This window comes from Streptococcus sp. DAT741 (genome assembly GCF_009866825.1).
GTDB classification, from domain to species: Bacteria; Bacillota; Bacilli; order Lactobacillales; family Streptococcaceae; genus Streptococcus; species Streptococcus ruminantium.
On the sequence record NZ_CP019557.1, the window covers coordinates 806,378 to 864,048 of the forward strand.

General features: G+C 40.0%; 52 protein-coding genes, 1 tRNA gene, 1 other RNA gene and 1 pseudogene (2 of these 55 running past the window's edge). 40 read left to right on the forward strand and 15 right to left on the reverse strand.

What is annotated here, in order from left to right; genetic code table 11:
* The 8 genes from rpoD to aguB form a co-directional block, all read left to right on the forward strand.
* Nucleotides 1-129 carry the end of an RNA polymerase sigma factor RpoD gene (rpoD, locus tag BZG42_RS03870; protein WP_024532366.1) on the forward strand. The gene continues 990 nt to the left of window position 1, outside the view, so the window shows 129 of its 1,119 coding nt (coding positions 991-1,119); its start codon lies off the left edge, out of view; it ends in the stop codon at nucleotides 127-129.
* A 518-nt stretch (nucleotides 130-647) separates the two neighbouring features.
* The gene (locus BZG42_RS03875; protein WP_024532365.1) at nucleotides 648-971 is read left to right on the forward strand and encodes a metal-sulfur cluster assembly factor; all 324 of its coding nucleotides are present in this window, start codon (nucleotides 648-650) and stop codon (nucleotides 969-971) included.
* An 870-nt stretch (nucleotides 972-1,841) separates the two neighbouring features.
* Nucleotides 1,842-3,290, forward strand: a complete 1,449-nt coding sequence (locus tag BZG42_RS03880) for an aminotransferase class I/II-fold pyridoxal phosphate-dependent enzyme (protein ID WP_120171563.1) — start codon at nucleotides 1,842-1,844, stop codon at nucleotides 3,288-3,290.
* 252 nt (nucleotides 3,291-3,542) lie between these two features.
* A complete protein-coding gene (gene speE / locus BZG42_RS03885; protein WP_024532363.1) occupies nucleotides 3,543-4,400 on the forward strand; it encodes a polyamine aminopropyltransferase in 858 nt (285 codons plus the stop codon).
* A complete protein-coding gene (locus tag BZG42_RS03890) occupies nucleotides 4,400-5,659 on the forward strand; it encodes a saccharopine dehydrogenase family protein (RefSeq protein WP_024532362.1) in 1,260 nt (419 codons plus the stop codon). The genes speE and BZG42_RS03890 overlap by 1 nt, the downstream gene beginning before the upstream one ends.
* A complete protein-coding gene (gene nspC / locus BZG42_RS03895; protein ID WP_155963883.1) occupies nucleotides 5,660-6,787 on the forward strand; it encodes a carboxynorspermidine decarboxylase in 1,128 nt (375 codons plus the stop codon).
* The gene (gene aguA, locus BZG42_RS03900) at nucleotides 6,784-7,887 is read left to right on the forward strand and encodes an agmatine deiminase (protein WP_155964775.1); all 1,104 of its coding nucleotides are present in this window, start codon (nucleotides 6,784-6,786) and stop codon (nucleotides 7,885-7,887) included. The genes nspC and aguA overlap by 4 nt, the downstream gene beginning before the upstream one ends.
* Entirely contained in the window at nucleotides 7,884-8,759 is an 876-nt protein-coding gene (gene aguB, locus BZG42_RS03905; RefSeq protein ID WP_120171566.1) for an N-carbamoylputrescine amidase, read from the forward strand. Before aguA ends, aguB begins: the two co-directional genes overlap by 4 nt.
* A gap of 279 nt (nucleotides 8,760-9,038) precedes the next feature.
* Here the strand turns inward: aguB and BZG42_RS03910 are convergent, their stop codons facing one another.
* The 3 genes and pseudogenes from BZG42_RS03910 to BZG42_RS03915 form a co-directional block, all read right to left on the reverse strand.
* Nucleotides 9,039-9,632 (reverse strand): TVP38/TMEM64 family protein, encoded by a 594-nt coding sequence (locus BZG42_RS03910; protein WP_024531844.1) that lies wholly within the window; start codon nucleotides 9,630-9,632, stop codon nucleotides 9,039-9,041.
* A 320-nt stretch (nucleotides 9,633-9,952) separates the two neighbouring features.
* Nucleotides 9,953-10,108, reverse strand: a pseudogene (locus tag BZG42_RS10070) (transposase); the annotation flags it as partial.
* A gap of 217 nt (nucleotides 10,109-10,325) precedes the next feature.
* Nucleotides 10,326-11,171: an AraC family transcriptional regulator gene (locus BZG42_RS03915; protein WP_155995882.1), complete on the reverse strand. Its 846-nt coding sequence runs from the start codon at nucleotides 11,169-11,171 to the stop codon at nucleotides 10,326-10,328.
* A gap of 118 nt (nucleotides 11,172-11,289) precedes the next feature.
* On the opposite strand from BZG42_RS03915, the gene BZG42_RS03920 reads away from it, so the two are divergent.
* From BZG42_RS03920 to add, 9 genes are all read left to right on the forward strand, one after another.
* On the forward strand, nucleotides 11,290-13,455 hold the full coding sequence (locus BZG42_RS03920) for an alpha-galactosidase (protein WP_155963877.1): 2,166 nt from the start codon (nucleotides 11,290-11,292) through the stop codon (nucleotides 13,453-13,455).
* 9 nt (nucleotides 13,456-13,464) lie between these two features.
* A complete protein-coding gene (locus BZG42_RS03925) occupies nucleotides 13,465-14,709 on the forward strand; it encodes an extracellular solute-binding protein (RefSeq protein WP_155995880.1) in 1,245 nt (414 codons plus the stop codon).
* Between the two features lie 80 nt (nucleotides 14,710-14,789).
* Complete coding sequence (locus BZG42_RS03930; protein WP_155963873.1) at nucleotides 14,790-15,662, forward strand: carbohydrate ABC transporter permease; 873 nt, start codon at nucleotides 14,790-14,792, stop codon at nucleotides 15,660-15,662.
* Between the two features lie 10 nt (nucleotides 15,663-15,672).
* On the forward strand, nucleotides 15,673-16,503 hold the full coding sequence (locus tag BZG42_RS03935) for a carbohydrate ABC transporter permease (protein ID WP_120171571.1): 831 nt from the start codon (nucleotides 15,673-15,675) through the stop codon (nucleotides 16,501-16,503).
* A 112-nt stretch (nucleotides 16,504-16,615) separates the two neighbouring features.
* On the forward strand, nucleotides 16,616-18,061 hold the full coding sequence (gtfA, locus tag BZG42_RS03940) for a sucrose phosphorylase (protein ID WP_155995878.1): 1,446 nt from the start codon (nucleotides 16,616-16,618) through the stop codon (nucleotides 18,059-18,061).
* 832 nt (nucleotides 18,062-18,893) lie between these two features.
* Nucleotides 18,894-19,133, forward strand: a complete 240-nt coding sequence (locus BZG42_RS03945) for a phage holin (RefSeq protein WP_227984782.1) — start codon at nucleotides 18,894-18,896, stop codon at nucleotides 19,131-19,133.
* Nucleotides 19,134-19,328: 195 nt separating this feature from the next.
* Nucleotides 19,329-19,677, forward strand: a transfer-messenger RNA (tmRNA) gene (gene ssrA / locus BZG42_RS03950).
* A 2-nt stretch (nucleotides 19,678-19,679) separates the two neighbouring features.
* Nucleotides 19,680-19,767: transfer RNA gene (locus BZG42_RS03955), tRNA-Ser, on the forward strand.
* Nucleotides 19,768-20,141: 374 nt separating this feature from the next.
* On the forward strand, nucleotides 20,142-21,155 hold the full coding sequence (add, locus tag BZG42_RS03960; RefSeq protein ID WP_165437089.1) for an adenosine deaminase: 1,014 nt from the start codon (nucleotides 20,142-20,144) through the stop codon (nucleotides 21,153-21,155).
* Nucleotides 21,156-21,238: 83 nt separating this feature from the next.
* On the opposite strand, the gene BZG42_RS03965 is transcribed toward add, so the two are convergent.
* The 3 genes from BZG42_RS03965 to BZG42_RS03975 are packed head-to-tail and all read right to left on the reverse strand — an operon-like array spanning nucleotide 21,239 to nucleotide 23,115.
* Nucleotides 21,239-22,021 carry an ABC transporter permease gene (locus BZG42_RS03965; RefSeq protein WP_155995876.1) on the reverse strand — a complete coding sequence of 261 codons (783 nt, stop codon included), beginning with the start codon at nucleotides 22,019-22,021 and terminating at the stop codon, nucleotides 21,239-21,241.
* 19 nt (nucleotides 22,022-22,040) lie between these two features.
* Nucleotides 22,041-22,748 carry an ABC transporter ATP-binding protein gene (locus BZG42_RS03970; RefSeq protein WP_024531848.1) on the reverse strand — a complete coding sequence of 236 codons (708 nt, stop codon included), beginning with the start codon at nucleotides 22,746-22,748 and terminating at the stop codon, nucleotides 22,041-22,043.
* Entirely contained in the window at nucleotides 22,741-23,115 is a 375-nt protein-coding gene (locus BZG42_RS03975; RefSeq protein WP_120171574.1) for a GntR family transcriptional regulator, read from the reverse strand. The genes BZG42_RS03970 and BZG42_RS03975 overlap by 8 nt, the downstream gene beginning before the upstream one ends.
* Nucleotides 23,116-23,271: 156 nt before the next feature.
* Here BZG42_RS03975 and BZG42_RS03980 point away from each other — a divergent pair, with 156 nt between their 5' ends.
* The 3 genes from BZG42_RS03980 to pyk all read left to right on the forward strand — a co-directional run bounded on the left by BZG42_RS03980 (nucleotide 23,272) and on the right by pyk (nucleotide 29,050).
* Nucleotides 23,272-26,382, forward strand: a complete 3,111-nt coding sequence (locus BZG42_RS03980) for a DNA polymerase III subunit alpha (RefSeq protein WP_155995874.1) — start codon at nucleotides 23,272-23,274, stop codon at nucleotides 26,380-26,382.
* Nucleotides 26,383-26,466: 84 nt separating this feature from the next.
* Nucleotides 26,467-27,477 (forward strand): 6-phosphofructokinase, encoded by a 1,011-nt coding sequence (gene pfkA / locus BZG42_RS03985; RefSeq protein ID WP_024531851.1) that lies wholly within the window; start codon nucleotides 26,467-26,469, stop codon nucleotides 27,475-27,477.
* 67 nt (nucleotides 27,478-27,544) lie between these two features.
* Complete coding sequence (gene pyk / locus BZG42_RS03990; RefSeq protein ID WP_024531852.1) at nucleotides 27,545-29,050, forward strand: pyruvate kinase; 1,506 nt, start codon at nucleotides 27,545-27,547, stop codon at nucleotides 29,048-29,050.
* Nucleotides 29,051-29,327: 277 nt separating this feature from the next.
* Here pyk and BZG42_RS03995 read toward each other — a convergent pair whose 3' ends face one another.
* Nucleotides 29,328-30,443 carry an NAD(P)/FAD-dependent oxidoreductase gene (locus BZG42_RS03995; protein ID WP_155995872.1) on the reverse strand — a complete coding sequence of 372 codons (1,116 nt, stop codon included), beginning with the start codon at nucleotides 30,441-30,443 and terminating at the stop codon, nucleotides 29,328-29,330.
* Between the two features lie 87 nt (nucleotides 30,444-30,530).
* On the opposite strand from BZG42_RS03995, the gene BZG42_RS04000 reads away from it, so the two are divergent.
* The 6 genes from BZG42_RS04000 to BZG42_RS04025 all read left to right on the forward strand — a co-directional run bounded on the left by BZG42_RS04000 (nucleotide 30,531) and on the right by BZG42_RS04025 (nucleotide 36,013).
* Nucleotides 30,531-31,157 carry a GDSL-type esterase/lipase family protein gene (locus BZG42_RS04000; protein ID WP_155964770.1) on the forward strand — a complete coding sequence of 209 codons (627 nt, stop codon included), beginning with the start codon at nucleotides 30,531-30,533 and terminating at the stop codon, nucleotides 31,155-31,157.
* 33 nt (nucleotides 31,158-31,190) lie between these two features.
* Complete coding sequence (gene lepB / locus BZG42_RS04005; protein WP_024531855.1) at nucleotides 31,191-31,733, forward strand: signal peptidase I; 543 nt, start codon at nucleotides 31,191-31,193, stop codon at nucleotides 31,731-31,733.
* Nucleotides 31,734-31,923: 190 nt separating this feature from the next.
* On the forward strand, nucleotides 31,924-33,735 hold the full coding sequence (gene glmS, locus BZG42_RS04010; RefSeq protein ID WP_155995870.1) for a glutamine--fructose-6-phosphate transaminase (isomerizing): 1,812 nt from the start codon (nucleotides 31,924-31,926) through the stop codon (nucleotides 33,733-33,735).
* Between the two features lie 150 nt (nucleotides 33,736-33,885).
* On the forward strand, nucleotides 33,886-34,527 hold the full coding sequence (locus BZG42_RS04015) for an amino acid ABC transporter permease (protein ID WP_024531857.1): 642 nt from the start codon (nucleotides 33,886-33,888) through the stop codon (nucleotides 34,525-34,527).
* A gap of 9 nt (nucleotides 34,528-34,536) precedes the next feature.
* Nucleotides 34,537-35,169, forward strand: coding sequence for an amino acid ABC transporter ATP-binding protein (locus BZG42_RS04020; protein ID WP_024531858.1), 633 nt, complete (start codon nucleotides 34,537-34,539; stop codon nucleotides 35,167-35,169).
* A 13-nt stretch (nucleotides 35,170-35,182) separates the two neighbouring features.
* Entirely contained in the window at nucleotides 35,183-36,013 is an 831-nt protein-coding gene (locus BZG42_RS04025) for an amino acid ABC transporter substrate-binding protein (protein WP_165437153.1), read from the forward strand.
* A gap of 91 nt (nucleotides 36,014-36,104) precedes the next feature.
* Here the strand turns inward: BZG42_RS04025 and BZG42_RS04030 are convergent, their stop codons facing one another.
* The 5 genes from BZG42_RS04030 to BZG42_RS04050 form a co-directional block, all read right to left on the reverse strand.
* On the reverse strand, nucleotides 36,105-36,992 hold the full coding sequence (locus BZG42_RS04030; protein WP_201443302.1) for an IS3 family transposase: 888 nt from the start codon (nucleotides 36,990-36,992) through the stop codon (nucleotides 36,105-36,107).
* Complete coding sequence (locus tag BZG42_RS04035; RefSeq protein WP_155963061.1) at nucleotides 36,989-37,309, reverse strand: transposase; 321 nt, start codon at nucleotides 37,307-37,309, stop codon at nucleotides 36,989-36,991. Before BZG42_RS04035 ends, BZG42_RS04030 begins: the two co-directional genes overlap by 4 nt.
* A 380-nt stretch (nucleotides 37,310-37,689) precedes the next feature.
* On the reverse strand, nucleotides 37,690-38,883 hold the full coding sequence (locus BZG42_RS04040; protein ID WP_120171580.1) for a cation diffusion facilitator family transporter: 1,194 nt from the start codon (nucleotides 38,881-38,883) through the stop codon (nucleotides 37,690-37,692).
* Nucleotides 38,884-39,064: 181 nt separating this feature from the next.
* Complete coding sequence (locus BZG42_RS04045) at nucleotides 39,065-40,183, reverse strand: DUF4097 family beta strand repeat-containing protein (RefSeq protein WP_155995500.1); 1,119 nt, start codon at nucleotides 40,181-40,183, stop codon at nucleotides 39,065-39,067.
* Nucleotides 40,180-40,497, reverse strand: coding sequence for a PadR family transcriptional regulator (locus BZG42_RS04050; RefSeq protein ID WP_024531862.1), 318 nt, complete (start codon nucleotides 40,495-40,497; stop codon nucleotides 40,180-40,182). Before BZG42_RS04050 ends, BZG42_RS04045 begins: the two co-directional genes overlap by 4 nt.
* A gap of 154 nt (nucleotides 40,498-40,651) precedes the next feature.
* On the opposite strand from BZG42_RS04050, the gene BZG42_RS04055 reads away from it, so the two are divergent.
* Nucleotides 40,652-41,503: an AEC family transporter gene (locus BZG42_RS04055; RefSeq protein ID WP_227990262.1), complete on the forward strand. Its 852-nt coding sequence runs from the start codon at nucleotides 40,652-40,654 to the stop codon at nucleotides 41,501-41,503.
* A gap of 267 nt (nucleotides 41,504-41,770) precedes the next feature.
* Here BZG42_RS04055 and BZG42_RS04060 read toward each other — a convergent pair whose 3' ends face one another.
* The 3 genes from BZG42_RS04060 to BZG42_RS04070 all read right to left on the reverse strand — a co-directional run bounded on the left by BZG42_RS04060 (nucleotide 41,771) and on the right by BZG42_RS04070 (nucleotide 44,421).
* The gene (locus BZG42_RS04060) at nucleotides 41,771-42,163 is read right to left on the reverse strand and encodes a DUF5684 domain-containing protein (protein ID WP_155995502.1); all 393 of its coding nucleotides are present in this window, start codon (nucleotides 42,161-42,163) and stop codon (nucleotides 41,771-41,773) included.
* 127 nt (nucleotides 42,164-42,290) lie between these two features.
* A complete protein-coding gene (pepT, locus tag BZG42_RS04065) occupies nucleotides 42,291-43,511 on the reverse strand; it encodes a peptidase T (protein ID WP_155974503.1) in 1,221 nt (406 codons plus the stop codon).
* An 88-nt stretch (nucleotides 43,512-43,599) separates the two neighbouring features.
* On the reverse strand, nucleotides 43,600-44,421 hold the full coding sequence (locus BZG42_RS04070; protein WP_155995504.1) for a Cof-type HAD-IIB family hydrolase: 822 nt from the start codon (nucleotides 44,419-44,421) through the stop codon (nucleotides 43,600-43,602).
* Nucleotides 44,422-44,607: 186 nt separating this feature from the next.
* On the opposite strand from BZG42_RS04070, the gene BZG42_RS04075 reads away from it, so the two are divergent.
* The 13 genes from BZG42_RS04075 to BZG42_RS04135 all read left to right on the forward strand — a co-directional run.
* Entirely contained in the window at nucleotides 44,608-45,861 is a 1,254-nt protein-coding gene (locus tag BZG42_RS04075; protein ID WP_155995506.1) for a DUF2130 domain-containing protein, read from the forward strand.
* Nucleotides 45,862-45,899: 38 nt separating this feature from the next.
* Nucleotides 45,900-47,042 carry an AAA domain-containing protein gene (locus tag BZG42_RS04080; protein ID WP_155995508.1) on the forward strand — a complete coding sequence of 381 codons (1,143 nt, stop codon included), beginning with the start codon at nucleotides 45,900-45,902 and terminating at the stop codon, nucleotides 47,040-47,042.
* A 324-nt stretch (nucleotides 47,043-47,366) separates the two neighbouring features.
* Entirely contained in the window at nucleotides 47,367-47,681 is a 315-nt protein-coding gene (locus tag BZG42_RS04085; protein ID WP_155965653.1) for a YdcP family protein, read from the forward strand.
* Between the two features lie 16 nt (nucleotides 47,682-47,697).
* Entirely contained in the window at nucleotides 47,698-48,078 is a 381-nt protein-coding gene (locus BZG42_RS04090; RefSeq protein ID WP_155965655.1) for a YdcP family protein, read from the forward strand.
* A gap of 35 nt (nucleotides 48,079-48,113) precedes the next feature.
* Nucleotides 48,114-49,490 (forward strand): FtsK/SpoIIIE domain-containing protein, encoded by a 1,377-nt coding sequence (locus BZG42_RS04095; protein ID WP_155965657.1) that lies wholly within the window; start codon nucleotides 48,114-48,116, stop codon nucleotides 49,488-49,490.
* Nucleotides 49,491-49,699: 209 nt separating this feature from the next.
* On the forward strand, nucleotides 49,700-50,881 hold the full coding sequence (gene mobT / locus BZG42_RS04100) for a MobT family relaxase (RefSeq protein ID WP_269207173.1): 1,182 nt from the start codon (nucleotides 49,700-49,702) through the stop codon (nucleotides 50,879-50,881).
* Between the two features lie 54 nt (nucleotides 50,882-50,935).
* Nucleotides 50,936-51,157: a hypothetical protein gene (locus tag BZG42_RS04105; protein ID WP_006906978.1), complete on the forward strand. Its 222-nt coding sequence runs from the start codon at nucleotides 50,936-50,938 to the stop codon at nucleotides 51,155-51,157.
* Between the two features lie 15 nt (nucleotides 51,158-51,172).
* Nucleotides 51,173-51,670 (forward strand): antirestriction protein ArdA, encoded by a 498-nt coding sequence (locus BZG42_RS04110; protein WP_106083807.1) that lies wholly within the window; start codon nucleotides 51,173-51,175, stop codon nucleotides 51,668-51,670.
* An 81-nt stretch (nucleotides 51,671-51,751) separates the two neighbouring features.
* Complete coding sequence (locus tag BZG42_RS04115; RefSeq protein WP_155965661.1) at nucleotides 51,752-52,144, forward strand: conjugal transfer protein; 393 nt, start codon at nucleotides 51,752-51,754, stop codon at nucleotides 52,142-52,144.
* Entirely contained in the window at nucleotides 52,128-54,575 is a 2,448-nt protein-coding gene (locus tag BZG42_RS04120; RefSeq protein ID WP_155965663.1) for an ATP-binding protein, read from the forward strand. The genes BZG42_RS04115 and BZG42_RS04120 overlap by 17 nt, the downstream gene beginning before the upstream one ends.
* A gap of 2 nt (nucleotides 54,576-54,577) precedes the next feature.
* A complete protein-coding gene (locus BZG42_RS04125; protein WP_155965665.1) occupies nucleotides 54,578-56,656 on the forward strand; it encodes a CD3337/EF1877 family mobilome membrane protein in 2,079 nt (692 codons plus the stop codon).
* Complete coding sequence (locus BZG42_RS04130) at nucleotides 56,653-57,654, forward strand: bifunctional lytic transglycosylase/C40 family peptidase (RefSeq protein ID WP_155965667.1); 1,002 nt, start codon at nucleotides 56,653-56,655, stop codon at nucleotides 57,652-57,654. Before BZG42_RS04125 ends, BZG42_RS04130 begins: the two co-directional genes overlap by 4 nt.
* A gap of 15 nt (nucleotides 57,655-57,669) precedes the next feature.
* Nucleotides 57,670-57,671 carry a 2-nt sliver of a conjugal transfer protein gene (locus tag BZG42_RS04135; protein ID WP_155972103.1) on the forward strand. It continues 910 nt past the right edge of the window, so only 2 of the gene's 912 nt are visible here; only part of the start codon is in view: it crosses the right edge, with 2 bases visible at nucleotides 57,670-57,671; its stop codon lies off the right edge, out of view.

Genomic DNA, 57,671 nt, shown 5'->3' on the forward strand with positions numbered 1-57,671 from the left:
ACCCTAGAAGATGTCGGTAAGGTCTTTAATGTGACCCGTGAACGCATCCGTCAGATCGAAGCCAAAGCCCTCCGTAAACTACGCCACCCATCCCGTAGCAAACCCCTCCGTGACTTTATGGAGGATTAAAACACCACTGATGTGGTGTTTTAACCCGAGCCAAGAAATTCGAACGCGAGGCCACCACTGACGTGGTGCTTTAACCCGAGCCAAGAAATTCGAACGCGAGGCCACCACTGACGTGGTGTTTTAACCCGAGCCAAGAAACCCGAAAGCGAGGCCACCACTGATGTGGTGTTTTAACCCGAGCCAAGAAATTCGAACGCTAGGTCACCACTGACGTGGTGTTTTAACCCGAGCCAAGAAACCCGAAAGCGAGGCCACCACTGACGTGGTGTTTTAACCCGAGCCAAGAAATTCGAACGCTAGGGTTGTTCAAGACCTTTTAACACTTGTATAGAATGTGGAAAGTCTCCAGATGGGCTGTATCAACTCGGCTGATGTGGTATGTCAAGGACTGCCAATAAGCAAGCATTTATATGGGAGACTCATTTGCCTAAAAATTTAAAGTGAATATTCCTAGAGGCAGTTGAATTGCATCTGGTGGTATCCACTCATGGAATACTTGACCAAAGAAAGAGAGAAAAATGGCTTATACAGAAGAACAAATGAAAGACATTCAGGAGCGTATTTTTCATGCTCTTGAAGATGTGATTGACCCCGAGCTTGGGATTGATATTATCAATTTGGGACTCATTTATGAGATTCGCTTTATCGAAGGAAAGGCAGAAATTGATATGACCCTTACAACTATGGGATGTCCTTTGGCTGATTTGATTACCGATCAGATTCATGATGTCCTCAAGGATGTTCCGGAAGTGACAGAAGTAGATGTGAGATTGGTTTGGTCGCCAGCTTGGACAGTGCAGAAAATGAGCCGCTATGCGCGAATTGCCCTTGGTATTAAATAGATGAGTAAACATGATTTTCGAACGAGAAAGTCATGTTTTTAATTTTTGTTAGTATTTTTTTGAAATATGTTAATAATATTGAGTTTTTTTATTGCAATATTCAGTTTTTAGTGTTAGAATGGTTTGGCCTAGGAAAAGTAGTGCTACTTAAAGAACATTAAAAGCCAACTAGTTCAAATAGTCAGGAAAGTGGCTATTTGAAAGGGAAATTAAGGCGAGTGAAGTCTGTGTGTACTAAAGAAGAGAGCTTGGTTGCTTTTCGGATAGTGGACAGAAGTTCTCGTCAAAGATTGCCACTCCTTCAGATGAAGCGATAGGGAGTTTTGATTTTCGAAGAGTAAGATACCTATTCTAGCAAATATCAGACCTATATGGGGCAGGGATGCTTATCCTTTGTCAATACCAAAGCCTACGGACAGGCGGGTCGAATGCCGAAGCGTGGCCTCAGCCACATTATTGATAGGGTTAAAAGCCTACATTTTATAAGTTGATTTTAGGAGTTAGTTCCTAATTCATAGCAAAGTTAGTGTGGTGAAAGCACACGTCATCTTGTGAAACGGTCAATAAAGTACGTATATATTTGCACTGGAGAGTAGGAAACGGTAGGCACATAAACTCAATAGAAGAATAAAAAACGTCAATAGCGATTGTAGAGCAGGATTTTACCCTGCTCTTTTTACTTGTTTAAAAAGGGTTGGAGTGAGAAGTTAGATTCACAGACAAACATCTTAGATTCAAGCTATAATTTTTTGCTAGTATACTAGTAGTACTGCCGGAAAAGCTAACAAAGGAAATCCAAAATAGTCTGGTGGACTAGTGTTTGGACTGTGGATACAAGTTCTTATATCAAGTAAAGGAGAATTTTTCAATATGAAAAATCAGCACCAGGCCCCTATTTATGAGGGATTGGTAAAGTTACGACGGAAGCGGATTGTTCCCTTTGATGTTCCAGGTCATAAACGTGGACGAGGAAATCCAGAACTAGTTGAACTCTTGGGTGAAAAATGCGTTGGAATAGATGTCAATTCTATGAAGCCCTTAGACAATCTGGGACATCCCGTTTCCATCATTCGAGAAGCGGAAGAGTTAGCAGCAGAAGCATTTGGCGCTAGCCATGCCTTTCTCATGGTTGGAGGAACGACCTCGTCTGTTCAAACCATGATTTTAGCAACTTGTAAAGCAGGAGATAAGATTATCCTACCACGGAATGTTCATAAATCGGCCCTCAATGCCCTCGTTTTATGCGGTGCTATCCCAGTCTATGTGGATATGAGTGTCCAGCCTGAGATTGGTATTGCACTTGCTTTGGAAAATGAAGCTTTTGAACGTGCTATTGCACAACACCCTGATGCAGTGGCAGTTCTCATAAATAATCCGACTTACTATGGTATTTGTTCGGATCTCAAGACTTTGACTCAGATGGCTCATGCGGCGGGAATGAAGGTTTTGGTAGATGAGGCTCATGGGGCACACTTGCATTTTTCTGACCAGCTCCCCTTGTCTGCCATGGATGCAGGAGCGGATATGGCAGCAGTATCTATGCACAAATCAGGTGGAAGTTTGACACAAAGCTCTCTCCTGCTAGTAGGTCCAGAAATGAATGTAGAATATGTCCGTCAGATTATCAATCTGACCCAATCTACCTCAGCTTCTTATTTGCTTCTGTCCAGTCTAGATATTTCACGACGAAACCTAGCTCTGCGTGGTAGAGAATCTTTTGAAAAAGTAATTGAGATGTCTGAGTATGCACGCCGAGAGATCAACGCGATTGGTGGTTACTATGCCTATTCTAAAGAGCTAATTGATGGAAAAACTGTCCATGACTTTGATGTGACCAAGTTATCTATCTATACACAGGGGATCGGTCTGACTGGTATTGAAGTTTACGATTTGCTACGTGATGAATACGATATACAAATCGAGTTTGGTGATATTGGGAATATCTTGGCCTACATTTCTATCGGTGATCGCTTGCAGGATATTGAGCGTCTAGTGGGTGCCTTAGCTGACATCAAGAGGCTCTATTCACGCGATGGGTCAGATTTGATTTCGGGTGAATATATCCAACCTCAACTAGTCTTATCACCACAGGAAGCTTTTTATGCTCAGCGTGAAAGTCGTCTGCTACAAGAAGCAGTGGGACAAGTATGTGGTGAGTTTGTCATGTGCTATCCGCCAGGGATTCCTTTACTGGCACCAGGTGAGCGTGTCACACAAGAAATTGTTGATTATATTGTCTTTGCCAAGGAGCGTGGCTGTTCGCTTCAGGGAACAGAGGATCCAGATGTTAATTGTATCAATGTGATTAAGGAAGGCTAAACAGCCTAACTTTCAAACGATAGCTTTTGTGGTCAGGGGGCACTGATACTAGAGGAGAAGTGAATCGCCTCAGGTATTCCATTTATCTCTCAACTGCCTAAGAAGCTATCAGCACAAAAGATTAGTAAGAAAGGAATTAAACAGGGGACTTGCTGCCTCGTCAAGTTAGAATTTTTCTTAGAAGTAAACTGTTTTATAAGATTTTCTATTTTGTACGATCCTTTTCGGCAAATCGTCCCCTTATATCTTGATATGGAAATGTGGTTTTCAGAAGTCCAGACTCCAGATGTGAAATTATCTATTAGAACCAGCCAGCAACTCTATGCAGGTAGAAGTGAGTTTCAGGATATTGCAGTATTGGATTCACCGGCTTTCGGTAAAATTTTGACCCTTAATGGTCGTGTTCTTTTTTCAGATGTGGATGATTTTGTATATAACGAAATGGCTGTCCATGTGCCTATGGCTGTCCATCCCAATCCTAAAAAAATCTTGATTTTGGGTGGGGGTGATGGTGGTGTCGCCCAAGTACTAAGCATGTATCCTGAAATTGAACAGATTGATGTTGTAGAACCCGATGAGCTTCTGGTTGAAGTGTGTCGGGAATATTTTCCTGATTATGCTTCAGGTTTAGAGGATGAGCGAGTAGAGGTCTACTTGCAAGATGGATTGCGTTTTTTACGTAACTGTGAGAATGAATATGATATTATCATCAATGATGCAACCGATCCTTTTGGACATACAGAGGGCTTATTCACTAAGGAATTTTATGGTAATGCCTTTCGTGCTTTGAAAGAAGATGGCATAATGGTCTATCAACATGGTTCGCCTTTTTATGATGAGGATGAGTCGGCCTTTCGTTCCATGCACCGTAAGGCTACTCAATCTTTCCCTATCAGTCGGGTTTATCAGGCCCATATTCCTACTTCGGCAGCAGGTTACTGGCTATTTGGCTTTGCTTCAAAGAAATACCATCCTATTGAAGATTTTGATAAGGACAAATGGAAAGCACGTCAACTTTTTACAGAGTACTATACAGCAAATCTGCACGTGGGAGCTTTTCTTTTGCCCCGCTATGTTGAAGCTATTTTAGAAGAAGAGGAGAAAAAATAATGAGTCGTTTGTTAGTGATTGGATGTGGTGGTGTTGCTCAAGTAGCCATCAGTAAGATTTGTCAAGCTTCAGATACTTTCAAGGAAGTTATGATTGCCAGTCGCACCAAGTCCAAGTGTGACGATGTAAAGGCTAGTCTTGAAGGAAAAACAGCCACAAAAATTGAAACTGCTCAAGTTGATGCGGATAAGGTGGAAGAAGTTATCGCCTTGATAGAAAGCTATCAGCCCAAGGCGGTGTTGAATGTGGCTTTGCCCTATCAGGATCTGGCTATTATGGATGCTTGTTTGGCGACAGGAGTCGACTATATCGATACGGCCAATTACGAATGTGAAGATACAGAAGATCCTGAGTGGCGAGCTATTTATGAAAAACGTTGTGAAGAAGAGGGATTCACAGCCTATTTTGACTATTCTTGGCAGTGGGCTTATAAGGAGCGTTTTGAAAAAGCAGGGCTGACAGCACTTTTAGGAAGTGGCTTTGATCCGGGTGTGACAAGTGTATTTTCTGCTTACGCTCTCAAGCACTACTTTGATGAGATTCATTATATCGACATTTTGGATTGTAATGGTGGAGACCATGGTTATCCCTTTGCAACAAACTTCAATCCAGAAATCAATCTACGTGAGGTTTCTGCACCAGGATCCTACTGGGAAAACGGTAAATGGGTAGAAGTAGAAGCTATGTCTATTAAGCGTGAGTACGACTTCCCTGAAGTAGGGCAAAAGGACATGTACCTCCTTCATCACGAAGAAATCGAGTCTCTTGCTAAAAATATTCCAGGTGTGAAACGCATTCGTTTCTTTATGACCTTTGGGCAATCTTACCTGACTCACATGAAATGTCTGGAAAATGTTGGTCTTCTCCGCACGGATCCAATCCATTTTAACGGTCAGGAAGTCGTACCGATCCAATTCCTCAAAGCCCTTCTACCGGATCCAGCTAGTCTTGGTCCACGAACCGTTGGAAAAACCAATATTGGTTGTATCTTCACAGGTATTAAAGATGGTGTTGAGAAGACCATCTACATTTACAATGTCTGCGACCACCAAGAATGCTACAAGGAAGTTGGTTCACAAGCTATTTCCTATACGACAGGTGTGCCAGCTATGATTGGCACCAAGCTCGTTATGGATGGTACATGGAAGCAGCCAGGCGTTTACAATTTGGAAGAATTGGATCCAGATCCGTTCATGGCTCTACTCAATCAATACGGTCTACCATGGCAGGTAGTCGAAAATCCAGTGTTGGTGGATTAAATGAGAATAGAAGAAATCCCAACGCCAGCCTACATCATTGATGAAGCTAAACTAGAAAAAAATCTTCAAATCCTCAAGTCTGTCCAAGATCAAACCGGCTGTAAGGTTCTTTTGGCTCAGAAGGCTTTTTCCATGTATGCCACCTATCCATTGATTAGCCAATACTTAGCTGGAACGACCGCCTCAGGACTCTATGAAGCAAAATTAGGTCGAGAAGAGTTTGGCGGTGAAGTTCATGTCTTCGCCCCAGCTTTTAAGGATACAGATTTGGAAGAAATATTAGAGATTGCGGACCATATTGTTTTTAATTCGGAACGCCAGTTGCGAAAGCATGTTGAAAAATGCAGAGAAGTTGGTGTTAGTATCGGTCTACGTATCAATCCAGAATGTTCTACTCAGGGAGAGCATGCCCTATATGACCCCTGTGCAGCAGGTTCTCGTTTTGGTGTCCGAATAGACCAGTTTTCAGAAGACTTGTTGGACCTAGTGGATGGCTTGCATTTCCATACTCTGTGTGAACAAAATGCCGACGACTTGAAAATAACTCTGGATGCTGTTGAGGAAAGATTTGGGTCTTATCTCCACCGTATCAAGTGGCTAAATATGGGGGGCGGTCATCACATAACAAGAGAGGATTATGACCTGAGGTTACTTGTTTCCTCTATCCAGCATATACAAGAAACCTATGGAGTAGAAGTTTATATCGAACCGGGTGAGGCTATTGCCCTCAATGCAGGCTATCTTGCGACCGAAGTTCTTGATATTGTAGAAAATGGTATTGAAACCCTGATCTTGGATACTTCAGCCACCTGTCATATGCCAGATGTCTTAGAAATGCCTTATCGCCCACCTTTGCGATCTGGTTTTGAGGCAGGTGAGAAAGACTATACCTATCGCCTATCTTCCAATACATGTTTGACTGGTGATATTATTGGTGATTATTCCTTTGAGCAACCTATTCAGATTGGTGATAAGCTCTACTTTGAAGACATGGCTATCTATTCTTTTGTCAAAAACAACACCTTTAACGGCATCGGATTGCCAAGTCTGGTTTTGATGGATAAGCAAGGTGAGTGTCGCATCGTCAAGACTTTCGGTTATGAGGATTTTAAGGGGAGGCTATCGTGATGAAAAGTCCAAAAGAGGCTGGATACCGCATGCCTGCTGAATACGAGCCCCATCATGGTACCCTCATGATCTGGCCGACTAGACCAGGCTCATGGCCTTTTGATGGTCAAGGAGCCAAGAAGGCCTTTGCACAGGTTATTTTTACGATTGCTGAAAGTGAGCAGGTCTATCTCTTAGTGGATAAGGCGCATTTGGCAGAAGCTCAGATGATACTAGGAGACTCTGTGGTCTATCTAGATATTCCTACTAACGATGCTTGGGCGCGTGATACCGGTCCTACCATTTTGCTTAATGAAAATAGCAGAGCTTTGTCTGTCGACTGGGCCTTCAATGCTTGGGGCGGTGACTACGATGGTCTCTACCAGAATTATGAAGCCGATGATCAAGTAGCCAGCCGATTCAGCCACACTATCGGCTTACCTATTTATGATTGTCACCCCTTTGTCTTAGAAGGTGGTGCCATCCATAGTGATGGTGAGGGAACAATTCTGGTGACCGAATCCTGTTTACTCAGTCCAGGGCGCAATCCTCATCTGATAAAAGAGGAGATTGAGCAAGTTTTACTAGATAGTCTGGGAGCTGAAAAAATTATTTGGTTGCCCTACGGAATCTACAATGATGAAACCAATGAGCATGTAGACAATGTAGCTGCCTTTGTCGGTCCAGCGGAGCTTGTTCTAGCTTGGACAGATGACGAAACGGATCCTCAATTTTTTATGTCAAAAGCCGATTTGGACTATCTGGCAACTCAAGTGGATGCTAAAGGAAGAAAGTTCACAGTCCACAAACTCCCAATTCCAAAGAATCCTATTTTGGTGACAGAAGAGGATCTGCCGGGTTATGCCTATGAAGTAGGGGAGGAAGAGAGGGCTGTCGGTGAACGCTTAGCGGCTTCTTATGTTAATTTTTATATTAGTAATGGAGCAGTCTTAGTGCCTCAATTTGGGGATATTCATGATGTGATGGCTGTCGAGATTTTAGCCTCTCTTTTTCCCACTAGGAAAATTGTTGGAATACCAGCCCGTGACATCCTTTTGGGAGGAGGCAATATCCATTGTATTACCCAGCAAATTCCAGCATTTAGAAAGGAAAATCTATGAGACAGGTTACAGTAGCAGCTATCCAGATGCAGTGCAGTCAAGAACTGGTTGAAAATCTAGTAACCGCAGAACGCTTGGTTCGACAAGCAAGTCAGCAAGGTGCGCAAATTATCCTTTTACCAGAACTCTTTGAACGTCCTTATTTTTGTCAGGAGCGCCAGTACGACTATTATGGCTATGCCAAGTCGGTAGAAGAAAATGATGCCATTCAACACTTTATTCCCATTGCAAGAGAGTTGCAAGTAGTTTTACCTATTTCTTTCTATGAAAAAGATGGCAATAGTCTCTACAATTCTATTGCAGTGATTGATGCTGATGGCTCTGTATTGGGCGTTTACCGTAAGACCCACATTCCTGATGACCATTATTACCAAGAGAAATTTTACTTCACACCGGGCGATACAGGCTTTAAGGTATGGGAGACTCGCTATGCTAAGATTGGTATTGGTATTTGTTGGGACCAGTGGTTTCCAGAAACAGCCCGTTGTTTAGCCCTTAATGGAGCAGAATTACTCTTTTATCCGACAGCTATCGGATCTGAGCCAATTTTAGAAACAGATAGTCAAGGGCATTGGCAGCGGACCATGCAGGGACATGCAGCAGCAAATATTCTTCCGGTTATTGCCGCCAACCGTATCGGTTTGGAAGAAGTAGGTCCTTCTGTGGAAAATGGTGGTCAGTCATCTAGCCTGAATTTTTATGGGTCTTCCTTTATGACTGATGAAACAGGTGGCTTACTAATCAAGGCCAGTCGCGATGAAGAAGAGATCTTGCTTGCTAGTTATGATTTAGACAAAGGTGCACGCGAGCGCTTGGATTGGGGACTTTTCAGAGATCGCAGACCGTATATGTATAAGCGCATTGTAGAATAATAAAAGAGCTTGGGACAAAAAGATTTTCAATTTTGAAAATCTCAATTATCAAGTCCTTTAGATCTATAATTGAACAAAAAAATCGAACAAACCAAGATTCTGATTGTCAGAAAACTGGTTTTGTTCGCTTTTTATATATGAAATTGGACTATTGTCCCAACCTCTTTTCTCCTTTTTCGTCACTAACTGTAGAAAAATGGATTGGGACTCTACACAAATTCTACACTTTTTCTCAGAGTAACATAAAAACCTAGTCCAATGTTGGAACTAGGGTACATTTTATCCTAATAACTGTCGTAGCCATTGACTTCCGTAAATCCAGAAGAAACTGTAAGCCACAACGGAGAAGGGACGACAAAGTAAGGTGATAGTGATAAACTTGCGATAACTCATACTGGTCAAGCCGGTAATCATCACCACAATGTCCGCAGGAGAAATAGGGGAAAGCATGCAGAAAATGAAGAAAATTTCATAGCTACGCTTATTATCAATCTTACTTTCATACTTGTGGAAAGTTTCTTCGGACATGAATAGTAGGCAGAATTTTTTCCCATAGCGACGTGCCAACCAGAAGAGGATGATACTTCCTATAGAGATACCAATGTAGTTGAGGAAAAATCCCAACCAAAAATGAAATACCAAGAAGCCAACAACAGTTGTAACACCACCAGGAATAATCGGGAAAACAACCTGGATGATTTGAATTGCCAAGAAGGAGAGAATCCCCAAAGTTCCTTGACTTTTTATCAGATCGCTCAAAACATTTTGGTCATTTAAAATACCAATCTTATAGAGCCAAAATAGAAAACCAATGGTTCCAATCAGGGTGAGAACACTTAAAATTTGAATCGTTTTTTGCCAAAATTTATACATAGCTTTATTTTACCATATTTCAACGTTTTTTTACATCTTAATTCCATAAAAATGAAGCTAGTTATTAGCCAACAGTTCTGAAAAAATTTGAGGGATTCATTGAGGAAAGCTTTGACAAGGGAGACCAGAACTTGAAAAAATCAAAGGAAGCTGGCAAATCATACCAAATCATTGGGTAGTATAGCGGACTTTCTCTTGGTTGAACCACTCTTGAAGATTAGTCAAGGATGTTGAAAAATCAGTACTATTATCATAGTTCCGCTTTAGAAGAACTACCTCACACTAGTCGTATTTTAAGGATTTTATGATGTTGTGAATATAGGTTCTAAGTGTCCCTCTATGATTTCAATACCCTTGTATTAACGTAGGTGGCGGAAGATTACTTCTGTATTGATTATAGATGATTTTTCGTCTATACTTAGGGTGAAGACAATGTGGTATTTACACATCCATTTTGTATGAGCCTTTTGAGCCATTTTTGCTATACAATGGGATTGAACAAACTTACTTGTAACGCGTTTTGAGCTTTTTGGGACAACTGCCGATGCGCACCCGCATAACGGGTTGTTTATTTGTTTCGCACTTACGGAGCGAAAATACTATAACAAAAATAGTTTGAGATAAAAAGTCTCAAACTATTTTTATAGCTCGAAATAGCCAAAATATACTAGGATGTTTAAAATGACAGCAATCTCATTTGGAAACGGACAAAAGTGGTGTTTTGCGGCATTGACTTGGTGACATGTGATAAAAATCTCTGAAGACTTTGGAGAAATAGAGAGGATCCATAAAACCAACAGAATAGGCAATAACCTTGATGGGTTCCTCTGTTCCTTCAAGTAATTGTTTAGCTCGTCTCATTCGAACCTGCAATAGGTATTCTTTAGGACTAACATGGTGGAATTTTTTAAAGAGAGTCGTCAGGTAAGAGCGGTTGACATTTAAATCTTCTGCGATGGTCGAGATGGACAAACCATCAATATTATAATGCATCTCAATCATATGACGACATTCTTGACAAATTTTTTCAGCCTGACTAAGTTGACTGACCTCTAGATTTGGTGAAGCTCTACTAAGTTCAAAGAGTAATTTATAGGCTTGGCTGAAAAGCTCCAGCTGATTTCTAGTTGTTCTTTCCCTAGATTCTGCCTTGGCAATCAATTTTATGATTTGTTGAGCAACTTTTGAAGTTGACTTTTTCAGACTGTTGCGGAGATAGGCATCAATGCCGATACTGGACAACTCAATATAATCTTGGGATTTGTTCCCTCCCATTCCGATCCAATAATAAGACCAGGGGTCCCTTTTATCTGCTTGATAAAATGTCACTTCATTTGGTTTTAGGAGAAATAAATCTCCAGCAGACAGGTGAATTTCTTGATTGTTGTAGTAAAATATCCCCTTTCCTTTGGTGATGTAGTGGAGAACGTAGTTGTCTCGGATAGCTGGTCCAAATGAGTAAGAAGGAGCGCAATCCTCATAGCCGTAGAAGTCGATGGATAAGTCACTGGTATCTGTATTTAATTCAGAAAACAACATGTCAAACTCCTCCTGAGAAATATTCACTAACATTTTACCATATTTTAGTAACAAAATTCCATTTTATGAAGCGCTTTCATCTGGTAAAATGAATTCATCGTTAAGGAAGGGAGTTGCCATGATCAATTATCAAGAAAGTACATCGCTGTTTCATTTGCAGTCTGTTGACTTCTCTTATGTTCTTCAGGTTTTAGAAAATGGACTCTTGGTTCATCGTTACTTTGGAAAAAAAGTAAATCATTTTAGTAGAGACAATAAAATAACATACCTGGATCGGGCTTTCTCACCCAATCCAATTAGTAAGGATCGGACTTTTTCACTAGATACCTTGCCACTTGAGTATTCTAGCAATGGTTTAGGAGATTTTCGAACATCTGCCATTGAATTGCGAAACGAAAAGGGAACAAGTCTGGATTTACGCTACAAGGATCATCGGATTTTTGTAGGGAAAAAAGACCTAGTTGGTTTGCCAGCAAGTTTCGGTGGAGATGAAGAGGTGGAAACCTTAGAGATTGACCTCTACGATGAATTGATAGATGTGACAGTAACACTAACCTATAGTCTCTTTTCAAGAGCCAACTACTTAACAAGGTCTGCCTTGATTCAGACGGGGAGAGAAGCAACTCACATTGAAAAAGCTTTGTCTATGACACTGGATTTACCACATAAGGATTTCACCATTCATACGCTTACTGGTCGCTATGGCTATGAAAAAGAATGGACTAGAACTCCTTTGACACAAGGCAAATATTCTGTGGGGAGCATCCGTGGAGCTTCTAGTCATTCGAGAACCCCTTTTATTGCTTTGGCTGATCCAGATGCAAGTGAGGATGCAGGTGAGATTTACACGGCACAATTGGTTTATTCAGGCAATTTTATAGCCTTTGCAGAAACAACCGCTCTTCACACTACGAGACTAGGAATTGGTCTCAATGATGAAAAATTCAATTGGAAGTTAGAAGCCTATAGCTCCTTCCAAGCGCCAGAAGCCTTACTTTCCTATACTTCAAAGGGGTTTACGGGCTTGACAAAGGATAGTCAAAATTTTGTTCGTCATCACTTAGTTAGAGGGAATTGGGCTCATAAAGAACGACCGATTCTCATTAACAACTGGGAAGCAACATATTTTGATTTTACTGAAGAAAAGATTGTCGACTTGGCAAAATCAGCTAAAGAAACTGGGATTGAACTCTTTGTCTTGGATGATGGTTGGTTTGGAAAACGCAATTCAGATACCTGTTCATTAGGTGATTGGGTGGAAAACCGCCAAAAATTACCATCTGGTTTAAATGGTCTAGCAAAAAAAATTACTGATTTAGGCATGAAATTTGGACTCTGGTTTGAGCCAGAAATGGTTTCTGAAGATAGTGATTTATATCGGGCACATCCAGACTGGACTATTCAGACCACTGGGAGAAGTCACACCTATAGTCGAGAACAATTGGTTTTGGACTTATCAAAAGATGAAGTTTGTGATTACCTAATTGAATCTGTCTCAAGTGTTCTTCAGTCTGCTAACATTTCTTATGTCAAGTGGGATATGAACCGCAATATAACCAACATTCCTGAACTTCAGGCTAATCATGAGAAACATGAATTTTACCATCGCTATATATTGGGGCTTTACAGAGTTTTGGAAACACTCCATCAGCGTTTTCCAGAAATTCTTTTTGAGTCCTGCTCAGGTGGTGGTGGTCGAAATGATCTTGGTTTACTCTATTATATGCCACAAGCTTGGGCTAGTGACAATACGGATGCCATCGGACGTCTCTCTATTCAGGACGGGACAGGATTAATTTTCCCATCTATTGCAGTTGGTTCTCATGTTTCCGCAGTGCCCAATCATCAAACAGGTCGCATTACTTCGCTTGCAACTAGGGGAAATGTAGCTATGCTTGGAAATCTAGGTTATGAATTGGATCTGCATGCTTTGACTAAAGACGATCTTCAAGAAATTGAACAAGAAGTCAAAAACTACAAATCAATTCGCCATACCGTTCAATTCGGTGATTATTATCGACTCAAGAAAACCAACAATACTCATGCCTACAATTATGTCAATGAAGACAAGAGCCAAGTTGTTTTCACCTTCATAAAAATTCTCTCTCAACCAGAAGCACCATTGCTACATGTCAAACTCAAGGGACTGGATGAGAAGGCGCTATACTATTCTAAGGAATTAGATGCCAGCTTTTACGGAGACGAACTCATGAACATAGGCTTAACCATGCCACATATTCAAAAAGATTACTTTAGTGTTCAATATATATTTCATAAACAATAGGAGGATATTATGAAATTCAAATCTATTCTTAAATGTGCAACAATGGTTGCCTTTGCTAGCTTCTTAGCTGCTTGTGGTGACTCTCAATCAGGTGGTGGTTCAGTTGCCAAAGAGGTTGAGTTCTTCTCACAAAAACCTGAGATGCAAGCTACTTTGCAAGAAATCGTTGATGATTACAACAAATCTCAAGATGAAGTGAAAGTTAAATTGACAAGTGTTCCAGATCCAGGAACAGTATTGAAAACACGTATTGCTAATGGTGAGGCGCCAGATGTCATCAATATTTACCCACAAAATGCTGATTTTAAAGGCTGGGCAGCAGATGGTCAATTTGTAGATTTAACAGATGAATCAGAAATTCTTGGTAACCTAAATGATGGTGCTGCGAAAGCCTATGCAGTCGATGACAAAATTTATAATGTACCATTGACAACAAATGTTTCTGGCATCTATTACAATAAAACTGCCTTTGAAAAACTAGGTATTCAAGTACCAAAAAGTTTGGCAGAATTCCAAGAAAACGTTAAGAAAATTAGAGATGCAGGACAAACTCCATTTGCAGAAGCTTTAGGTGACTCTTGGACAGTAAACGGTTATGCACAATTAGCTTGGATTCAAAGCGCTGGAAGTGCCAAAGAAGCAAATGAAGCACTTCGCTTCAGTGATAAAGGTGGCATTAAGGTCAATGATGTAACAAAAAACGTTGCTGCTTACCTGAACCTCATGGCAGGTAACGGTCAAGCCAACTCTGACGGTGCTCTTTATGCAGATACAGTTGCAGCCTTTGCAGAAGGGAAGGCCTTGATGATGCCAAATGGTTCATGGGCTTTGACAGTTATCAAACAACAAGAACCAAAATTTGAAGTTGGATTCTTCCCAATGCCAGGTTTGACAGTAGATGCACCAGCAATGACAGTCGGAGCAGCTGACTTGGCTGTATCTATCTCAGCAGATTCTAAGAATGTGGATGGTGCCAAAGCGTTTGTCAAATACCTAAGCTCAAAAGAAGCTATGCAAAAATACTATGATGTTGATGGATCACCAACTTCTGTAACAGGTGTAAAAACAGAAGGTAAATTTGAAGAGCTTGCAGATGTTGCCAAATTGGCCTTCACTGACCAACAAGCCATCTGGTTGCATTCTGAGTGGACCTCAGAAGAAACATTCTGGGATGCTAACGTTTCTTACATTAAGAACCAAGACTTGGATGCTTATACCAAAGCATTGAACACATTCTTTGATACCATGAAGTAATTGTTTGTTGTTGATTTAAGCATTGGAAGAGCTTGGGAGTATGGCCAAGCTCTTTACATTAGTAAACAAGGAGACACACTATGAACAAAAAAGGATTTACCAGCAAATACTGGGCGTACAGTTTTGTGGCGATTCCTGTCTTACTTCAGCTCATTTTCTTCTTTTACCCTTTAGTAAATGGATTCATTTATTCGATGACTGACTGGACAGGCTTGACCCGAAATTTCAATTTTATCGGTCTAGATAACTACATTAAAGTATTCCATGATCAAGCTTTCTACAGAAGTTTAGGGTTCACGATTATCTTTACCATTGCCTTGGTAATTGGAGAAATTGTGATTGGTACTTGGTTAGCAACCTTGCTCAATCGTAAGATTAAGGCTGTCGGTTTCTTTAGAACCTGGTATTTCTTCCCAGCAGTGCTGTCAACAGTAACCATCGGTTTGATTTTTAGCCAACTCTTTAACTATGGACTACCACAAATTGGGGAGTTATTGAATATTGACTGGCTCAGTTCCAACCTTCTTTTCCAAGAAAAATCAGTGTTCTGGTCTGTTCTATTTGTTGCACTTTGGCAAGGTCTTGCCATGCCAGTGGTCATCCTTTTGTCCGGTTTGCAATCTATCCCAGAAGAGATCAAAGAAGCAGCAGCTATTGATGGAGCAAACAAACGTCAACAATTCTTTCAAATTGAATTGCCATTCCTGTTGCCGTCCATCAGCATGGTCTTTATCTTGGCTATGAAATCTGGTTTGACAGCTTTTGATTTGATTTATTCTTTGACCAAAGGTGGTCCAGATGGGGCAACCAAAACATTGGGATTATTGGTCTACGACAATGCCTTTACCAATAACCAGTTCGGCTATGCTAATGCCATTGCAGTAGTACTCTTTGTGATTATTACCATCATCTCTGTGGTACAAATTACTCTATCCAAAAAATATGAAGTGTGAGGTCTTTAATATGAAATTCAAAAAACAGAATAATATTATTACCTACATTGTATTGGTAACAGGGATTCTGCTTATGTTGATTCCTCTTGCGGTGACCATTATCAGTGCCTTTAAAACAACAAAGGAAATCACTGGGAACTTCTTTGGTTTACCAGAAGAGTGGACACTGGTCAACTTTGAGCGATTGTTCAATGATGGTATTACCCATTATTTCTTGAACTCTGCTTTTCTTACCGTTGTGAGTGTGGGCTTAATTATTATCGTTATTCCTATGGCAGCTTTTGCCATTGCCCGTCATATGGATCGTAGAAAAATCTTTGCCATCATGTACACGCTCTTGATTATTGGGATGTTTGTGCCATTCCAAGTTATCATGCTGCCAATGGCTAAATTAATGAACAACTTGAAAATGACAAATCTTGTTGGTTTGACAATTCTCTATCTGACCTATGCTATTCCTCAGACACTATTTCTCTATGTCGGTTATATCAAAACTATCGTACCGACTGAGATGGATGAAGCAGCATCTATCGATGGGGCTGGTCGCTTTACTATGTACCGCAAGATTATTTTCCCACTAATGAAGCCTATGCATGCGACGGTTTTAATTATCAATGCTCTTTGGGTATGGAATGACTTCCTCTTGCCCCTCTTGGTTCTCAATCGGGATTCCAGCACTTGGACTTTGCCACTTTTCCAATACAACTATCAAGGCATGTATTTCAGTGATTATGGACCATCATTTGCTTCCTATGTGGTAGGTATCGTACCAATCTTGATTGTTTATCTAATTTTCCAAAAGAATATCATCTCTGGTATGACAAGTGGTTCTGTAAAATAAGTGTTGATTGTGATGGTAAACTAAAGTTATTCGTCAGTATAGAAAAGTCTGTTGGTATACGAAAAATAAATCTATTTGCTACCAATCATAAAATGAAGAAATGGAGTGTCCTATGACTATTACAAATAAAATCATGTTGATTACCTACTCAGACAGTTTGGGTAAAAATTTGAAAGAACTAGATGAAAATCTAACCAAGTATTTCGGAGATGCCATTGGTGGTGTGCATTTGCTACCATTCTTTCCATCAACTGGGGATCGGGGTTTTGCGCCGGTTGATTACGAGGAAGTAGATAGCGCCTTTGGAAACTGGGATGATGTCAAACGTTTGGGGGACAAGTATTACCTCATGTTTGATTTTATGATCAACCACATATCTCGTCAATCCAAATACTACAAAGATTTCCAAGAAAAGAAAGATGATTCTGAGTATGCTGATCTTTTCTTGCGTTGGGAAAAATTCTGGCCAGAAAACCGTCCAACTCAAGAAGATGTTGATTTGATTTACAAGCGTAAAGATAGAGCGCCTATGCAGGAAATTGTCTTTGCGGATGGTACAAAAGAACATCTCTGGAACACTTTTGGTGAGGAACAAATTGACCTTGATGTGACCAAAGAAGTGACGATGGACTTCATCAAGAATACTATCAAAAACTTGGCAGAAAATGGCTGTGACCTCATTCGTCTAGATGCCTTTGCCTATGCTATTAAGAAATTGGACACCAATGACTTCTTTGTAGAACCTGAAATCTGGGATTTGCTCGATAAGATCCGTGACATGGCTGCAGAAGCAGGAGCAGAGCTCTTGCCAGAAATCCATGAGCATTACACCATTCAGTTCAAGATTGCAGACCATGATTATTATGTCTATGACTTTGCCCTCCCAATGGTGACCTTACACGCGCTCTATTCGGGGAAGACCAATCAACTGGCTAAGTGGTTGAAGATGAGCCCAATGAAGCAGTTTACAACCCTTGATACCCACGATGGTATTGGTGTCGTTGATGTTAAGGACATCTTGACAGATGAAGAGATTGACTTTGCTTCTAACGAACTTTACAAGGTCGGTGCCAATGTCAAGCGGAAATACTCATCAGCTGAGTACAATAATTTGGACATATACCAAATTAACTCAACCTATTATTCTGCCCTCGGTGATGACGATAAGAAATACTTCCTTGCTCGTCTGATTCAGGCCTTTGCACCGGGTATTCCACAAGTTTACTACGTTGGTTTTTTGGCTGGTAAAAACGATCTAGATCTCCTTGAAAGTACCAAGGAGGGGCGCAACATCAACCGTCACTACTACACAAGTGAAGAAATTGCACAAGAAGTGCAACGTCCTGTCGTTAAAGCATTGCTCAAACTCTTTACTTATCGCAACAAATCGGCAGCCTTTGATTTGAACGGTAGCATTGATGTGGCGACTCCAGATGAAAATAGCATTGTCATCACTCGATGCAATGCGGACAAATCAATCGTGTCTGAAGCGGCTATTAACCTGAAGGATTTGACATATAATGTCAATGAGAATGGACAAGCTGTAACATTTGAATAGTTTATTCTCCCTAAGATCCCCAAATCTGGGGATTTTTCTTAGAACCCGTATCCACAAAAAATATTAAACTAAAACTATGACATGAAAAACATATGATACTGATTTAAGCACTCAGGAATGGGCTAAGCTTGAATCCTACTTTTCCAAATGCGGCACTTATAAATGGTCTGAACGAGAACTTGTTAATGTAACTTTGTACATCACTAAAAGAGGTTATCAATGGTGTATGCTCTCTCATGACCTAACGGTATGAAGTTTCTTTCGTCGTGCTATGTAGGATACCATTTTGACAGAGCTTGTTAAAAAAAGTGAGCAAAAGCTGGTAGAGCAGTCTCGCCAATCCATGCCATCATTGATTCTCAAAGTGTGAAACAACGGTTTATGTAGCTAATCTTCATGGCACAAAATCAGGGATTTTAGTAGCTCGTCAAGTGATGGCAAAGGAGTTCTAGTGTCCAGTAGATATTTTTGAAAAAATCAAAGGAAGCTGGCAAATCATACCAAAGCGTTGGGGAGTAAGTATAGCGGACTTTCTCTTGGTTGAACCACTCTTGAAGATTAGTCAAGGATGTTGAAAAATCAGTACCAACATAGGTCGCTTTGGTAAAACTACCTCACATTAGTCGTATTTTAATGATTTTATGATGTTGTGAATATAGGTTCTTAGGCTGTACTTCTTTCGTATAAAATTTGCGCTAGATCTACAATCATTTTATCTTATGACATAAAATAGGAAAATACGATCTATTAGGCTGAAAGACGTATATTTACTTGTAATCTCCATTTTTATATGTTAAAATTCAGTTCTATTTATATAAAAAGGAGAAGAAATATGAAGCATTTTATGAAACATTTAAAAAGTCGTGTAAAAAAGCATATGTTTTGGGTTGGTTTTACATCTTTGATGCTTATGTTGATTGATAATATTTTAGTTAATTATTTTCACATCGAGATTACTCGCACTATAAATCAACTCGAACAAACGATTTGTATCATTCTTAGTATTCTTGTCTTTTTAGGTGTCTTAAATAATAAGCCGGACATAGAGGCGGAGAAAGTTATTAAAAAGTAGGATTTTTGTCTTACAGGGGATGTACAATTTACACAAACAAATTGAGTGGGTGTCAGAGTCTCTAAATTTACGGAACTTGTTTACAATCCCTAGCAGTGTTACAAGTTTTCTAAGAATCGTCAATCCAAACTATTTTAAAAATAATTTTGCTATTTATAAAAAAATCTGTTATAATATTTTTCGTACTAAGCTTTCGGGGTTGTTACGGATTCGACAGGCATTATGAGGCTTGTTCTGCAACTCATCGGCAGATGTAAAATTGCCAGTTAAATATAACTGCAAAAAATACAAACACTTACGCATTAGCAGCTTAAAAACCTGCCTGCGTGACTGACCGCAAATTGCTTGTGTTTGTTGGTTAGTCTTAAGACTAACAAGCTACGTTGGGATTTAGTCAGGAAGTTCCAAAAGAGATTTACTGACTCGCTTGGTCTAGGTTTGAGTTATGTATCGAGTCCAGGTTAAAATAAGACATAACCTATGGTTGTAGACGAATAAGTTGGCAGGTGTTTGGACGTGGGTTCGACTCCCACCAGCTCCATGTATGGAAGATTACTCAAGAGGCTCAAGAGGCCGTGTTGGAAACGCGGTAGGCGTGTAACAGCGTGCGTGGGTTCGAATCCCATGTCTTCCGTGTACATAGAGGAGAACGATTGAACAATCGTTCTTTTTTTGTTTATTGTGGCTAGGTGACAAAAATGGATACCCCAGAATTGAATCAATAGTTCAGTTTCATTCCTTCAAAGTAAGAGATCAAAATGCAGTGGTTAATGAGCTATTGCAGTTTTTTAAGGAAAGATACGAGTGTTAGCAATAAAGTAACCCGTTTTTATGAAAAATTTGTCTTAGAATAAGCCCTGACTTCTGATAATCTAACATGCAGAAAAAATAGTTAATTTCGTATATTTTTTAATAATGAAGCAAAATCGTTCCTTTTTACGTGGAAAAATCTTGTTTTTCTTTTGAATTGTGGTATGATAGTTAACAATATACCAAAAGGAGGTCACTTTGACAGTGTTGAACGTAAATGAACTAGCCAAAACCGAGCTACATTGCCACCTAGATGGTTCTTTGTCTTTAGAAGTTATACGCCAATTGGCTCAGATGGCCGAGATTGAGATCCCCAATCGCGATGACGAATTGCGACAATTGGTCAGCGTTCCGGGAAAGGTGGATAGTCTACTTACTTATTTGAAAACCTTTGATTTTATTCGACCACTTTTGCAGACAGCAGAAGCCTTAGAACTTGCAGCTTATGATGTTGTGCGACAGGCTGCCAAGGACAAGGTGGTATATATCGAAATTCGTTTTGCACCTGAATTATCTACAGATCAAGGGTTGACAATTTTAGAAAGTGTCGAAGCTGTTTTAGCAGGTCTAGAGAAAGCGACTAAGGATTTTGGTGTTCTTGCAAAACTGTTAGTTTGTGGCTTAAAACAAACCGACCCTAGTCGGACGAGAGATATTTTTTCTGCTATCGCAGATCTGGCGCCACGAGGACTTGTTGGCTTTGATTTTGCAGGAAACGAAGCAGATTATCCAACAGAAAAGCTTCAAGAACTGATTCGATTTACCCAATCTCTCGGTTATCCAATGACGTTTCATGCTGGTGAATGTGGCTGTGTGACAAATGTTGTTCAGTCATTGACCTTAGGTATTAAGCGGATTGGTCACGGTACAGCTCTTAGCAATCAACCAGAAGCCATCCAAGAGTTTGTCAATAGCGGAGCAACGCTTGAGATGTGCCTGACCTCCAATCTTCAGACCGGAGCCGCATCCTCTCTCGCAGATTTCCCTTATCGTCAATTATTACAAGCTGGGGCCAAGATTACTATCAATACGGATAATCGTACAGTTTCTGATACCAATCTAAATAAAGAATACCGATTGTTTGTAGAGCACTTTGGGACAAGTAAGGAAGAATTTTATCGCTTTAATCAATATGCTGTTCAAGCCAGCTTTGCCAGTCATAGGGAGAAGGAGTGCTTACTTGAACAACTAGCTCAGCACTACAGCCTATGATGGTTTGCTATTGTTATTTCCTTTCATATTTTTAGCAAAATTAAAAAACTTCTGTACCAGTTCATTGATACAGATGTTTTTGTTTATTGTAGATTCAATTTCTTGGTCATAATGAAATAGGTTCCAAAGTAGTAGGCAAAAGAAAGGATAATATTTATCAAAGACAAGATTGGACTTGGGTAGAGAGAGAAAGCTAGTCCAGAAAGTGCTTCTGAGCTGTTCAAGTGAAGAAAGGCACTCAATACTCCGACAACAATTCCAATTCCGACATACGTCAAGACAGCAAAGAGAAAACGATGATCCTTGAAAAGTTGACCGACAGATATAGAAAAGTAAATCAAGAGGATATTGGCAATAATTTCAATCAAACCATAGATAAATCGACTGAACAACGTTGTCCAGTTCAGATTCTGGATGATTATTTGTAGTTGGGAAAGAGCATTCTTATCACTTGGCATCAGAATCAGTGTAATAACGATTCCGATAGAAAAGATAGCTGTAATAATTGCTAAGATGTACCAGACAAGAGATACCAAGAGCTTACTTAGAATAATTTGATGGCTGTCAACGGGTAGGGTCATGGTGAGGTAACCTTGGCGACCATAGACATTTTTTCTAAAACGATTAATTACTAGGAAGAATGTTGAGAGAAAGAGTGCTGCAATCAAAATACCAAAGGTCATAAAGGATGTTCCAAGAAGGACCATCTCACCTACATTGGGTTCAGTATTTCCAATCGGTGTTCGAAGAGCCAGAGCTTGGAGCCAAAAACCCAACACTACTGATAGTGCTAAAGAGGCAATGTAGATTCCCAGATACCATTTTCCGATGGACTGGAATTCGTGTTTCAATAATTTTCTAAACATAGTCATCTCCTTATATTAACTAAGCCTTAAAATCTTGGCGGAAAAGTTCATCAATTGACTCGCCGCTCTCGATTCGTAAATCATCCACATTTCCATGACGAATGATGCTTCCGTAGTGAAGAAAAATCACTTCATCTAAAATTTGTTCAACATCTGAAATCAAGTGTGTAGAAATAATAACAGAAGCAGTTGGAGAATAGTTATTGACAATGGTCTTTAGGATATAGTCGCGAGCGGCAGGATCGACACCTCCGATTGGCTCATCTAGAATATAGAGTTGGGCTTGACGACTCATCACTAAAATCAACTGTACTTTTTCTTTATTTCCTTTAGACAGATGTTTCATGCGACTGTTTAAATCAATGCCTAGATCCTGCAAGAGATGAAGAGCACGTTCCTTATCAAAATCAGCGTAGAAATCTTCAAAAAATGCGATAGCATCTAGAACCTTCATATGTTCATCAAGGTAGGTTGTATCTGGGAGGTAAGATACGATAGCCTTTGTTTCTGGTGAAGGAGTACGACCGTTAATAAGTACTTGGCCATATTCAGGTTGTAAGAGACCGTTTAGCAATTTGATCATGGTTGTTTTACCAGATCCATTTGGGCCCAAGAGTCCAATGATTTTGCCAGCGGTCAGTTTCAAGTTAACATTATTGAGGGCAACAGCTCCACCATAAGATTTTGAGACTTGTTGTAGCTCAACCAAAGTGTACGGATTATTCATAAGTAACTCCTTTCAAGTAGTCATCCAATTGATGCGGTAGCTCATCTTGTTTGAAGCCCAAGTCCAACATATTGGTAACAAAGTTTTCTAGTTCTTTCTGGGCTAGATGCAAACGAGTCTGTGCAATCAATTCTTGATTGTCTGTCACGAATCGCCCTGTCGTACGGACGGAATAAACAAATCCTTCCGTTTCTAAATCAGACAAGGCTCGCTGAACGGTATTAGGGTTGACCCCAGCGATTTCAGCTAAATCGCGAACGGTCGGTAGCTTATCTCCTGATTTTAATTGATTAGTGATAATCTGGAGTTTGATAGTATTGCTAATCTGAATGTAAATGGGGATATTGTTGTCAAATTTCCAAGCCATAATCGTGTCCTTTCTAAGGATTTATTTTCGTATTTATGTCTTATATAAATAATACAACAATCTATATAAATTTTCAAGTAAAATGTTTTAAATGTCTGAAAAATATTTTTACATGATAATTTGGTATAATGGAAGAAAGACAAGAAGGAGAAAACCATGCTAGCACAATTAGATACCAAAACCGTCTATACCTTTATGGATAGCATGGTAACAATAGAAGAGTACGTTAGCAGGGGTAAAGAACTAGGGTATCAAGCCTTGGGAATTATGGATAAGAATAGCCTTTACGCAGCTTATCATTTCATGGTAGCTTGCCAAAGGGAAAACGTCCAGCCGCTCATCGGATGCGAACTGAATTGGAAGTTGGCAGACTATGAGCAGGAAATCACGACTCAACTGGTGGCTTTGACGACTGAGGGGTATCGCAATTTACTTAAAATTTCAACTGCAAAAATGACTGGTCAGGATGATTTTGAAGCAATTCGTCAGTATTTAGTCGATATAGCAGTAATCGTTCCCTATTTTTCTGATGTTGCACAGTTGGATTTAGGCCTGGATTATTATATTGGGGTTACTGCTGATCTCCCTATCCAAGAGTTTACCAAGCCAATCCTTCCCCTCCATACGGTGCGATTTTTTGAAGAGGGGCAATTGGAAAGTTTACAGGTTCTTCATGCCATTCGAGATAATGTTCCCCTCAATCAAGTGGGAGATATTGATAGCAGGCAAGTCTTACTGTCTGCTGATAGTTTAACCAATCTATTTATCGCTCGTTTTCCTCAGGCTGTCAGCAATTTGGAAAAGTTAGTTCAGGGAATTTCTTACCATCTTGATACAGGTTTGAAACTGCCACGTTTTAATAGAGAGCGACTTGCAGCAGAAGAATTGCGGGAAAAAGCTTATCAAGGCTTACAGAATAAGCAATTAAACCATTCTATCTACCAAGAGCGCTTGGAGAGAGAGCTGTCTGTTATCCATCAAATGGGGTTTGACGACTATTTTTTGATTGTTTGGGATTTGCTTCGTTTTGGGCGCAGTCAGGGCTACTATATGGGAATGGGGCGTGGTTCTGCAGTGGGAAGTCTGGTGGCCTACGTTTTGAATATTACAGGTATTGATCCTGTAAAACACAACTTGCTGTTTGAGCGCTTTCTCAATGTGGAACGTTATTCTATGCCGGATATTGATATTGATATTCCGGATATTCATCGTTCTGACTTTATCCGCTATGTGCGTGATCGATATGGTTCGACCCATGCTGCGCAAATAGTGACTTATTCTACCTTTGGTGCCAAGCAAGCTATCCGTGATGTTTTTAAGCGCTTTGGAACACCTGAGTACGAATTGACTAATATTACAAAGAAAATTTCTTTTAGGGATACTCTTGATTCAGCTTATCAACGCAATGCCTCCTTCCGCCAGATAATCAATAGTAAGATAGAGTATAAAAAAGCCTTTGCTATCGCCCAGCAAATTGAAGGGCAACCTCGCCAGACCTCCATCCATGCGGCAGGTGTGGTGATGAGTGATGAGGACTTAACAGATACGATTCCCTTAAAAATCGGAGATGACATGTTGGTGACTCAGTACGATGCTCATGCTGTTGAGGCAAATGGTCTTCTCAAAATGGATTTTTTGGGTCTGCGCAATCTCACCTTTGTTCAAAAAATGGCTGAGGGAGTGCGTGAACAGTACCAGAAAGAGATTGACATTGCTGCCATTAACTTGGAGGACCAGAAAACCTTGGAACTCTTTGCAGCAGGACAAACCAAGGGAATTTTTCAATTTGAGCAACCTGGTGCTGTTCATCTGCTAAGAAGGGTGAAGCCTGAGCGGTTTGAAGAAGTTGTGGCCACAACTAGTTTAAATAGACCGGGGGCAAGTGATTATTCGGATAACTTTGTTAAGCGCAAACATGGGCAAGAAACGATCGATTTGCTGGATCCGTCGATAGCAACTATTTTGGAGCCGACCTATGGTATTATGTTGTATCAGGAACAAGTTATGCAAATTGCTCAGACTTATGCAGGTTTTACACTGGGAAAAGCTGATTTGCTCCGCAGAGCCATGTCCAAGAAAAATGCCAAGGAAATGCAAGCAATGGAGGCTGATTTTCTTGCAGGTGCTTTGAGCATGGGACACAAGGAAGGCAAGGCTAGAGAAATCTTTGCCATGATGGCTAAATTTGCAGGTTATGGTTTTAACCGTAGCCATGCTTACGCTTACTCGGCACTCGCCTTTCAAATGGCTTATTTCAAGACTCACTATCCAGATGTATTCTTTACAGTTATGCTCAATCACTCTAGTGGCCATTACATTGAAGATGCTTTGCAGTTTAATTTTAAAGTGGGAAAACTGACAATCAATCATGTTCCCTACTATGATAAGGTGGAACAAGATAAGATTTATCTAGGATTGAAAACACTGAAAGGCTTTCCAAAAGACTTTGCTTTATGGATTTTAGAACATCGCCCTTATAAGTCAGTTGAAGATTTCATTTTGCGTCTGCCTGATAACTATAAAAAGAAGGAACTCTTAATCCCGCTTATTCAGATTGGCCTATTTGATGAATTTGAGAACAATCGTAGAAAAATTCTGGAGAACTTAGACAATCTACTCGTTTTTGTAGAAGCTATAGGTTCCTTTTTTGCAGAAGATACTTATAGTTGGATAGAAGCAGAGGACTATAGTGACAGTGAGAAATTTATGATGGAGCAGGAATTGATGGGAGTTGGTATCAGTCCCCATCCTTTAGTCGCTATCTATCAGAATGCTCAGCGATCTTTTGTAGATTTGGCTGACTTAGTAGCAGGAAATCGAGCGACAATATTGGTACAAATGCAAAGCATTCGTTTAATTCGGACCAAAAAGACTGGGGAACAAATGGCTTTTCTCCAAGTGACAGATACGAAGAGAAAACTAGATGTCACTTTGTTTCCAGAGGCTTATCGTCAATATGGACCGGTGTTAGAAGAAGGAGTAACTGCTTACATTACTGGTAGGATTCAAGAACGTGATGGTCGGTTGCAGATGGTTCTGGAAAAGGTAGAACCCATCAGTTTGGAAAAATTCTGGATTCTGTTAGAGAACAAAGAGCATGATTATGCTGTTGCTCGTATTCTGGAAAAATACAAAGGTCCTATTCCCGTTGTTTTACATTATCAAGATAGTAACCAGACAATTCAAGCAGAACGCTATATGGTTATGAAAACGCCTCAATTAGAAGCCGACTTGGCTGAATTTGCCATGAAAACGATTTTTCGATAAAAATATAGTAAAAAGTCAAGCAAGTTTAGTTTAAGTATGTTATAATAGGACAGTTAAAATGAAAAGTAAAAGGAGCATTAACGAATGAAACGTATTGCTGTTTTGACCAGTGGCGGTGATGCCCCTGGTATGAACGCTGCTATTCGTGCAGTTGTTCGCCAAGCAATTTCAGAAGGAATGGAAGTTTATGGAATCAACGAAGGCTATGCAGGTATGGTTGCAGGTGATATTCACAAACTATCTGCTCGCTCTGTAGGTGATATTATCTCACGCGGTGGAACATTCCTCGGTTCAGCTCGTTATCCAGAATTTGCCAAGTTAGAAGGGCAACTAAAAGGGATTGAGCAATTGAAAAAACATGGCATTGAAGGTGTGGTCGTGATTGGTGGTGACGGCTCTTACCACGGTGCAATGCGCTTAACAGAACATGGTTTCCCAGCTATCGGTGTACCTGGGACGATTGATAACGATATCGTTGGTACAGACTTCACTATCGGCTTTGACACAGCAGTAACAACTGCTATGGATGCGATTGATAAGATTCGCGACACTTCATCAAGCCACCGCCGTACTTTTGTTGTTGAGGTAATGGGACGTCATGCCGGTGATATTGCTCTTTGGGCAGGTATTGCTTCAGGTGCAGATGTGATCGTTGTTCCAGAAGAAGAATTTAATATCAATGATGTTGTTTCTAAGATTAGAGCTGGATACGAAAATGGTAAGAAACATAGTATCGTTGTTTTGGCAGAGGGAGTTATGCCAGTTGCACAATTCGCAGAAGAATTGAAAGCAGCAGGAGATACAAGCGATCTTCGTGTGACAGAATTAGGCCATATCCAACGCGGTGGTTCACCAACTGCGCGTGATCGTGTACTTGCTTCACGCATGGGTGCTCATGCTGTTAAATTGCTTAAAGAAGGTCGCGGTGGTCTTGCAGTCGGAATTCGTAATGAGCAAATGGTTGAAAACCCAATTCTCGGTACAGCCGAAGAGGGTGCCTTGTTCAGTTTGACAGCCGAAGGTAAGATTGTTGTGAATAATCCGCATAAAGCGGACTTGGGATTGGCTCAATTGAACCGTAACTTGTCAATCTAGGTAGCGTAGTTTTAAAGTGTTAATGAAGGGTCATAAGACCATTAAAATAAAAGGAGTTTTGTTAGAGATGAACAAACGTGTTAAAATTGTTGCAACCCTTGGTCCAGCGGTAGAAATCCGTGGCGGTAAAAAATTCGGTGACGATGGTTACTGGGGCGAAAAATTGGATGTTGAAGCATCAGCACAGAAAATTGCTGCTCTGATTACAGAAGGTGCAAACGTCTTCCGTTTCAACTTTTCACATGGTGACCACAAAGAGCAAGGTGACCGTATGGCAACTGTTCGTCGTGCGGAAGAAATTGCTGGTAAGAAGGTTGGCTTCTTGTTGGATACAAAAGGTCCAGAAATCCGTACAGAATTGTTTGAAGGTGATGCTAAAGAGTACGCTTACACAACCGGTGATAAATTACGTGTTACTACAAAACAAGGTGTGAAATCTACAAAAGAAGTTATTGCTTTGAACGTAGCTGGTGGCTTGGATATTTTTGACGATGTTGAAGTCGGTAAACAAATCCTCGTTGACGACGGTAAGCTCGGTTTGACTGTTGTTGAAAAAGACGCTGTAAACCGTGAGTTTATTGTTCTAGTTGAAAACGATGGTGTTATCGCAAAACAAAAAGGTGTAAATATTCCTTACACTAAAATTCCTTTCCCAGCTCTTGCAGATCGTGACAACGCAGACATTCGTTTCGGTCTTGAGCAAGGCTTGAACTTCATCGCCATCTCATTTGTTCGTACCGCAAGAGACGTAGAAGTAGTTCGCAATATCTGTAAAGAAACTGGCAATGACCATGTTCAATTGTTTGCAAAAATCGAGAACCAACAAGGTATTGATAACATTGATGAAATCATCGAAGCAGCAGACGGTATCATGATTGCTCGTGGAGACATGGGGATTGAAGTTCCATTTGAAATGGTTCCAGTTTACCAAAAAATGATTATCACTAAAGTGAATGCGGCTGGTAAGGCAGTTATTACAGCAACAAACATGTTGGAAACAATGACTGAAAAACCACGTGCGACTCGCTCAGAAGTTTCAGACGTGTTTAATGCTGTTATTGATGGTACAGATGCAACTATGCTTTCTGGCGAATCTGCAAACGGTAAATACCCAGTTGAAGCAGTTCGCACAATGGCGACAATCAGCAAGAATGCACAAACTCTTCTTGAAGAATACGGTCGTTTGTCATCTGATGCCTTCATTCGTAACAATAAAACAGACGTTGTTGCATCAGCAGTTAAAGATGCTACTCATTCAATGAACATCAAATTGGTTATTGCTGCGACTGAAACTGGATATTCTGCTCGTGCAATTTCTAAATATCGTCCAAATGCTGATATTTTGGCAGTAACATTTGACGAGAAAGTTCAAAAATCATTGATGTTGAACTGGGGTGTCATCCCAGTTGTCACTGAGCGTCCAAGTTCAACAGACGACATGTTCGACTTGGCAGAGCGCGTTGCGAAAGAGCAAGGCCTTGTTGAGTCAGGTGATGATATTGTTATCGTTGCGGGTGTTCCTGTAGGTGTTGCTGGTTCAACAAATACAATGCGTGTTCGTACTGTAAAATAATAATATGCTTAAAAAAGCCTATTGTATCAAGTTTTTCGACTTGTACAGCAGGCTTTTTTTCTGTGTTTTATCATGTTAAGGAGCAAACTTATATATTGATCATGTAGCGACTTTATCTTTATTCTTATTCATGATAGGATTAGTAACTTTCTGGTTATTTTATTCATCAACTTACATATGTTTGTTTTTATGGTAGACTTTTTCTGCGAGCTAGTTTAACAACTCTATGATAATGTATTTGATTTGATGTTTTAATCAAATAAAGAGTCGAGAAATATTATTTCTCGACCCTTTGAATATAATAATCTGGTGAATAAGCGGTACGGTCAAAATTTGTATTTTGACCTAAAATTTCAGTAGCGATTTGCCAACCGATAAATGGGCCATTTGTTAGACCAGTTGATCCCAGACCGCTAGCGACCCAGACGTTTTGCATGTCTGCGATCGTTCCATAGAATGGAGCATAGTTCGAGGTGTAGGCACGAGTACCGATACGAGTTCGTGCAACAGGGAAATTGGCTAGTTCAGGCATAAACTCTGCCGCCTTCTCATGCATGGCCTGAATTTTTTTGCTATCAAGAGATAGATCGTAGCCCATATCATCCTCGTGTGTAGCCCCGATGATAAACTTTCCATCTTCAAAAGGTAGGAAATCAATCTCTCCATACGGCATGCACACTGGCCAGTGGTCACTTTCAAAGTCAGTATCTAATTCCAGTAGCTGACCTTTTTGCGGTCGGACATCAACCTGATAACCAAGTGGCTCCAAAATATGCGGTAGCCATGCGCCTGTTGCTAGAATAATAGAATCTGCTGTCAGTATTTGGTCACCTACTTTGACTGTGTGAGCATCGAGTAATGTTGCCTCTCCTTTCAAGCAGCTTCCTCCATTTTTCAGAAACTGCTCCTGCAGAATGTCTATCAAGCGTCCACCATCAATTCGACCGCCCCCTTCTAAATGAATGCCGAAATAGTCGGGCTTGAGCGGGGGAAGATAGGTTGTGATTTCTGGACCTACAAGTGGTGTAATCTTGCCAATTGTTGGAGCATCAAGGCGGCGTTCCTCAGCAATTTTTTGGATCTTATCTAGCAATTCTGGCTTACTTTTAAGACCAATTGTTCCAGTCTGTTTAAAAGGGATGTCACTAGCGCCAGACTTTTCCAAATCATCTACCAATTGACGATAGAAGACCGCTCCGTCTGAGGTCAGCTTATACCAGTCCTTGTTTTTCTTCTGGGCCATCCAAGGGCAGATGATACCAGCAGCAGCACGAGTTGCTGTTCCGATACCGGAATCGATGAGGGTAAGGTTGACATTTGCTTCTTGGGAGAGATAGAAGGCTGCGGTTGAACCAACGATTCCTCCACCTATAATGATTACTTGTTTCTTCATAATGTTCATTATATCACAAATTTATCAGTTTATTTATTTTTTTCAAGATGTTACAATAGAAAATAATAAAAATAGAAAGGGGTTTGTGTGTCAGATAATATGTATCCAGAGGTCCTAACGGTTGGAAGTGGGGCCATTAAGGTAGCAGCAGTAGGTGATAGCTTGACCTACGGATATGGATTGGAAAATCGGGAAAGGGATGCCTATCCCTGTGTTTTGGCAGATAGGTTGGGAGCTCACTATCAAGTTTCAAATTATGGTTTGAGTGGTCGTTCTCTTCAATCAACGGCAGATTATCCTTACTTTTTAGAAAAAAATGCTCAGTTGTTGCTTGATAATGACGCAGATATTATTATCGTAATGATTGGTAGTAATGACAGTCGCGCTCCTTATTGGAATAGGGAGAGGTTTCAGAGAGAATATCGAGAAATGGCGGAGCGTTACATGAAGTTGCCTAGTCAACCAGATGTGTATTTGGTTGTTCCTCCATTCGTACCTACCAGTCGTTTTGGGCTTAATAATCGAATTATTGAAGATGAGCTACAGGTGATGATTCCTGAAATTGGGAAAGAGTTAGGCTTGTCGGTTATCAATCTTTATACACTAACTAAAAATCACTTAGACTACTATAGCGATGGGTTGCATTTGAACCCGCTAGGAAATCAGGTTATTGCTGAGGAAATTTACCGCCATCTCATGAACGAAGCGTTTTGAAATATGGTATAATAGAGTTGAAATGGAGAGATTATGGTAAAAAGAGATTTAATAAAACAAGTTAGCTTATTCATTTTATTGATTCTTGGCATCATTGGGTTGAGGCTTTGGCTGTTTGAACCTGTTACGATTACAGCGGAGATGGCAAATAACTATTTGAAGAAAAATGACTTCATCGTGACAGCCCGCAATGTTCGTCTACATCATGGGGATTTTATCCTGTACAAACATGAGGGAAAAGAGTATGTCAGTCGTGTGATTGCGATTGAAAATGAGAGTGTTACCTACATGGATGACGTTCTTTATCGCAACAATATGATCATCCCAGAAAATTATCTGAAGACTCCTCATTCTCAGGAAAGTTATACAGAAGACTTTACCCTGGGAACCTTGACGGGAGGGAAGTATGATGTGATTCCAAAGGGACAGTATTTGGTTCTCAATGATGTTCGGACGAATCGGAAGGATAGTCGAAGTTTTGGTTTAATTGCTGGAAAAGACATTATTGGACGACTAACTTTTCGAGTTAGCCCTTTATCCGAATTTGGTTTTATTAAGACAGGACTGGTCCGGTAGGACCAGTTTTTTCAGTAATATTCTTAGAAACTTTTGCTTCATTTTTCAATAGTTGACTAGACCAATTTAGATATTGACAAAGATAGAATCTTTTTATATACTGATTTTATCAGTCTTTTTTTGATATAAATCTGACTAGACCAATTTATGAAAAAATGAAAGTCAATGCCCAGCATTGAAGGTGATATGTATGTGTGGAATCGTTGGTGTTGTAGGAAATGCAAATGCAACTGATATTTTGCTTCAAGGACTTGAAAAGCTAGAATACCGTGGTTATGACTCAGCAGGTATTTTTGTGACAGGAGGTGAACAGTCTCATTTGGTAAAGGCTGTTGGGCGTATTGCTGAACTATCAGCGAAAGTAGGAGATAAGACCGAAGGTAAAGCCGGAATCGGTCACACTCGTTGGGCAACGCATGGTAAACCGACTGAAAACAACGCTCATCCACATACTTCTCAAACTGTCAGCCATGTTCTAGTCCATAATGGTGTGATTGAGAACTATGCAGAAATCAAGGAGGAGTACCTGACAGGTCACGACTTGAAAGGGCAAACCGATACAGAAATTGCTGTGCATTTAATTGGTCATTTTGCTGAGGAAGGGCTATCTACCTTGGATGCTTTCAAGAAAGCTCTTCATATCATTCAAGGCTCTTATGCATTCGCTCTGATTGATGTAACAGATGCTGATACAATCTATGTGGCTAAGAATAAGTCACCGCTTTTGATTGGTCTAGGTGATGGTTACAACATGGTCTGTTCAGATGCTATGGCTATGATTCGTGAAACCAGTGAGTATATGGAAATCCATGATAAAGAACTGGTTATTGTGAAAAAAGATAGTGTTGAAGTGATGGACTATGAGGGAAATAGTATCGAACGTGGTAGCTACATTGCGGAACTGGATTTATCTGATATTGGTAAGGGAACTTACCCTTACTACATGCTGAAGGAAATTGATGAGCAACCAACTGTTATGCGTAAACTTATTAGCGCTTATACCAACGAAGCTGGTCAGGTAACAGTTGATGCGGATATTATCAAAGCAGTACAAGAAGCAGATCGTATTTATATCTTAGCTGCTGGAACGTCTTATCACGCAGGATTTGCCGCAAAAGATTTCTTGGAAAAATTGACGGATACTCCAGTAGAGTTGGGAATCTCATCTGAATGGGGTCACAATATGCCGCTTCTGAGCAAGAAACCTCTCTTTGTGATGATTAGTCAATCCGGTGAAACAGCAGATAGTCGTCAGGTTTTGGTGAAAGCCAATGAAATGGGAATCCCTAGTTTGACTGTGACGAATGTTCCCGGCTCAACACTTTCACGCGAGGCAACTTATACTATGCTGCTTCATGCAGGTCCCGAAATTGCAGTGGCTTCTACAAAAGCTTACACCGCTCAAATTGCTACTTTGGCAATCTTGGCTAAGGCTGTCGGTGATGCAAATGGCAATGCCTATGCTAAGGAATTTGATTTGGTGCATGAACTGTCTATCGTAGCTCAATCCATTGAGGCTAGTCTATCGGAAAAAGATGTTATTGCTGAAAAGGTTGAGAAACTTTTGGCAACTACTCGCAATGCTTTTTATATCGGTCGTGGTAGCGACTACTACGTATCCATGGAAGCAAGTTTGAAGTTAAAAGAAATTTCCTATATCCAATGTGAAGGCTTTGCTGCTGGGGAGTTGAAGCACGGGACCATTTCGCTTATTGAGGAAGGAGTGCCAGTATTGGCTTTGATTTCAAACTATCCACATTTGGCTAGCCACACACGTGGAAATATTCAGGAAGTCGTGGCGCGTGGTGCCAATGTTTTGACAATTGTGGATCAAGCAGTAGCCAAAGAAGATGATGATATTATTGTTACGACTGTTCATCCATTCTTATCATCTATTGCCATGGTTGTGCCGACGCAGTTGATTGCATACTATGCAACGCTTCAACGTGGTCTGGATGTTGATAAGCCACGTAATCTGGCTAAGTCAGTAACGGTTGAATAAGTATAAGGGAGATTTGGATTTTCAAAATCTCCTTTCCTTTTCTGCAAAATATAAAAAATTAGGGAATTTATTAAAAATTCTGAAAAATCCTTTGAAATAAAAGATATTTTTTGATATACTAGAACCCAATCATTCTTTTAGGAGAGCTTTATGGATTATGTTTTGGAAGTTCTGCCCAGTCTATTAAATGGTGCAGTTATCTCCCTTCAGGTATTTTTTCTCGTATTGATTTTATCCTTGCCTTTGGGAGCCATTTTTGCCTTCTTGATGCAGGTTAAATTTAAGCCTTTACAGTGGTTGCTACATATTTATGTGTTGATTATGCGTGGGACACCTTTGCTTTTGCAACTGATCTTTGTTTATTATGTCTTGCCGAGCGTAGGAATTACGTTTGATCGGATGCCAGCGGTTATTATCGCTTTCACGTTTAATTACGCAGCATATTTTTCAGAAATTTTTCGTGGCGGGATTGAAGCCATTCCTGCTGGTCAGTACGAAGCAGCTAAGGTATTGAAATTTACACCTGTTCAGACCATTCGTTATATTGTTTTGCCACAGGTCGTTAAAATTGTTTTACCAAGCGTCTTTAATGAAGTGATGACCTTGGTTAAGGATACATCTTTGGTGTATGCTTTGGGAGTTAGTGATCTTTTGTTGGCTAGTCGCACAGCAGCTAACCGAGATGCTAGCTTGGCTCCTATGTTTATCGCAGGAGCCATCTACCTCCTGATGATTGGTGCTGTCACTCTTGTTTCTAAGCAAGTGGAAAAGAAATTTGATTACTATAGATAGGAGAAAGTCATGTTAGAATTACGCAATCTATCAAAACGTTTTGATAATAAACAGATTTTCTCCAACTATGATTTGCTCATTCCAGAGGGGAAAATTATTGCCATTGTTGGTCAATCTGGCGGTGGGAAGACTACTCTTTTGCGGATGTTGGCAGGTTTAGAATCAATTGATTCGGGAATCTTGATTTATAATGGTCAAGAACTGCCACTTGATGAGTTAGGAAAGCGACATTTGCTGGGCTTTGTCTTCCAGGACTTCCAGCTTTTTCCACACTTATCCGTATTGGAAAATTTGGTTCTCTCTCCAATGAAAACGCAAAATATGTCGCGCTCGGAGGCGGAAGATAAGGCCCGTAAACTCTTGGATACCCTAGGTCTAGCAAATCATGCTACTTCCTATCCATTCTCATTATCAGGTGGACAGAAGCAGCGTGTAGCCTTGGCCCGTGCTATGATGATTGATCCTGAGATTATTGGCTATGACGAACCAACCTCAGCCTTGGATCCTGAATTGAGAAAAGAAGTTGAAAAATTGATTTTGGAGAATAGGGCGACAGGTATTACACAAATTGTGGTAACCCACGATATGCAGTTTGCTGAGAATATCGCAGATGAAATCATCAAGATTGAACCGAAACATTGAGGTAAATAAGATGATGAAGAAATTTTTCCTTGGAGCTGTGGCTCTTGTGATTAGTCTGGCTCTTGTGGCCTGTGGATCAACTAATTCAGCAACTAAGGTTGATAAATGGTCGACTTATGAATCTAAAAAGTCTATTACGATTGGTTTTGATAAGACCTTCGTACCGATGGGATTTGAACAAACAGATGGCTCTTATACAGGCTTTGATATAGAGTTAGCAACGGAAGTATTTAAAAAATATAATATCGGTGTTAAATGGCAACCAATTGATTGGGACTTGAAAGAGACAGAATTGAACAATGGTAATATTGATTTGATTTGGAATGGTTATTCGATAACAGATGAGAGAAAAGAAAAAGTTCTCTTTACAAATCCTTATATGGATAATCAACAAGTCCTTGTAGCTAAGAAGACTTCCAATATTAGTCAAGTATCTGATATGAAAGATAAGATTTTAGGTGCTCAGGCAGGATCATCAGGTTATTCTGTTTTTGAATCACAACCAACCATTTTAAAGAACATTGTGAAAAACAATGATGCCAGCCAGTATGCGACTTTTAATGAAGCACTGATTGACTTGAAAAATAATCGTATTGATGGACTCCTGATTGATCGTGTGTATGCGAATTACTATTTGAAAGAAGAGGGGATTCTAGCAGATCACAACATTATTGATGCTGGCTTTAAAAATGAAGCTTTTGCAGTTGGCGCACGTAAATCTGATACAACTCTTGTAGATAATATCAATAAAGCATTCGCTGAACTATATAAGGAAGGCAAGTTCCAAGAAATCTCTCAAAAGTGGTTTGGAGAGGATGTGGCAACAGCCACAATAAAAAAATAAGGAAAGAGCCGTAGTGCTCTCAGATTGAAGAAAAAGTCCATTTTGGAGATATTCTTTGTCAAGCCCCAGATAAAATGGACAGTTAAAAAAGTTAGGTGTTTAGAAGGTATGCTTCCCTAAATTCAAAGGGAGTCATACCTTTTAATTTTTCTTGTGGTCTGTGGTGATTATACCAGTCAATGTATTCCCTGATTTGATGGACGAGGGTTTCTTTATTCTCAGGTGGAAATAGTCTCAAGGGCTCACTCTTCAAGTGAGAAAAGAAATTCTCACATACTGCATTATCATAACAATTTCCCTTGCCAGAATGAGATATGGTCACACCATATTGGTCTAATTTTCGGAGATACTGTTGATTGGTATATTGAAAACCTTGGTCAGAATGAAGGACACAGACTTTGGTCGAATCCCAGGAATCATGAAAGACCAGGTCGATATTGTCAAAAACTAACTTGTTATCATTGAAATCTGATAGTGTATAGGCTAAAATAGAATTGTCATAACAATCTTTTATGACACTTAAGAACATCCTCCCTTGTTTGTGGTAAACGTAGCTGACATCTGTTGTCAGTTTTTGGAGAGGACGTTCTGCTTTAAAGTTTCGGGCAAGCACGTTGTAGTGGACGTGTCTTGCCTTTTCATTTATCTCTCGTTGCGTGCAGGAGTGATACCGCTTCTTCCGAATAGGAGACTGGTGACCAAGAATACGCATATAGCGCAAGACAGTTTTAGGATTAGGGGAAAGTTGATAGTGTCTTCTCAGTTGATAAGAGATGAAGCGATAGCCCTTTTGAGTGTCATGGAAGATAGTTGTAATCTTTTGGGCTAAGTTCGCATCAAACCGCTTATAGACCGGCCTCCCCTTGCTCAACCAAAGGTAGTAGGAAGACTTAGGGAAGCCGAAATAGGCACATAAAGCGGAGACGGAGTAACGATCTTTCAACCGCTCAACTACTTGATAGAGGTGGACTCTTCTCACGGATGGAGGAGAGTCCTTAAGGTCTTTAAAATCGCATTCTCCATTCGTAGATAAGTATTCTGTTCCTCTAGGGTCATCTCCTCTAGATTCCTGGTTTTGGGACGACCAGTGGACTTCCTACCTCGTAAATCCTGTGTGAGTAAAACAGGGTCTTCTCGGTATTTTCTTGTCCAAGTTAGAACCTGGCTGTCTGATTTTAACCCATATTTTTTGACAATAGAAGGCATCCCTCCGCTCTTTCCGCTGAGGTAGTCTTCCACTACCTGTATTTTGAACTCGGGTGGATAGTTGGTGAACTTGCTTCCTTTTTTGGCCATGAGAAAAGAACCTCCTTATAAGAACAGTATACAACTTTTTTATACTGTCCATTATAAGTGGTTCTTTTCACTTCAATCTTTTTTCTTTTATTTAAAAAATTAAAAACTCTGAGAAATGCAGGTATAACAGTATTTGTCGGAGTTTTCATTATATAGTAGTCAATCTCTAAATTTGAAATTATTCTAATGTTGATAGGGGGGCTACGCTTTGAGAGCTGTAGTGCTCTTTTTTTCTGTTGAAGGATAAGCGATAAGCTAGAGAGACCAGATAAGAAGTCTATCTCTAGTCCAGAATTTTAAAACGCCCATCAAAAAAGACTTAGGATCAGCATTTTGACTGATTCTAAGTCTTTTACGGTTTTATAGAGTTTTGCTCATTTTCAAACTTGTTTCTTAGAAATCTGATGGAAGATGACGGTCCAATTTTCATGACGACGCCAGAGAGAGGTGTGAACATAGTTGCCAATTTCAAAGGTAACCAGTTTTGACTTTTGACTGACAGATACCATTTGGTAGTTGGATAGGTAGAGTGTTTGAACAGGATGTTGCGCAAGCATTTTCTCTTTATTATAGTAACAACCGTTGTCATCAATTAAAAGATACTGGTCATCAATCAGGTTTTCGTACCCCTTGGCATGTGATTGAATCTCGGTTTCAAGGCGGAAGAGTTTATCATAGAGATGTTCGTACATTTCGTCATGAGGAAGTTCAGAGGGTTCTACGTGAATATCCACATCGAAAACTCCATGTTTGAGAATCAGGAGTTGTTCCACTTGCTCGGTAATTTCATGGCTCTCGTAAACGGATAGATCAGGATTCATTTCCAAGACAATATCCAGATAGATATTGGCGCCGTAAGTTCGTCCACGCTGTGATTTGACAGAGACAACCTTAGGTAATTTTAATATGTCTTCTTCGTATTTATGAAGAAGCTCCTCATCAAAGCCATCTGACAAGGTGAAGAAACTTTCCATAAAAATGTCGTAAGCTGTTTTTAAAATGAAGAAGGTAATAATGATAGCAGTAATCTTATCAACGATTGGAAAATTTAGAGCAGCAGCAAAGATGGCAATGGAAGTTCCGATAGAGGTAATCGTATCAGACAGGTTATCCTTAGCAGCAGCCTCCAGCGCTTTGGAATGTACTTTCTTGGCTAAGCGATGGTTGTAAAAATAGACAGCTAGCATGACTAGAGCAGAAAAGATTCCAACAATAGCCCCCATGATATCTATTTCGACAGATGTATTGGTCAACAATTTTTGTATAGTATCGTAGAGAACTTGAAAACCAACGACAAACATAATAAAAGAAGTGATCAAACTAGCCAGATCTTCCATTTTCCAGTGGCCAAATTTATGATCAGTATCAGCAGGCTTTTGAGCTATCCTCAGACCGATAAGTACGGCAATATTGCCGATAATGTCGGAAATATTGTTGAAGGCATCAGCAGTCAAAGCAGCAGAATGGAAGAGGTTTCCTGCGGTCAGTTTCACACCAGAGAGAAAAAAGTAGGCGAGAATAGAGAGGATAGCCCCACGCTCGGCTAACTTTAAATTATGGATTTGTTGCTTCATACGAACCTCCTCAATAGTCCCTATATTCTAGCAAAAAATGACTGGAAATTCAAATGGAGGAGGGAGTAGTCTAGCGAATCGTCACATATGAATCTTCACATTAAATAGTGGGATAGAGGATTGGTTTGAAAGAGAGTGATATTTCCTTTAAAAATCAAAAGAGCCCAAGAGCTCTTTTGGATCAGAATATTTCAATATCACCGGTTTGACTTTGAATATGTAGTTCAGCGCTTGCCTGCGGAGCGTGATAAGCAAAACCACGCCCGTTTGGTGATAGAGTTAGATTTGTATCGCAATCACCAAAGGCAGTTTCGATATATAGCGACGTAGTGTTCGCATTACTGTGGAAATCACGGAAAGAAATGTCGCCAGATACGTTTGTTAGGGAAGTTTTTCCAATAAATTGGCAATTTGTCAACTCCATGTCTCCACTAGCGCAATCTATGTCAAGGTTTTCCAACTGAGAAAGGGTACAGTCAATATCACCAGAGGCAAGCTCGATTTGTAATTGTTTCACCTGACTATTGGTGAGGCTAATATCTCCACTACCAATTTGAAGATTTCCTTTATCGATTTGACAAGAAAGAAGCCCTATGTCACCTGTGCCTGCACCTATGTTCATCTGTGAAAGGTGGCAGTTTTTGCATAAAATATCTCCAGAACCAGTTTGGATTGTTCCCCCTGAAATAGCTAAATTTTCTAGATTCACATCGCCATTTCCAAGTTGGACAGTAAGTACTTTTTGCTGGTAATTTTTTGGAAGATATAATTGAAAATGATTGTCTGAGAAGATTTGCTGAGTGATATCTTGTATAAGAGTTTTTAAAGTGAAGTTAGATGAAAAAATTTCCTTTTGATTAAAAGATTGTCGAATTGTTAACAGGTCTGCTTGATTTTCTATCGTTACACCACTATCCTCATCACAAAGTAGGTAGGCAGTTTCTTCATTTGTTGGTAATATGGATAAATCTGCTGTGTCAAACCTAATAGATAATCGCTTAAAGTCTAATAAATCTATTCGCTTCTTCTCTTTATCAAAGTCTGACTTTGCTTGCGAAAAGCTTGATTTTTTCTCCCTGCTTTGCTCTCTCTGAATGATTGTAGGAGTAGAAGCAAGTTTACTCAATAATTCTTTGGCAACTTCTTCTGGTGTACCAAGATCCTTTAGGATAGCATCTTCATTTTCAGCTCCTGCTTCATCAAAAAGTTCGGTGAAATATTCCATCGCTTCATCGTATTCTTTTCTTGAAAGTGGTTGTAGTTTTACTTCTAATTCTTTTAAAAATTGTGCGCGTGTCATTTTCTAATGCTCCCTTCTATAATACCATCAATCTGCTCCTTGTAAGCCTTCCATTCTTCTTGCAAAAAGGGAATGTGTCCACGTCCAAGTGCAGTAATAGTGTAGTATTTCCGCTTTCGCCCTTGATATTCCTGCGAATAAGTGGTGACATAACCAGCAGTTCCTAATTTTTTTAAAATGGGATAGAGTGTAGATTCCTTGATATCTGCAACAATCTTGATGGTCTGACTAATCTCATATCCATAGGAATCCTGCTTTTCAATGATGGAGAGTATCAAAAATTCGATTAAAACTGATGATACGGGATAGTACATATTTGCCCTCCTTTTATATAAATATTTTATATATAAATTTTATACCTATGAATCTCTTTTGTCAAGGGAAATATATAAAAAAATTATATATTGATAGAAAAACCATTAAAAATATGAGATATGATATGATAAAACAGATTTAGGAGGCTTTGGAATGGCGGAGATTTTGATTCGAGCACTTGGTTTTTTACTAGTGATTGCTCTAGGATATATGCTAAAATTACGGAAAGTGGTGCGACGGGAAGATGCAGGAATTTTTTCGGCCATTGTGATGAATGTGACCTTACCCTGTACAATTTTGGTATCAGCTTCTTCAGTCCAACTGGGAGAAGGGTTACTTATTCCCTTGCTTTTTGGATTTGCTATGAATCTCGTGATGGATGGGATTGGTTACTGGGAGGCCCGTGGAAGAGGCAGTCGGATCCAGAGTATTGGCCTTGTGCAGATTTCAGGTTATAATATCGGAACCTTTACTCTTCCCTTTGTACAGGCTTTTTTTCCAGTGAGTTATCTGGTACCTGTTTTACTGTTTGACACGGGGAATGCTCTTATGGTACTAGGAGGAAATTATACTCTAGCAGTTGGTCTTGATAGTGAACGGGAGAAGATGGGAATTGCGAGTATAGTGCGAAATTTATTTGGTTCGGTTCCGTTTGCTGTCTACCTGCTGACATTTGCTTTTTCTAGTTTAAATCTGCAAATTCCCAGTCGGATTTTATCTATTACTTCTATAGCGGCCAGTGCCAATCCGTTTTTAGCCATGCTTATGTTGGGTATCCTTCTCGATCTGAAGCTAGATCGGAAAAAGATAGGGCGATTGATATATTTGCTCTGTCTGAGGTTGTGCATAAATATCCTTATGGGAAGTATATTTTATTTCCTTCTCCCTATTGACAGAATGATGAAAAATCATGCTGTTGGTTTGTCTAGCGTCACCGATTTCCGTCATGTCCCCTGTTTACGCTTTAAAGCTTGGAAGTTATTCAGCAGAGCCCGCCAATCTTAATTCCTTATCCATCTTGGTCAGTCTAGTGTTGATGATGCTGTTAATCATTATGTTTGCATGAAAAAAGCCTTCGTATGCACTGAGCTTCAGAAGTTAGAGAAAAATCTAACATTTTGGATGCGATTCAGTACATGAAGGCTTTTCTTATTATCTGGGAAATTTACCACTTATACTCAATCAAAATCAGCTTAGGTGGATGTAGGTGTAGATAAAACTAGAGTTTATCAAGCAAGATCATCAAAGTCTAAGCTTTATATTTGAAGAATATCAGTCGATAAAGAAATCCTGTGGCCCTTGATAGCGACTATCACTATTAAAGGCTAGGTAGAGGTTAAAGATAGGGGTAAAAAGGACATAGAAGATGGCTTGGATAGCAGATAGACCAAAACTGCGACCGAAACAATAGGTTAGATAGATACCATAAAGCGGACCAGCTATAAGTAAGAAAAGAATAAACCATCTCTTCTCATATCCAAATGCAATAGATTGTTGGATGTAGAGATTGTAAATAGGAATCAAGGCCTTCCATCCTGCATAACCTGCTTTTTTAAAGAGAATATAGTTGGAAATGGTAACGAGGATAGTCCAAATTGCTGAAAACAGCAGTGCTGTTCCCCAAATACCAATGAGAAGACCTTGTATAAAGAATTCTTCTGTCATAGTGAAACTCCTTTCGTTTTTATATATCTATTATAACAGTATTAGTTCAATGATACAAGAATTAGATATAGATATTTTGGAATTTAAAAAAGTTAGATTTCTACCGGAAACCTAACTTTTTTGATTTTTATTTGTAGGATACAATACCCAAAATCACATCAACAGCCTTTTCCATGGTTTCAAGACTGACAAATTCGAAGCGACCATGCATATTTTCTCCGCCTGCAAAGATATTTGGTGTCGGAATACCCATGAAGGAAATCTTAGAACCATCTGTACCACCGCGGACTGGTTCAATCAATGGCTTAATGCCCAAGTTTTCCATTACATCCTTAGCGATTGTAATCGGGGTCATATCTTTTTCGATGATTTTTTTCATGTTATAGTATTGATCGTGAAGATGAACAAGAACACGTTGTGTATCAAAGTTGGCATTCATTCTTTCTGCAATATCCAACATCAATTGTTTGCGAGCTTGGAAATCAGTCTCTTCAAAATCGCGGATAATGTAGCTAGTAGAAGCTCTATCAACACTTCCTTCCATATTCATCAAATGGAAGAAGCCTTGGTAGCCTTCTGTCTTTTCAGGTCGGTCTGTTTCAGGAAGTGCGTTGTGGAAGTCAATAGCCATTTGGAAGGCGTTAATCATCTGGTCTTTGGCAGATCCAGGGTGAACATTGCGCCCTAGGAAATCTATCTTGGCACTGGCAGCGCTGAAAGTTTCATATTGAAGCTCACCAAGAGGCCCTCCGTCCATCGTGTAAGCAAAGTCTACATCGAAGTCCTCTACATCAAACTTATCAGCACCAACTCCAATCTCTTCGTCTGGACCAAAGCCTACTCGAATTTCGCAATGCTTGATGTCAGGATTTTCTACTAAAAATTCAATGGCTGTCATAATTTCAGCGATACCTGATTTATCGTCAGAACCTAGCAAGGTCGTACCATCCGTAGTAATCAAGGTTTGCCCATGATAATTTGCTAATTGTGGGAAATCTTTTGGATGCAATTCGTAACCAGAGGTGCCAAGTGTGATTGGGCTTCCATCATAATGTTCGATTATCTGTGGATTGATACCCTCAGCATTGAAATCCGCTGTATCCATGTGAGCGATGAAACCAATCTTACGTGTCAAACTAGGATCATTGGCAGGTAGAGTTCCTACTGCAAAACCATTTGGCAGATAGTGAACATCCTGCAACCCAATGCGCTTCATCTCAGGTAACAGGATATTCTGAGCAAATTCTACTTGGTTTTGAGTAGATGGAGTAGTTGTGGAATTTTCATCTGAGCGAGTATTTTCTTTTACGTAAACTAAAAATCGATCTAAAAGTGTTGGGTATTTCATATTTTCTCCTTCGTAAATCTTTGAATTGGTTTAATAGGGGATCAATTTGATGGGACATGCACTAGCCATTCTGCATCTTCGTTTCTAATTAGCTTCTCAATGACAAAATATGTTTTTTAATAGCTTTGGCAACACCGTTGTTGTCATTGGTATCTGTGATATCTTGGGCGATGGCTTTAACCTCGTCATTGGCATTTCCCATAGCAATACCAAGTCCTGCGAACTCAATCATTTCAAGGTCGTTATTGGCATCCCCTACAGCCATAATTTCTTCTGGTAAAATTCCCAGGCGGTTGGCCAATTTTTGCAGACCAGAAGCCTTGCTGGCTCCATTTGGTAAAATTTCTAAAAGATAATCCTGAGAACGAACGGTTGAGTATTTCTGGCTGAGGAGTGGATTGTATGCTGCTTCAAATTGATCAATTGCCTCCTTTTCGCCGACGAACATTGCCTGAAAGAAGCGGTATTTTCCAGATTTTGCTTCTGTTAGGTCAATAGCAAACGGGGACGTGCCAACGATTTGAGCATCCATACGAACAATCTTGTTAGCTTTTTCAGCCAGTACGAAATATTCTGCTTCATCAAATAGAGAAAGTTGCACGTCATCACTATTTGTAAAACTGCTGAGATGGTCAAGATCATCAGGGGTCAGTTCGTCCCAATCGATTAAACTCCAATCACGGGTAGAATGAGTTGAACAACCATTATTGACAATGATGAACTCGTTCTTGGTGTCAAAACCAAGTTGCTTGATGAAAGGCTTCACACCTATCAAGGGCCGTCCAGTACAAAGTACAACTGTGACACCTAACTCTACAGCCTTGTGGATTGCTTCAATCTGTGGTTGCATTAACTCTTTTTTCTCGTTTAACAACGTTCCGTCCATGTCAAGGGCGATGAGTTTTATCATAAGAACCTCCTTGTTTTAAGACTAGTATAGCACAAAATGGGGGAGGAGTGGTTGAAATACTTGAAAGACTGCTGTTATAATGGAATCCTTTCTTAGTTATGATTAAAAAATGATAAGCGGATAGATGATCATTGGTTGATTACCGATTTTTTTTGGTATAATAGAAGGAGAGATAAGGAGAGTATTATGCATAATATTACATGCCCTCATTGTGGGACGGCTTTTCAGGTTAATGAAACAGAATACAGTCAGTTGTTAGCTCAGGTGCGCGGTGCGGAGTTTGATAAGGAAGTCCATGAGCGGTTGGCTCGTGAGACAGAATTATTGATTCAGAAGGCAGAAAATGATTTGCAGACTCGACTGGGGGATAAGGACAAGGAGATCTTTGAGTTAACTGCCAAGTTGGACAAAATAGCTAGTCAGACTGAGTTTGACATCAGCTCTGCTATTTCTCAAAAAGATCAAGAAATTCAAGAGCTAAAGGCTCAACTAGATAAGATTGGTATTGCTAAGGATTTAGAGTTACAGCGAGCGATGGCGAAGGTTGAAAAAGAGCGGGATGCGGCTCAAGCGGCTTTGGCTGTTCAGGAGCAGAAGCAAGAGTTGGCCCTTGCGAACACCCGTCAGGAGTATGAAGTGCGTCTAAAAGCTGCGGATGAGCAGGTGGAATTCTACAAGAACTTTAAGGCTCAGCAATCAACCAAGGCGATTGGGGAAAGCTTAGAGCTTTATGCTGAGGCAGAGTTCAATAAGGTACGCCAATTAGCCTTTCCAAATGCTTACTTTGAAAAGGATAACCAAGTGTCAGCGCGTGGTTCCAAGGGAGACTATATTTACCGTGAGCTTGATGAAAATGGGGTGGAAATCCTTTCGATTATGTTTGAGATGAAAAATGAGGCTGATGATACCATCAAAAAGCATAAGAATGAAGACTTTTTCAAGGAATTAGATAAGGACCGCCGAGAAAAAGAGTGTGAATACGCAGTTCTAGTGACTATGTTAGAGGCAGACAACGATTACTACAATACGGGTATTGTAGACGTTAGCCATAAATATGAAAAGATGTATGTCGTCCGTCCACAGTTCTTTATCCAATTGATTGGACTTTTGCGAAATGCTGCACTTAATAGTTTGAAATACAAACAAGAGTTGGCTTTAGTTAGGGAGCAGCATATTGATATTACTCATTTTGAAGAAGACCTAGCAACTTTCAAAACAGCCTTTGCTAAAAATTATCAGTCGGCCAGCAACAATTTCCAAAAAGCCATTGATGAAATCGACAAAGCCATCAAACGTATGGAAGCTGTTAAGGCTGCCCTTACGACCAGTGAAAACCAACTACGTCTAGCTAATAATAAACTTGATGATGTCTCCGTCAAGAAACTGACTCGCAACAATCCAACCATGAAAGCTAAATTTGAAGCATTGAAGGGAGGATGAAATGGGCACAAAATATAAGTAACGTTGAGAGTTAAGATATGGAAAAGATAAAGAAAGTTATTTTAATTGATGGAGAAGATAAGACAGGACGTATTGAATCAATTCAGTTGGTTCGTCATAACGGTAAGTCTTATTTTAAAATATATTTCCGGAATAATATTAAACCCTATCTTTACGGTACACAGAGAGTTGAGGTATTGAGTTTTTGTAAAGAATTAAATCCAATAGAGATTGGAGTTTATAGAAAACAAGATGGGAAAATTTTAAATAATATTGAGTCGATTATTGAATTCAGAGGAAAGTATTCAACTGCTTATAATATTTCTTATAAAAACGGTACCAGTGAGCTATGCCTGGAGGAGGATATAAGGATACGACAAAATAAATTGGCATGTGTGAGTAGTCAGCATATCTTTAATTATTTGAAAGAACTTTCTAAGTTGAATCCTCTTAGGAGTCAAAATACGGATGAATTATTATTATTAAAACGATATGAGAATTTAGGTTATGTAGATAGTTCAACTGCCTTAGCAAGTTACATAAAGCCTAAACAGAAAAGTACTTTACCACTTTTTAAGGAGTTGATTTTTCCTTTTGGCTGCAATAATAGTCAATATAAAGCAATAAAAAATGCTCTAACAAATCAATTTAGTGTTATTCAGGGACCACCTGGAACTGGGAAGACACAAACAATTCTCAACATTGTAGCAAACATATTATTTCAAGGGAAAAGCGTATTAATAGTCTCTAATAACAATGCTGCTGTCGAGAATATTCTCGAAAAACTAGCGAAGTATCAACTTGACTTTCCGGTGGCCTATCTCGGGAGTAAGGAAAATAAAGATAATTTTTTTCTCAACCAGAGTGGTGAATATCCAGATCTTTCTTCTTGGATTTTAAAAGATGATTACATGGGAACCATACAGAAAGAATTGAAGGAAAAGGTAAGTAGCCTTCCTCGTATTTTTGAAATTCAAGAGAAAATAGCCATCCTAAGGCAAGAACTATCGGAATTAGAAACGGAGTTCCATCATTTTAAAGAATTCTTTAAAAATACAAATATATCACCTATGGAATTAAATCTTCACTCTTCTAAGAAGTTGTTTAAATTATGGAATGAGTGCGAAGAATTTTACAAAAGCAATAAGAAGATAAAATTAATTTTTAAAATAAAAACATAACAAAACTCCAATTATCCGCATAAACACTGGAAGTATTCCACCCCATCAAGGATAAAACCAATCAAATTACTACTGATTTACTACGTATGAATGAGCTTTGGTACGACGATTTTCCTTGAAAGGTGAAGATTAAAAAGGCACTTCCAATACAAATTGAATATTCAAAAGAGGTAGGCACTTCAAATATGAGGTGTCTATTTTTTTACTCAATTTGAAAGGTCGTGATAATGATGACAAGAAAACCTCATGAAAAGAAATGTCGCTCTCCCACGACAGACACACTGAAAATATAAAAATCAATATATCACAGAAAGGACGAAAAATATGGAACTAAAATATGTTATTCCCAACATGGAAAAGACTTTTGGAAACTTGGAGTTTGCCGGTGAGGATAAGGTCATACAAAGAAGAATCAACGGACAGCTTACCGTTTTATCAAGAAGCTATAACCTCTATTCCGATGTACAGAGAGCAGATGATATTGTGGTAACACTTCCGGCGGAAACAGGCGAGAAAAACTTTACCTTTGAGGAAAAAGTAAAGCTCATCAATCCCCGTATCAAAGCAGAGGGATACAAAATCGGCACACGAGGTTTTACCAATTATATTTTGGAAGCAGATGACATGATAAAAGCATAGAAAGTGAGGAAAAGAAATGAGATTAGCAAACGGTATTGTTTTAGAAAAGGAAGCGACCTTTGGAGAGCTGAAATTCTCCGCACTCCGTCGTGAGGTACGCATTCAAAAGGAAGATGGCACGCTTTCGGAAGAAATCAAGGAGCGTACCTATGACCTTAAATCCAAAGGACAGGGACGAATGATTCAGGTAAGCATTCCAGCCGGTGTTCCGCTAAAAGACTTTGACTATAACGCACATGTAGAGCTTGTCAATCCGGTTGCCGATACAGTAGCAACCGCAACCTTTCAGGGAGCAGAGGTGGACTGGTACATCAAGGCGGATGATATTGTTCTGGCAAAGGATATGGGAAATTTCAAAAGAGAAGCTCCTAAAAAAGAGCCTGTTACTGAAAAATAAGAGAAAGAGAAAAAATCGAAAGGAGGAATACGCAGATGAAACAGTGGCTTTTTTCCGGTAAACGGATTCGACCAAGCGATAAAGATTTGGTCTTTCATACAGTCATATCTATACTCCTGCCGGTGTTTATTCTTGTAGTCGCCCTGTTTCATGCCAAAACTATCTTAGAGATAAATCGGCAGGAGTTTCATTTACCAAAGGCAAGTGAAATCAATACTCCCTACCTTGCTTTAAGCTGTATCATTTCCGGTATTGTTTGTCTGTCACTGATTTTTGTGATTAGACGCTATCGTTATGACTGGATAAAACAACTCTACCATCGTCAGAAATTAGCCAGAATGATACTGGAAAATAAATGGTATGAAGTAAAACAGGTAAAATCAGAGGGTATTTTTGAAGATTCTTCCGGTCGGACAAGGGAAAAGATAAGCTACTTCCCGAAAATCTATTACCACATGAAAAACGGTCTGATACGGATATGTGTAGAAATCACACTGGGCAAGTATCAGGAACAGCTCCTGCATTTAGAGAAAAAGTTAGAAAGTGGCTTATATTGTGAGCTGACCGAAAAAGAGCTGAAAGATTCTTATGTGGAATATACCCTGCTTTATGACATGATTGCCAACCGCATATCCATTGATGAAGTACAGGCAAAAAATGGAAGGCTCCGCCTGATGAAAAATATCTGGTGGGAATATGACAAACTCCCTCACATGCTGATTGCAGGCGGTACAGGTGGCGGTAAAACCTATTTTATCCTGACCCTGATTGAAGCCCTGCTCCGTACAAACGCAAAACTGTATATCCTTGACCCGAAAAATGCCGACCTTGCAGACTTAGGTTCTGTCATGAAAGATGTTTATTACCAAAAGGAAGATATACTTTCCTGCATTGACAGATTCTATGAGGAAATGGTGGAACGCAGTACGGCTATGAAAGAAATGACAAACTACAAAACAGGTGAAAACTATGCCTATTTGGGACTTCCGGCTCATTTTCTGATTTTTGATGAATATGTCGCTTTTATGGAAATGCTTGGAACAAAGGAGAATACCGCTGTCTTAAACAAGTTAAAACAGATAGTCATGTTAGGTCGGCAGGCAGGTTTTTTCTTAATCTTAGCCTGCCAAAGACCGGACGCAAAATATCTTGGCGACGGTATCCGTGACCAGTTTAATTTCAGGGTGGCTTTAGGTCGTATGTCTGAAATGGGCTATGGCATGATGTTTGGAAGTGATGTGCAGAAGGATTTTTTCTTAAAGCAAATCAAAGGTCGTGGCTATGTTGACGTAGGAACAAGTGTCATATCTGAATTTTACACACCCCTTGTACCGAAAGGACATGACTTCTTAGGGGAGATAAAGAAACTCGCAGACGGCAGGCAGGACGCACAAAAGGCGTGCGAAGCGTAAGCCTTGCCGTGCGGGCTGTCTGCCGGTTGGTGTGGCGACAGCCACGCCAACCATTCACCCCCCGTATCTAACAGGGGGGTACAAATCGATAAAAAACAATCAATTTATAATCTCTTAATCCCTTTTGGGCAAGGGATTATAAGAATTGAGGCATGTGTCAGATAAACTTTCAAAGTTGACATGTGCTTTTTTAGACAGGAGGGATTTTACTGGAGAAAGAAAATCATATTAAAAAGTTAAAAGAAACCCGATTAGCTTATGGTATTTCACAAAGCCGTCTGGCAAGTGGTACAGGCATTACAAGGCAATATCTAAGCGATATTGAAACAGGAAAAGTGACACCGTCAAAAGAACTGGAGCACTCACTCTTTGAAACCTTGGAGCGTTTTAATCCCAATGCTCCCCTTGAGCTTATTTTCGACTATATAAGGATTCGCTTTCCGACAACAGAGGTCAGATATGTCATAGAACATATCCTGCGACTAAAGCTGTCCTATTTTCTTCATGAGGATTACGGTTTTTACTCTTATTCAGAGCATTACGCTTTAGGGGATATATTTGTCCTCTCATCACAGGAGCTTAACAAGGGCATTCTGGTAGAACTAAAAGGACGTGGGTGCAGACAGTTTGAAGCCTATCTATTGGCGCAGGAGCGAAGCTGGTACGAATTTTTCATGGACGCTTTATCGGCTGGCGGTGTGATGAAAAGACTGGATTTAGCCATCAATGACCGAACCGGCATTTTGAATATTCCTCTGCTTACCGAAAAATGCAGGCAGGAAGAATGTATTTCCGTCTTTCGCAGTTTCAAAAGCTACCGAAGTGGAGAATTGGTACGTAAAGATGAAAAAGAGTGTATGGGAAATACGCTTTATATCGGTTCTCTTCAAAGTGAGGTTTACTTTTGTATCTATGAAAAGGATTATGAGCAGTACAAGAAAAATCATATCCCCATCAGTGAAGCGGAAGTAAAAAACCGATTTGAAATCCGTCTGAAAAATGAGCGTGCCTATTATGCCGTTCGTGACCTGCTTGTCTTTGACAATCCGGAACAGACCGCCTTTAAGATTATCAACCGCTATATCCGCTTTGTGGACAGGGACGATAACAGACCACGCTGTGACTGGAAATTAAATGATGAGTGGGCTTGGTTTATCGGCAATCACCGTGACCGCTTAAAACTCACGACAAAGCCCGAACCCTATACCTATGAACGCACGCTGAACTGGCTGGCTCGTCAGGTAGCCCCGACCTTAAAGGTGGCACTAAAGCTGGACGAAATCAACCAGACACAGACGGTAAATACTCTGCTTGAGCATGCAAAGCTGACAGATAAGCACAGGCAGATTCTTAAACAACAGTCAGCAAATATCAAAGACGTAATCGTTTAGTATGATTACATTTTCAAAACAAACTTATTTTTTATCAGAGAGGAGAATATTGTAATGAACTTTGGACAAAATCTTTATAACTGGTTTTTATCAAACGCACAATCACTGGTGCTTTTAGCTATTGTTGTGATTGGCTTGTATCTTGGCTTTAAGCGTGAATTTTCCAAACTTATCGGCTTTCTTATCATTGCGATTATCGCAGTGGGACTGGTATTTAACGCAGCCGGTGTCAAGGATATTTTATTGGAGTTATTCAATAAAATCATCGGAGCTTAGAAAGGGTGTGAAGAAATGGACGATATGCAGGTATATATTGCCAACCTCGGTAAATACAATGAGGGAGAACTCGTGGGGGCTTGGTTTAAGCTCCCTGTGGATTTTGAGGAAGTTAAAGAAAAAATCGGATTAGATGATGAGTATGAGGAGTATGCCATTCATGATTACGAACTTCCTTTTGACATTGACGAATATACCCCTCTTGAGGAACTGAACCGTCTTTATGAGCTTGTATGTGACCTGCCGGAAGATTTGCAGTCAGAGCTTTCCGCCCTCCTTACGCATTTTTCAAGTATTGAGGAATTAAGCGAACATCAGGACGATATTATCCTGCATTCTGGCTGTGATGATATGGCAGATGTGGCACGCTATTACATTGAGGAAACCGGAATGCTTGGCGAAGTGCCGGCAAATTTACAAAACTATATTGATTATGAATCCTTTGGTCGTGACTTGGAGCTTTCAGGAACTTTTATCCATACAAGCCGTGGAATTTTTGAAATCATCTACTGATGTCTGCCAAAGTTAGCGGCAGATATTTTTATTTAAGGGGTAGTTTTCGGACTATCCCTTTTCTATGAAAGGATAACAGAAATGAAAAAAATACGAAGCTATACAAATATCTGGTCGGTGGAAAAGGTACTTTATTCTATCAATGATTTTAAGCTGCCTTTTCCCATCACCTTTACGCAAATGACATGGTTTGTGGTGTCTGTATTTGCAGTCATAATCTTTGGAAATTTACCGCCATTGTCTTTGATTGAGGGGGCATTTTTAAAATATTTTGGAATCCCTGTCATTTTGACTTGGTTTATGAGCCAGAAAACATTCGACGGGAAAAAGCCTTATGGATTTTTAAAGTCGGTATTTTCCTTTTGGTTTAGACCAAAGCTGACCTATGCAGGCAAAAGCATACAGCTAAGAAAAAGCAATATACAGGAAACAATTACAGCAGTTAGGAGTGAATACGATGAAATATCCCATTAAATATATTGAAAATAATCTGGTTTGGAATCATGACGGGGAATGCTTTGCCTACTATGAACTTCTTCCCTACAACTATTCTTTTTTAAGTCCGGAGCAGAAATTACAGGTACATGATTCTTTCAGACAGCTTATCGCACAAAATCGTGACGGAAAAATCCATGCTCTACAAATCAGTACCGAATCAAGCATACGCTCTGTTCAGGAACGTTCCAAAAAGGAAGCGGTCGGAAAATTAAAAGAAGTTGCCGAAAAAAGAATTGATGAGCAGACAGAGGCTCTGATTTCCATGATTGGAGAAAATCAGGTGGACTACCGCTTTTATATCGGATTCAAGCTCCTTTCCGGCGAACAGGATTTATCCGTCAAAGGATTTACAAAAGAAGCTAAAAATGCGGCTTTGGACTTTATTTATGATGTCAATCACAGGCTGATGGGCGATTTCGTCAGTATGAATAATGAGGAAATTCTCCGTTACTCAAAAATGGAAAAATTGCTTTCAAACAAGATTTCCAGAAGATTCAAAATCCGACCGTTAAACGAAGATGATTTCGGTTACCTTATAGAGCACATTTACGGACAGACCGGTATTGCCTATGAAGATTACACCTACCATCTTTCAAAGAAAAAGACAGATGGAGAAACGCTGATTAAATACTATGACCTCATCAAGCCTACCCGTTGCCTGATAGAAGAAAAGCAAAGGTATTTGAAGATTGAGCAGGAAGAAAGAGAAGTCTATGTAGCTTACTTTACTATCAACAGCGTTGTCGGAGAGCTGGATTTTCCATCAAGTGAAATTTTCTATTATCAACAACAGCAATTCACCTTTCCGATTGATACCTCCATGAACGTTGAAATTGTAGCTAATAAAAAGGCTTTGGGGACAGTCAGAAATAAGAAAAAGGAATTAAAAGATTTAGATAACCACGCTTGGCAAAATGACAATGAAACCAGCTCCAATGTTGCCGACGCTTTAGAAAGTGTTAGCGAGTTGGAAAGTAATTTAGACCAAAGCAAGGAATCCATGTATAAGCTCTCCTATGTGGTAAGAGTATCCGCTGATGATATTGACGAGCTGAAACGACGTTGTGATGAGGTGAAAGATTTTTACGATGATTTAAGCGTAAAGCTGGTGCGACCGTTTGGCGATATGATTGGCTTGCAGGGGGAATTTCTGCCAGCCGGCAAACGCTATATGAATGACTATATCCAGTATGTGACTTCGGATTTTCTTGCCGGACTTGGCTTTGGAGCAACACAAATGCTTGGAGAAAAAGACGGAATCTATGTCGGCTACAGTCTGGATACGGGAAGAAATGTTTATCTGAAACCGGCTCTTGCTTCACAGGGCGTAAAAGGCTCTGTAACCAATGCCTTAGCTTCCGCTTTTGTCGGCTCTCTTGGTGGTGGAAAATCCTTTGCAAATAACATGATTGTCTATTATGCGGTACTTTTCGGGGCACAGGCTCTTATCGTTGACCCGAAAGCGGAGCGTGGAAATTGGAAAGAAACCCTGCCTGAAATTGCTCATGAAATAAATATTGTCAATCTGACATCAGAAAAGAAAAACATGGGACTGCTTGACCCTTATGTGATTATGAAAAATCCAAAGGATTCAGAATCTCTTGCGATTGACATTTTGACCTTTTTAACAGGAATTTCTTCCCGTGATTCTGACCGCTTCCCTGTCCTTAGAAAAGCTATCCGTGCCGTAACAAACAGTGAAGTAAGGGGCTTATTAAAGGTCATTGAGGAATTGAGAGTTGAGGGAAGTGCCACAGCCATCAGTATTGCAGAGCATATTGAAAGCTTCACAGATTATGATTTTGCTCATCTTCTCTTTAGCGACGGCGAAGTAAAACAATCCATCAGTTTGGAAAAACAGTTAAATATCATACAGGTTGCCGATTTGGTGCTTCCGGATAAGGAAACGGATTTTGAAGAATATACCACAATGGAACTGTTATCCGTGGCAATGCTTATTGTTATCAGTACCTTTGCCTTGGACTTTATCCATACGGATAGAAGTGTTTTTAAGATTGTGGACTTGGACGAAGCATGGAGCTTTTTACAGGTAGCTCAAGGCAAAACCCTGTCCATGAAATTAGTGCGTGCCGGACGTGCCATGAATGCAGGTGTCTATTTCGTAACACAGAATACAGATGACCTCTTAGATGAAAAGCTAAAAAACAATCTGGGACTAAAATTTGCTTTTCGCTCCACAGATATCAATGAGATAAAAAAGACTTTGGAATTTTTTGGTGTTGACCCCGAAGATGAATATAACCAAAAACGTCTGCGTAACTTGGAAAACGGGCAATGTCTTATCAGTGATTTATATGGGCGTGTTGGCGTGATACAGTTTCACCCTGTATTTGAGGAACTGCTACATGCCTTTGATACCAGACCGCCTGCAAGAATCGAGGTGTAAGTATGGAACAAAAAAAAGACTTCATAAAAATATTCAAGCAAATTGGTAAAGTCATACTGACAGCAGGTGTAATTATTATCATCAGCTTACTATTCCTATCTATGATTGGAACAGTAGCACATGCCGCAGGATTGGTTGATGATACGGTAAACACGGCGAACGAATACAGCAAATATCCGCTGTCAAATTATCAGCTTGATTTTTATGTTGATAACTCTTGGGACTGGTTGCCGTGGAACTGGATTGATGGAATCGGAAAGCAGGTTATGTACGGACTTTATGCGATTACCAATTTTATCTGGACAATCAGCCTGTATATTTCAAATGCCACAGGTTATCTGGTTAAAGAAGCCTATTCTCTGGATTTCATTTCTTCCACGGCAAATGCCATCGGAAAGAATATGCAAACCTTAGCCGGTGTTACTTCAAGCGGTCTATCATCAGAGGGCTTTTATGTCGGTTTTCTTCTGATTTTCATTTTGATACTTGGTATCTATGTCACCTATACGGGTCTTATCAAAAAGGAAACAACAAAAGCTGTTCATGCGATAGCCAATTTTGTACTGGTATTTATCCTGTCTGCCTCCTTTATTGCTTATGCTCCGGATTATATTACAAAAATCAATGACTTTTCCTCGGACATCAGCAATGCCAGCTTATCGCTTGGTACGAAAATCACTTTGCCGGATTCCGAAGCAAAAGGAAAAGACAGTGTGGATTTAATCAGGGACAGCTTGTTTTCCATTCAGGTCAAACAGCCTTGGCTACTGCTCCAATACGGAACGACAGATATGGACAGTCTTGGTGCTGACCGTGTGGAAAATCTTTTGTCCACCAGTCCCGATTCCAACAATGGTGAGGACAGAGAAACTATCATCAAAGAAGAAATTGAGGATAATAACAACACTAACATGACCATCACAAAGACAATTAGCAGGTTGGGAACGGTGTTTTTTCTGTTCCTCTTTAATATCGGCATTTCTATCTTTGTCTTTCTTCTGACTGGCATTATGATTTTTTCACAGATACTTTTTATCATCTATGCCATGTTTTTGCCCGTCAGTTTCCTGCTTAGCATGATACCGACCTTTGATTGTATGAGCAAAAGAGCCATTACAAAGCTCTTTAATACTATTTTGACACGTGCCGGAATTACGTTAATTATCACGGTTGCCTTTAGCATTTCGACTATGTTATATACGCTGTCTGCCGGCTATCCGTTTTTTATGGTCGCCTTTTTGCAAATAGTGACCTTTGCAGGCATTTACTTTAAGCTGGGCGATTTGATGAGCCTGTTTTCCCTGCAAAGCAATGATTCACAAGGTGTCGGAAGCCGTATGATGAGAAAACCTCGTATGCTTATGCACGCACAAATGCACCGTCTGCAAAGAACACTGGGACGCTCTATGACTGCTTTTGGTGTCGGTTCTGCGGTTGCCGGTAAAAGAAACAGGGATAGAGATGGCTCGGTACATTCTCCGAAAACACAGACCAACCACAGCAGACCACAAAGCAAACAGACTACTTCACTGGGAGCAAGGCTCGGACAAAGTGTCGGAACAGTAGCGGATACGAAAGATACGATAGCGGAATCTGTCAGCCAATTCAAAGAACAGGTCGCTGAACTGCCGACAAACGCAAGATATGCCATCTTTCAAGGGAAAAACAAAATCAGAGAAAATCTGAATGATTTTACTGGTGGTATCTCTAAAACAAGGACAGATAGAGCAGACAGACGTAAGCAGAAGCAGGAAGCAAGACGACAGACCATTGCCGAACGCCGTTTGGAAATGGAAATGGCAAAAACAGAGAAAAGACCTGCTTCATCTGTCCATGAAAGACCAATGACAGCACAAGAGAAAACTGTTCAAGGACGAGAATTGCAAAAATCCGTAAGAAAACCTCAATCAACGAATACGCAGGAGCGAACCGTACAAAAATCGGAAATATCAAGAGAAAATCCACCACAATTTAGAATAACAAGGCAAGCTCCTGTCATTCAAAGAACGCAGACTGTGAATATTAAAAGCAGACCGTTACAATCCGCCAAGATAAAAAAAGAGCAAGGTAAGCCGTCATGAAATTAAAACATCTTCTCATCGGCTTTTTCGGTTTTTTCGTATTTATCTTCTCTCTGCTCTTGTTTATCACAATCTTAGTTTCCGATGAACAGGACAGCGGATTTGGGAACGGTCAATTTGGTGGTGCGACCGTTTCTAAAGAGGTTTTGGCACACAAGCCGATGGTAGATAAATACGCTAAGGAATATGGCGTCAGTGAATATGCGAATGTATTGCTTGCCATTATACAGGTAGAATCCGGCGGTACGGCAAAGGACGTTATGCAGTCATCGGAATCGCTGGGACTTCCCCCGAACTCATTGGATACGGAAAGCTCTATCAAACAAGGGGTAAAGTATTTCAGTGAGCTTCTGGCAAGCAGTAAGCGTTTAGATGTGGATTTTGATTGTGTCATTCAGTCCTATAACTATGGCGGTGGCTTCTTAGATTATGTTGCCCGTCGTGGCCAAAAATACAGTTTTGAATTGGCTCAAAGTTTTGCAAAAGAGCATTCCGGCGGTACAAGGGTGAGCTATTCCAATCCTATTGCCATCTCCATCAACGGGGGCTGGCGATACAATTATGGAAATATGTTCTATGTGGCTTTGGTCAAACAGTACCTTGTAACAGCTAAATTTGATAATGAAACCACACAGGAGATTATGAATGAAGCTCTCAAATATGAGGGCTGGAAGTATGTATATGGCGGAGCTTCTCCCACTACTTCCTTTGACTGTTCAGGGCTGGTGCAGTGGTGTTATGGAAAAGCCGGTATTTCTTTGCCAAGAACCGCACAAGCACAGTATGACGCTACATGGCATATCTCATTATCGGACGCACAGGCAGGAGATTTGATATTCTTCCACTCTACCTATAATGCAGGAACATATATTACTCATGTCGGAATCTATATCGGAAATAACCGCATGTATCATGCCGGCGACCCGATAGGCTATACCGACCTGACAAGCTCCTACTGGAAGCAGCATTTGGCAGGAGCAGGACGAATAAAACGATAAGAAAGGAATAAAAACAT

Excerpts from the sequence above, each read along its gene's own strand:
- BZG42_RS04055 (WP_227990262.1), top strand. The coding sequence starts at position 40,652 with ATGGCGGAGATTTTGATTCGAGCACTTGGTTTTTTACTAGTGATTGCT.
- BZG42_RS03965 (WP_155995876.1), bottom strand. The coding sequence starts at position 22,021 with ATGTTTAGAAAATTATTGAAACACGAATTCCAGTCCATCGGAAAATGG.
- BZG42_RS03945 (WP_227984782.1), top strand. The coding sequence starts at position 18,894 with ATGAAGCATTTTATGAAACATTTAAAAAGTCGTGTAAAAAAGCATATG.
- BZG42_RS04070 (WP_155995504.1), bottom strand. The coding sequence starts at position 44,421 with ATGATAAAACTCATCGCCCTTGACATGGACGGAACGTTGTTAAACGAG.
- BZG42_RS03935 (WP_120171571.1), top strand. The coding sequence starts at position 15,673 with ATGAAATTCAAAAAACAGAATAATATTATTACCTACATTGTATTGGTA.
- BZG42_RS04115 (WP_155965661.1), top strand. The coding sequence starts at position 51,752 with ATGAAAAAAATACGAAGCTATACAAATATCTGGTCGGTGGAAAAGGTA.
- pepT (WP_155974503.1), bottom strand. The coding sequence starts at position 43,511 with ATGAAATACCCAACACTTTTAGATCGATTTTTAGTTTACGTAAAAGAA.
- BZG42_RS04090 (WP_155965655.1), top strand. The coding sequence starts at position 47,698 with ATGAGATTAGCAAACGGTATTGTTTTAGAAAAGGAAGCGACCTTTGGA.
- BZG42_RS03875 (WP_024532365.1), top strand. The coding sequence starts at position 648 with ATGGCTTATACAGAAGAACAAATGAAAGACATTCAGGAGCGTATTTTT.
- lepB (WP_024531855.1), top strand. The coding sequence starts at position 31,191 with ATGGTAAAAAGAGATTTAATAAAACAAGTTAGCTTATTCATTTTATTG.
- BZG42_RS04110 (WP_106083807.1), top strand. The coding sequence starts at position 51,173 with ATGGACGATATGCAGGTATATATTGCCAACCTCGGTAAATACAATGAG.
- aguB (WP_120171566.1), top strand. The coding sequence starts at position 7,884 with ATGAGACAGGTTACAGTAGCAGCTATCCAGATGCAGTGCAGTCAAGAA.
- BZG42_RS04095 (WP_155965657.1), top strand. The coding sequence starts at position 48,114 with ATGAAACAGTGGCTTTTTTCCGGTAAACGGATTCGACCAAGCGATAAA.
- BZG42_RS04075 (WP_155995506.1), top strand. The coding sequence starts at position 44,608 with ATGCATAATATTACATGCCCTCATTGTGGGACGGCTTTTCAGGTTAAT.
- BZG42_RS03980 (WP_155995874.1), top strand. The coding sequence starts at position 23,272 with ATGCTAGCACAATTAGATACCAAAACCGTCTATACCTTTATGGATAGC.
- BZG42_RS03915 (WP_155995882.1), bottom strand. The coding sequence starts at position 11,171 with ATGTTGTTTTCTGAATTAAATACAGATACCAGTGACTTATCCATCGAC.
- BZG42_RS04040 (WP_120171580.1), bottom strand. The coding sequence starts at position 38,883 with ATGAAGCAACAAATCCATAATTTAAAGTTAGCCGAGCGTGGGGCTATC.
- BZG42_RS04105 (WP_006906978.1), top strand. The coding sequence starts at position 50,936 with ATGAACTTTGGACAAAATCTTTATAACTGGTTTTTATCAAACGCACAA.
- BZG42_RS04050 (WP_024531862.1), bottom strand. The coding sequence starts at position 40,497 with ATGTACTATCCCGTATCATCAGTTTTAATCGAATTTTTGATACTCTCC.
- BZG42_RS04045 (WP_155995500.1), bottom strand. The coding sequence starts at position 40,183 with ATGACACGCGCACAATTTTTAAAAGAATTAGAAGTAAAACTACAACCA.
- pyk (WP_024531852.1), top strand. The coding sequence starts at position 27,545 with ATGAACAAACGTGTTAAAATTGTTGCAACCCTTGGTCCAGCGGTAGAA.
- BZG42_RS03995 (WP_155995872.1), bottom strand. The coding sequence starts at position 30,443 with ATGAAGAAACAAGTAATCATTATAGGTGGAGGAATCGTTGGTTCAACC.
- BZG42_RS03925 (WP_155995880.1), top strand. The coding sequence starts at position 13,465 with ATGAAATTCAAATCTATTCTTAAATGTGCAACAATGGTTGCCTTTGCT.
- BZG42_RS04130 (WP_155965667.1), top strand. The coding sequence starts at position 56,653 with ATGAAATTAAAACATCTTCTCATCGGCTTTTTCGGTTTTTTCGTATTT.
- BZG42_RS04020 (WP_024531858.1), top strand. The coding sequence starts at position 34,537 with ATGTTAGAATTACGCAATCTATCAAAACGTTTTGATAATAAACAGATT.
- BZG42_RS04035 (WP_155963061.1), bottom strand. The coding sequence starts at position 37,309 with ATGGCCAAAAAAGGAAGCAAGTTCACCAACTATCCACCCGAGTTCAAA.
- BZG42_RS03970 (WP_024531848.1), bottom strand. The coding sequence starts at position 22,748 with ATGAATAATCCGTACACTTTGGTTGAGCTACAACAAGTCTCAAAATCT.
- BZG42_RS03975 (WP_120171574.1), bottom strand. The coding sequence starts at position 23,115 with ATGGCTTGGAAATTTGACAACAATATCCCCATTTACATTCAGATTAGC.
- BZG42_RS03930 (WP_155963873.1), top strand. The coding sequence starts at position 14,790 with ATGAACAAAAAAGGATTTACCAGCAAATACTGGGCGTACAGTTTTGTG.
- BZG42_RS04080 (WP_155995508.1), top strand. The coding sequence starts at position 45,900 with ATGGAAAAGATAAAGAAAGTTATTTTAATTGATGGAGAAGATAAGACA.
- gtfA (WP_155995878.1), top strand. The coding sequence starts at position 16,616 with ATGACTATTACAAATAAAATCATGTTGATTACCTACTCAGACAGTTTG.
- speE (WP_024532363.1), top strand. The coding sequence starts at position 3,543 with ATGGAAATGTGGTTTTCAGAAGTCCAGACTCCAGATGTGAAATTATCT.
- BZG42_RS04025 (WP_165437153.1), top strand. The coding sequence starts at position 35,183 with ATGAAGAAATTTTTCCTTGGAGCTGTGGCTCTTGTGATTAGTCTGGCT.
- BZG42_RS03910 (WP_024531844.1), bottom strand. The coding sequence starts at position 9,632 with ATGTATAAATTTTGGCAAAAAACGATTCAAATTTTAAGTGTTCTCACC.
- BZG42_RS03890 (WP_024532362.1), top strand. The coding sequence starts at position 4,400 with ATGAGTCGTTTGTTAGTGATTGGATGTGGTGGTGTTGCTCAAGTAGCC.
- nspC (WP_155963883.1), top strand. The coding sequence starts at position 5,660 with ATGAGAATAGAAGAAATCCCAACGCCAGCCTACATCATTGATGAAGCT.
- pfkA (WP_024531851.1), top strand. The coding sequence starts at position 26,467 with ATGAAACGTATTGCTGTTTTGACCAGTGGCGGTGATGCCCCTGGTATG.
- BZG42_RS04085 (WP_155965653.1), top strand. The coding sequence starts at position 47,367 with ATGGAACTAAAATATGTTATTCCCAACATGGAAAAGACTTTTGGAAAC.
- BZG42_RS03920 (WP_155963877.1), top strand. The coding sequence starts at position 11,290 with ATGATCAATTATCAAGAAAGTACATCGCTGTTTCATTTGCAGTCTGTT.
- BZG42_RS04060 (WP_155995502.1), bottom strand. The coding sequence starts at position 42,163 with ATGACAGAAGAATTCTTTATACAAGGTCTTCTCATTGGTATTTGGGGA.
- glmS (WP_155995870.1), top strand. The coding sequence starts at position 31,924 with ATGTGTGGAATCGTTGGTGTTGTAGGAAATGCAAATGCAACTGATATT.
- BZG42_RS04125 (WP_155965665.1), top strand. The coding sequence starts at position 54,578 with ATGGAACAAAAAAAAGACTTCATAAAAATATTCAAGCAAATTGGTAAA.
- BZG42_RS04015 (WP_024531857.1), top strand. The coding sequence starts at position 33,886 with ATGGATTATGTTTTGGAAGTTCTGCCCAGTCTATTAAATGGTGCAGTT.
- BZG42_RS03880 (WP_120171563.1), top strand. The coding sequence starts at position 1,842 with ATGAAAAATCAGCACCAGGCCCCTATTTATGAGGGATTGGTAAAGTTA.
- BZG42_RS04120 (WP_155965663.1), top strand. The coding sequence starts at position 52,128 with ATGAAATATCCCATTAAATATATTGAAAATAATCTGGTTTGGAATCAT.